The sequence below is a fragment of the Bifidobacterium bombi DSM 19703 genome (assembly GCF_000737845.1).
In the GTDB taxonomy this organism is placed as follows: domain Bacteria; phylum Actinomycetota; class Actinomycetes; order Actinomycetales; family Bifidobacteriaceae; genus Bifidobacterium; species Bifidobacterium bombi.
On record NZ_ATLK01000001.1, the window covers coordinates 403700 to 461370 of the forward strand.

Genomic DNA, 57671 nt, shown 5'->3' on the forward strand with positions numbered 1-57671 from the left:
CGTCGCAATCCTGGGTCCCAGCGGATCGGGCAAGACCACGCTGCTCAACATCATCGGAGGCCTCGACCGCTATGACGGCGGCGATCTCGTGATCAACGGCACCTCTACGAGACGCTACACCGATAGGGACTGGGATTCCTACCGCAACCACACCGTCGGGTTTGTCTTCCAAAGCTACAACCTCATCGGACATCAGACGATTCTGTCGAACGTCGAATTGGCGCTCACCATTTCCGGCGTGGGCCGCAAGGAACGCAGGGAACGCGCGCGCCGTGCTCTGCAGGAGGTGGGTCTGGGCGAGCACGTCGACAAACTGCCGAATCAGCTCTCGGGCGGTCAGATGCAACGTGTGGCCATAGCCCGCGCCTTGGTCAACAATCCGGACATCGTTCTGGCGGACGAACCTACTGGCGCCTTGGACTCTGAAACAAGCGTCCAGATCATGGAGCTGCTCAAGAACGTGGCGAAGGACCGTCTAGTGGTCATGGTCACCCATAATCCTGAACTCGCACAGGAATATGCCACCCGCATTGTGAGGTTGCAGGACGGCGTCATACGCGGCGACTCCGATCCGTTCGAACTTGACGAAGCTCAGGCCCAGGCGCCGGTGCGGCATCGCAACTTGGGACGCGCCTCGATGTCGTTGGCCACCTCGATTGCACTGAGTTTCAATAACCTGAAAACCAAGAAGGGACGCACGTTTTTGACGTCGTTCGCAGGTTCCATCGGCATCATCGGCATCGCGTTGATTCTTTCGGTTTCAACTGGAGTGAACCGTTACATTGAAAATATACAGCGTGACACCATGACCTCGTATCCCCTGTCCATCCAGGCGAAATCGTTCGATGTAGGTGACCTCATGGCGACGAACGCCGATGCTGCGGACGAGTCCACATCCAAGGAACCCTCGAAACATAACGACGGTGTCTACGCGGACGATTCAGCCATCAAAAAAACCTCGAACCTTACGAGCAGCATCACCGAAAACAACCTGAGCGCGTTCAAGAAATATCTTGACGACCCCAAGAACGACATACACCGTTACGTGGGTTCGAACGGTATCCAGTACTCGTATGATGCCAAGTTCTCCGTGTATAGCAAGGATCCGAAAGGTGTGCTGGTCAGCGCGGACGGGGTCGATATCGGTGCCGACCACGATCAGGCGGCCACTTCGAAGCTGACCAATCTTTCCACCGGTCAGAGCCTGGAGTCCTTGCAATCCACACAGATGTCGATGCTGACGGGCAAGAGCTCGAACCAGAACGAAAAACCGAATTCATTCAATGAGATCATGCCCAGTGCCAAGGATGAGACGCGAATCAGCTCGGTGGTACACGACAATTACAAGGTGCTTTCCGGTTCGTGGCCCAAGTCGAAAGATCAGGTGGTGCTGGTGCTCGACCACAACAACCAGGTCCCTATAGCCACGCTGTATGGTCTTGGGCTGTTGCCCGAAAGCGATTACAACTCCATGATGGGTGAGCTCAACAGCGGCCGTAAGGTCGATCCTAAGATCGGCAAGATCGATTTCAAGACAGTTATGGATCATGAGCTTTCCTTGGTGCCCGCCTACGACTTGTATCAGAAAGGGGCGGACGGAAACTACGATTTCGTAGGCGACGACGGCAGCCAGGTTTCACATTTGGCAGATGCCGCCATGAAATTGAAGGTCGTCGGTATCGTCAAACCCGTGGATTCAGCCAAGACGTTACCGCTGCCCGCCGGCGTGGGCTACACCCGCATGCTCACGGACAGCCTCATCGAAGGTGCCAGCAAAAGCCCTGTCGTCACCGGTCAGGAAGCCGATCCCTCGCACAACGTCCTGAACGGTTTGAGTTTCAAACCCGCCGATGCGGCGGCCAAGGCGGAAGACGCCAGAAAATTCGTGGCCGGCCAGGATGTCAGCGGTAAGGTGAAGATGGCGCGGTCCTTGGTGCTCAGCAAAGCACAGTCAGATCAGGGGCAAGGTGCCCAGGGCCAGCCTGCACCGGAAGCAGGGGCCGGGGTTCAGGGTACGACGCCTGGAGCGGTTTCAGGTTTTGGCGCTTCGCCCGCAGTTGGTGCAGGAGGTATGACGGAGCAGCAGATATCCGATCAGTTCGATGCATACATCGCCCACGCCTCGCAGGACGATCTGGTCACCATCTATGACAAATTCATCTCCGCTGGGACATACAAAGACAATCTTTCGGCCTTTGGCGTGGTAGGGCATGACGCGCCGAGCGGAATCAAGATCTACGTCGACAGCTTCGAGGCGAAGAACTCCGTGGTAAGCTCCATCGACCATTACAACAAAACCGTCAAACATAAGGCCGACAAGATCGTGTATACGGACTATGTGGGCCTGATGATGAACTCCGTGACCACCATCATCAATGTGATCACCTATGTACTCATTGCTTTCGTCGGTATCTCCCTTGTGGTCTCGTCGATCATGATCGGCATCATCACGTACATATCCGTGCTTGAACGTACCAAGGAGATAGGTATTCTGCGAGCGATGGGCGCTTCCAAACACAATGTCTCCCAGGTCTTCGATGCGGAGACGGGAATCATCGGCCTTTGTTCGGGTCTGCTGGGCATTCTGGTCACGTTGCTGCTGCTGGTTCCAGGCAATTCGATCCTGCACCATTTCATGGGCACTACGCAGGTATCGGCCTCACTGCCGGTGGGAGGCGCGGTGGCGTTGATCCTGCTGTCAATGGTCCTGACTTTGATCGGGGGAATCATACCTTCGCATAAGGCCGCCAAGCAGGATCCAGCGACGGCGTTGCGTACCGAATGATCAGTGCGCCCAGCCGTGGTCTTCAGAAGGACCGGTTCGAGAGCCGTTCCGATCTCGGCGGGGCTAGGATCGTTTTTTTGAGTAGCGTTGTTGCTTTGGTTGTCTCACGTCACTGAAACAGCGTTGGAACGGGCCACCTTCGCGCGTAAGTTGGTGTTTGACACGATCGGAAAATCTGGGTGCGTGAGCAAACTCTGATTCTGATTCTTCTGGTTGCTCACGGATATGAAGTCCGGCTCCGTCGAAACCGGTTTCGACGGAGCCGGAAGAAAGGTTATGTTACTTTCCCTGAGTCAGGGCCTTCGAAGCGACTTCGGAGATAAAGTTGATCGGTTTGCTGAAATTGGGCTGGTAAAACTGGTCGAGGCCCGCAAGCTGGCGGACCGTGAAATTCGCTTGGATGGCCGCGGATATGAGATCAGCAGCCATGGAGATATCGTGTTTGGCGGCGAATTGGGCGCCTAATATTTGTTTCACCCCGGATTTTCTCCAGATCAACGTTGCTGTCACCGGGGTGTTCGCTGGCATAAAGGAGGATCGGTAGTCCGTTGTTATAGTCGTCGATGCTGCGTTGATGTGCCGACGTTTCGCGCGTTCCAGCGTTAGTCCACTCGATGCTAAGCACATGTCGTACAGCTTGACCGCTGTCGTGCCTTGTGTACCCATGTATGCCTCGACGGGGCCGGCGATGTTCTTTCCGGCGAGAATGCCTTGGCGCAAGGCACTAGAGACAAGTGGGCGGTATTCGTCACTATCTGTAGGGTTGAAATGTACTGTCGCGCAGTCACCCGCAGCGAATACATTGGTCAGGATTTCGCCGTTTACGTTGGACGCGCGCATAAAGTCATCTACAATAATCGCTCCGTATCCAAGGGTGTGCAGTTGTGACGAAATGAAGCTTGTGTTGGGAATGAGCCCCACTCCCATGATCACCAGATCGGCGTTGTAGGATCCCAATTCCGTCACGGCCGTGATCTGACTTTCATCAACGCCGTTTCTTCCTGTATTTTGGTGGAAAGCAACCACCTTTTGGTTGAGCGCCAATGTCACCCCGTGCGATTTAAACTCGTCTTCAGCCTTACTGATGACATCCGCATCATATTCGTTTCCTAAGATGTGGGGCAGGGCATCGATGAGCGTTGTCTGGACGCCTTTACTGCTGAACTGTTCCGCGAGTTCGGATCCTATGTATCCAGCTCCCACGACGATGACGGATTTGATGTTCTCCGCCTTCTGGACTATAAGTTCCGCGTCATGGTAGTTCTTGCACGTCAGAATCTTGCCGTTTTTCCTTCCCGCATCGATTCCTTGGATGGCCGGGATGGCTGGCTTTGACCCGCTTGCAACCACGAGTTTGTCGAAATTATAGCGCGTTGTTTTACCGGTGCGCATGTCTTTGGCTGTCAGACTGCTTTCATTGATGTTGACATCCACCACTTCAGTGAGCATGTGCATGCGGGCACCAAGTTTTTTCAGCTGTTCAGGACTGAAACAAAACATTTCCGTGGTGTCGCTCACCTCGCCGCCGACCCATGGTGCTATGGCAGCTGAAATGAATGATATCGTATCATTACGCTCGAATACATCCACACTCCAATCCGGATGATCGCGAAGCATGGAGACCGTCGCCTGAGTTCCTGCATGCGTGCATCCGATTACTGCAACTTTTACCATAAATCCCCTCGTGCGTCAAAAGAGAAGACTTCGCAGAAGTCTGGTGGCATCAACGAAATCGACTCCTGAACGTGATAAATCTTTATCGCTATTATAACTCGTAATATAGAAATACTTTCGGCAAAAATAAATAGTGCGATAGATGAAAGAAATAAAAAATGAATAGTGTTTACAGCTGTACATAATAATGACCTAAGACTTATTCACAACTATATATGCATATAAAACAAATATGTGAGATCGTCGTTATATAGGAACAGATTGGTAACTATTGTGAAGTCCGGTGTGCTTAAATCGAGATGTTTTCAGAACACTTTGCTATCATGAAAGGGTATACGGTTTATGTCCCCGAAGCTTGATGTGGCATACAGTCGATATTTATTGTGGTAGATGTTCTTTTCAACGAAATGAACGTATAACAAGGAGATGATTATGGATTCAGGCGCGTTTGCGGTATTTCTTCCGGTTGTCTTGGCGGTGGTCGTCATCGTTGTGCTCATGTCGGCTGTATTCGTGGTACCCCAACAACAGGCGTACATCATCGAACGTTTCGGGCGGTTCCAAAGCGTTCAGTTTGCGGGCATTCATGTCAAGGTGCCGTTAGTTGATCGCATCGCGACGCGGACGAATCTGCGTGTTAACCAACTCAATGTGAAGCTGGAGACTAAGACTCTCGACAACGTGTTCGTCACGGTCGTTGCTTCTGTGCAATTCCGTGTTGATCCGCGCAATGTATCAACTGCCTATTACGAGCTTGGAGATCCGGCTGGGCAGCTGCGCAGCTACGTTGAGGATGCGTTGCGCAGTGCGATACCCATGCTTTCGCTGGATGATGCCTTCGCTCGTAAGGACGATGTCGCCGCAGATGTGCAGAAGACAGTCGGTGGTGAAATGGTTCGTTTCGGCTTCACTGTCATCAAGACGCTGATTACTGCCATTGACCCCAGCCCTGCGGTCAAGACCGCTATGGATTCCATCAATGCAGCACAACGGGAGAAAGAGGCAACTCGCCAGCGTGCCGACGCCCAACGCATCCAAATCGAGACCCAAGCCACGGCTGATGCAGAGAAGACACGCTTGCAGGGTGAGGGACAAGCCAACTACCGACGTGAGATCGCCAACGGCATCGTCGATCAGATCAAAAGTTTGCAGGCCGTTGGCATGGACATTGATTCCGTCAACAACGTCGTACTGTTCAATCAGTACCTTGACGTGATGCGTTCATTGAGTGAATCTCCGAACGCCAAAACTGTCGTACTGCCTTCGGCTACGCCCGGGGGCTACAACGAATTGTTCGATCAGATGACGCAGGCCACGCTTTCGACGGATGCGGCACGGTGACCTTCGAGCAATGACACGGTCTGCTCGCGGCATCTCCCGGTCTGCCCATGCGCAGTCCTGTCATTCGTCGAGGAATGACAGGACTGCCTTGGCATCCTCATACCCCTCTTGGTACATTTTCTTCAACCCGTCCAAGTTTCGTGAAAGCGTGTTGAGACCATACAGATTATCGGGTGCCAAGATGAGCACTTTGCCTTCCGTCTCGTATTTCTTCGCCAAGGCTACTTCGTCGTTGTAGGTTTTGTAGCGCATCAGGAGCCTGTGCGCCGCGGCGGGGTAGGAGTGGCTGAGCAGGGCGGCGGGAATTGCGTCCTTCTTAGCTTGCCTGATGAAGTCGTATTCGTGGGTGAGGACCAGGATGATGCGGTCGGCACCGTCGTCGAAGGCCTTGCTTACCGGCACCGGATCGGCCAAGCCGCCGTCGAAATAAGGAATGCCGTTAATCACATAGGGTTCTCCGGCTATGGGTAGCGCCGAGGATGCCTTCATAACGTCGTAGTTGTCTCGGCTGATGCTTTCTCTGCCGAAGTAGATGGCGCTGCCGGTGTTTCCATTGCATGCCACTACCGTGAAATCGGTCGGGTTGGCCTCATAGGCGTCATAGTCGCAAGGATACTCGCCGTCATGGTTCGATAGCGTGCCGTATACGTAGTCCAGATCCACAAAGTTGCGTGTCTTGACATAGTTCGACGCGCTCGCATACTCCTTACGGAAGGCATAATCGGTATAGAACTTGTAGGTGCGCCCTCGCTGGTTGCACAGGAAGGAGAACAGGTCGGCGCTGCCGGCCGAGACACCGTAGGCATGATCGACGCTGATACCTTCGTCCAACATCAGATCGGTCACTCCGGCACCGTAAATTCCCCGGAATCCGCCTCCGACGTCTATGATTGCGGTCTTTTTCGTCATGTCGTTCCTTTCTTTCCCCGAGTCCTTTATGGCATGAATGAGAACCATCCATGTTTCAGCCTACGCGAGGCATCGAACTATCGTTCTGCGCTTAAATGTGGGGTTCGTCAGCGATCAAGCATCCGTTGTGAAAGCTCTCTCATACGTTCGCTGGAATCGGAATTGCGGAGGATCACGCTTCCTTTCGTTTCGGACGGAGCGAGTTCATTCCTCGTGCCCAGCAAATTTCTTAGATGTCGTGCTGTGCCCTCGTTTCCGTCGATGATGGCCGTTCGTTGTGGCAACAGTTCTTTGAAATAATCACGGTAAAACACGAAATGCGTGCATCCTAGAACAACGGAGTCCACACTAGCCAGATCATACCGGTCGAAATATTCGTGCAGGGTGGCCATGACCAGATCGTAATCATCGATGAGACCACGTTCTACGACTTCCACGAGTTTGGGGCAGGGCTGTCGATAAATGGTATTGTCATCTTCAAATCGTCGCATAAGGTCGGAGAATTTACGTTCTCGGAGGGTCAGCTCGGTCGCGGCTACGATGATGCGCTGCCCCTTGCCGTTTCCCCGATCGCAGGCGGGTTTCAGTGCAGGCTCCATGCTTACGATCGGAAAGTCATACATTTTCCGAAGGTCGTTGACAGCGGCAGAGGTGGCTGTGTTGCAGGCGATCACAATTGCCTTGACCTGTTCCTGCGCAAAGCGCTTGACGATTCGGAAGGAAAGCTCTCTGACCTGCTGCGGCGTTTTCGTGCCATATGGCGCGTTTGCGGAATCCCCGAAATATATGATCCGCTCGCTCGGCATGAGAAGTCTCATCTCTCGTACCACCGATATGCCGCCTAAGCCTGAATCAAACACGCCGATGGGAGCGACTGAAACCATGCCCTATGCCTCCTGGAACGATGCGGACTACCATTTTCGGCACTATCAGTCTACACATATGGCGCAATATCGTCGAGGGCAAAGTTTCCGCACTGACCATTGGCACACCGTGGATCAGAGTGAAGTTTTGGCCGGCCGGTAAACTGGACGAATGACTCTTCCGAAGTTCGTATGCAAGGCGCAGGCAACGGGGAATGATTTCCTCCTTTATATCGATTCCCAAGGCGTATATGAGCCTACATGCGATGAGGTGCGCAGGTTGTGCGACCGGCATTTCGGTATCGGTGCCGATGGACTAATCCGTGTGGCTCATCCAGAAGCCGTTTCCGACATCGACGCCGGAATGCTTCACGCTTGCCATCATGTAGGGGCTTTGTGGTTCATGGATTACCGCAATGCGGACGGTTCTCTTGCGGAGATGTGCGGCAACGGAACCAGGGCTGTGGCTTTGTTCGCACAACATGAAGGCCTGGCCGATCAGCCCGGGGGTGAACCGTTTGTGCTGGGAACTCGTGCCGGGGTCAGGACCTTGCGTTCCTTAGGATCTATGTATCCTTACGGCGACGCCGTCTTCGAGGTTTCGCTTGGCGGATCCCGTGCTGTGCATCAGGATGCGTATAGGGTGTCGTTGCCTGGTGTTGCTGGTTCATGGTCCGGCACGTTCGTTGATATGGGCAATCCTCACGTGGTTGTGGTGGAAGCTGGTCGTGGCGGGAACAGTCGAGACCGGAACGGTTGGGTCGAGGACCGACGAGAAGGGGATGGCGGTGCATTGGGACGTCTTGACTCATCCCTACGCGCAGGTGAAGGGATGAGTGTGCTGCCTGACGTGGATGCTCTGGATTTGTCCTGGCCTCCCTCTGTCGAACCGTGCATTGCAACGGGGCAAAACGTGGAGTTCGTGCGGATCGACGGAATCGAAGATTCACAAGGTTGTGGCGCGGCGACCATGAGAGTATTCGAACGTGGATGCGGCGAGACGCTGTCGTGCGGCACCGGGTTGGGGGCCACAGCAGTGACCTTGTCGAAGAAGACCGGCATCGATGAATGGGACATCCGGGTTCGTGGCGGGGTGCTTCACGTCTCAGTGAGTGACGAAGACGTGAAACTCACAGGAAACGCCGCGTTGGTCGGGTGCGTCGAATTATGGTGAATGCTTGGCGTACGACCAGTCGCTTATAAGGCCTCTCAGTGGCCGGTTGGGATGATCCCGCTACACATCGGCACATGACGTATCGATATGGAGCGGTGGCGGAATAATCCGAACCGGATGTTCAGACGGCGAACAGCGCAGGGCCTTCCTTGAAGATGATCAGCGCGATGATGGCGAGGAGCCAGACCACGTCAAGCATTAGATCGTAGTGCAGACGATAATAGTTGCGCAGATGACGATTGTTGCGGGGTATGTTCTGAACCGTGACCGTCGCATGGCTGAGGGCCATGAAAAGGATGGTTGTGGAGAACATCATGAACAGGCACCAAGGGCACAACGCCCTGATAACGAACACCGATTGATATGAAAGCCAGTAAGCGTAGCACAGTGCGGCCAATCCACCCAACCAAGTGCATGTGGCAAGCCAGCGCGGCACCGGAGAGTTGCACAACCCAATGACCGCGAGGGTGATGAAGACGCTGAACGCAGCAATGCCGAAGAAGGCGTTCGGGAAGCTTAGACCTAGAAACTTCACTATCTCGGCCTGCGGCGATTCCGCCACTGTGGAGCACGAAAGCACCGTATTGACATCGCAGCCCAGCCTGCTGTTTGGATGGCGTGCGAGTTGGAGCGTTTCAGCGGCAAGGATGAGGGATGCGAACAGACCGCAAACCGATGCAATCAGGACAATGAGATAGGTCCAGACGTGGCCGTGTATGAAGCCCGGCAGATATCCGTCCGTCCTTGCAGGCCTCTTGCCGTGGTAATGGCTGTAATTGATGGCCCTATTCGGCTCAACGACGGATTGTTTGCCGTTCGTGTCGTAGCTTCCGAGCTCATCGATTTCGACGTCGTCGAAATCTTGGGTGCCCGATCTATTCTCTACTCCGAGAATCGATTCCGTCTCCTCCTCCCGCATGTTGTTGACCTTGTGCCTAGCGTCGTGTCTTTCCGACATGTCTACCGTCTTTCCTTATGACGACCTATTCGTAAGCCGATTGGAAGGGATGGGCCTACGATGGTAGTATGACTGATGCTACGGATACCGTATTCAACCCGATCACCGGATGGGATCTTCATTGTCATACCATCTGTTCCGATGGTACCAAAACCCCTACCGAACTGGTCCGTGAGGCATCACAGTCTGGGCTTCATGGAGCGGCGATAACCGACCATGATACTTCCGAGGGATGGGATGAGGCTCGCGCAGCATCGCTTCACTACCATGTCCCACTGCTGTTCGGTACCGAAGTCACCGCCCAATTCGGTAAAGTGTCGGTTCATGTTCTTGCGTATCAATACAACCGCGCGGATGAACGCGTATCAGAGTTGTTTGAGCGCACGAGGAACGCCCGAATCGATCGTGCGAAGGCCATGGTGGCTTCACTTTCCAAGGATTTTCCCATCACATGGGATGCCGTGATGGAACAGGCCAAACGGGGGGAGAGGACCACGGTGGGACGGCCGCACATTGCGGACGCGCTGGTCGCGGCCGGAGTCTACCGCAATCGTTCGGAAGCATTCGCCGGAGTAGTGTCGTCCTCAAGTCCTTATTACATTCCCACGGCGTCACCTGACGCAGGGGATGTGGTGCAGGTCATCGCCGCTGCGGGAGGCGTGAGCGTCATCGCTCACCCCGGCGATCGTTCACGCAATTGTGTGCTGCTTTCCGATTCGCAGATCAGGACGCTTGCGCATATGGGTCTTGGTGGGCTCGAAGTAAGGCATCGCGGCAATGATGAAACGCAACGTCGAAGGTTGCTTGAGCTTGCCCATCGCTACGGTTTGCTGGTCACGGGCGGTTCTGACTGGCACGGCGACGGCAAGCCCAATCTCTTGGGAGAGAACCTTACTGACGACCGCGTCGTTGAGATGATACTGGAGAAGTCAGCGAAGGCGCGTTGAATACAGACCTGCGCCCTCGCCTTACGTTTTTATACGGTTGCATGTACGAATCAGCCAAGAATGGCGACGGAAGCGGCTTTGAACCGACGAATCGGCATCAATGTCCGAAGCCCACGGCGTGCTTGGTTTCGGAACCGACTATCGCATAGCCCAGGGCTTTCGCAGGCACGATGATACGACGGCCCTTGTCATCCGTGATCTCGATCTGGGTCCCCGCTTTGAGCGCTCCGTCGATGACCGTTGCCATTTCGTCAGCGCTTTGCGAGGTGCTGAAGTTGATTGGTCGAGCCACGTTTTGAATGCCAAATTCGACGTCCATGAATAATCCTCTTTCCTTTTCGGCGAAGCAGCGCTTTCGCCCGGTATGACCGACCCGGTGGTCGGACGTTTGTTCCCATTGTCCCTCAAGTCACTCGGCTGCGCAGCGGGGTGTTCGCTTTCAGCTTCTCCCGGGCATGACGAGAAATGATGGATAATGAGGTTTACTTGTCGTTCGTGCGTTGGTCGCCGCCTGCGCGTTCCTCGTACTCGTCCAAGCCGTCCTGAGCGTCGTGGATGGCCAGTTTCTCCTGCTCGAACTTCGGTATGAGCTGGGTCTCCACGTCTGCGCCTCGTCCTTGTACGTTTGACTGTTCGTCGTCTGACGGGTGCCGCGGTTTTTCAAGCGTGATGGTCGTGGACGAAGAGATATCGGACTTCTTATCGGTCCGTGAATCCTGTGCCGCTGCGCTAACTCTCGTGTTATCCGGATTCTGGTCTTTGTTGATGCCCCCTGGGGCAGCAGATGCCGATAGGGAAGGTTCATCCTGGCTTGTCCGAGACTTCCCCTGAAGCCTAGCACGTTGCGCGGTGTCATCACCGTCGTATTCACCGGGTTTATTCGATGCGTACCCGTCAAAAGGTTCGCCGTCCCTCGCCAGTACCGAGCGGATGTCTTGTGTTCCGAATACTTCTGTGTTCGTCCCACTCAGAGAATTGCGTATTTCGGTGGAACTTGTCTTATCGTAGGCATCGTTCATTTCCTCGACATTGTGTGAATCAACGTCATAGCGTCCGGGTACCGTATCTTGTGTCTGAACGCCGTGCTTCGGACTGTCGGGCGAAAGTAATCCGACCCGCGCATGGAGCGCCTCGGCGGTTTTGGCGTTCTTCCGGTTGGTGATGACCGTCAGTTCGTGGGCCAATCGTTCCACCTGCGCCTTGAAACGAACAATCTGCGCATTGTCCCCGCGTTTCATGGCCGCGATGAACTCACCGACCTGTTCCATCTGCAGCCACAGGTTGGCTCGAATCATGATCAGATCATCCAGTCTGGAGCCCATCATGCTTCCGTAGGCGCTCAGCACCTGGTTGCGATGCTCGGTATCTAGTTTGGCGAATGTCCAGGCCAGGTCTCGCGCGGGATCGTTGACCTGCATGCGCTGCCAGTTGGTTATGGCGTTGATGGTCGAATCGGAGAAAACGAAGTCGCCGTCCTGGAAGCCTCCATGCGTGAAGCAGGTGGAGAACTCCCAAATCCCATCGGTATCGATGACCTTCGACCAGTTCGTGGTGATTGCCCCTGGTACATGCCCGGCCCGTTGCAGACGTTTGATCCATTGTGCGAGTTGATTGCGGATCTCACCGTTGTTGAATGACGGATACTGAGTTTTTTTCAGGAAGTCGGCGTTAAGACGATGAATTGTGCCAATGGCGGTTCCGACGCTTGCGCAGTCCTCCAAAGTAAGCAGGTCCAGTGAACGGCATTCACCGTTGATGTGCGGCGTGACCAGTACCGCCTCCTGGATGCCCGACCCTTGCGACGATGCTGGTTTGAACGTGCAATAAGCGTCCATCAAAAAGCCGAGCCCATTCAGGCCTTCGGTATGGGACAGCAACTTTGCCGCCTTCGCCCTCTGCGCCAGTCGGGTGTCGCCCTCGTGCTCATGTGAGGCGTATATGTCATACAGTCGTCCGGAGGTGTCCTGCACGACTGCATAAGCTATTGCAGCATCGTTGTCCGTTTCGTTGGTCTGCTTCGCGTCTCGTACACCGGCGACGGTGATCGAAGGCATCGCATCGGAGGCGAGTGCGGCCAAAGTTAGCTTGCTATGTAGAGTCACACCTCTACTTTACTGCATCGCATGGCCTTGTGGTTTAGTCGGCGGCCGGCGCTGTGACCCCTTGACCAACTGCACTGGTTACTGCGACAATGGAGACATGGAAGACTTGTCGAACACGATTCTAGAAGGCTTGGATGAGTCCCAACGCCTCGCAGCCACGACGCTGCATGGACCAGTGCGTATCATCGCCGGTGCGGGCGCCGGGAAGACTCGCACGGTGACGCGCCGCATCGCTTACGGCTGCGCCACAGGCCAGTTCGATCCGGTACGTGTGCTCGCCGTGACTTTCTCCGTCAAGGCCGCAGCACAGATGCGTTCGCGATTGGATGCGCTCGGTGTGGCGCACGGCGTGCGGGCGGCGACGTTTCATTCCGAGGCACTGCGGCAGTTGCGCGCTTCATGGGGGATCATCAGCGATTCGCCGTTTCCTCATGTGGTTTCCGATGTAGGTGCGATCATGCAGCAGGTGGTCAATCGGTTCGACGATCACGATCGTTTTGGTGACGGCGATATCCGTGACATCGTAGCGGAGATTAACTGGGCGAAGGTCTCACTCGTGACACCCGAGGATTATCAGCGTGTATGCTCCGCATATCACCGAGTGCCGCCGGCAGGACTCTCTCCGGGGCGATTCGCTGACATATACGTCGCATACGAACAGGAAAAAAGCGCCAGAGGCGAGATGGATTTCAACGACATCCTGCTCATGGACTGCCATGTGCTCACCGATTTTCCGGAGGCCGCCGGTCCGATACGGTCCGCAGTCGGTCACCTCACGGTCGATGAGTACCAGGACGTGTCGGCGTTGCAGCATCTGCTGATGACACTATGGCTTGACGGCAACCGAGACATCTGTGTCGTAGGCGATCCCGCTCAGACGATTTATTCTTTCGCAGGTGCCAACAGCTACTATCTTCTGCGATTCGACGAGGAGTTCGCCCCGCTGTGTGCGAACGTCGAACTCGGACGTGACTACCGGTCCACGCCGCAGGTCGTGGCAATAGCCAACACCGTGCTTTCCCATTCCCCGATGCGTGCCGACTACCTCAGGCTTTCCGCGGTAAGAGATGACGGGGTGCGCGTGGAGCGTAGGGTTTATGATAACGATGACGAAGAGGCTCGCGCCGTGGCCAGCCGCATTGTGAAGCTGATCAGGCAGGGAGCGGATATCTCGGATTGTGCTGTGCTTACCCGGGTGAATTCCCAACATGCCAAAGTCTGCCGTGCCCTGCGCGCCGAGGGGTTGCGTTACCGGTTAAGGCGTGATGCCGGCCTGGGGGCTGTCGGTGGGGTGCTTGAGGATACGAACGAATCAAGGCGCGAAGCACTGGAGGCGCTGGGTCTGCGGGCCGCAGGCGCGGTAAGCGTTTCCACCATCCATGCCTCGAAAGGCTTGGAGTTCAAGCATGTGTTTCTCATAGGATGCTCGGAGGGGCTCATTCCATTCGGTTCGCCGGGTCCGGGCAATGTCCTCGAAGAAGAACGCAGACTCCTGTATGTGGGCGTCACCCGCGCCGAGGACACGTTGCATATCTCATACGCCCGTGCTCAGGACGAGACAAGATCGTTCCGACGTTCGCCCAGCAGGTTTTTGTAAAGGCCGCGCGGACGGTTGGCCTGTTCAAAGCGCCCGTTCTTGGTTTCGTCCGCATGCCTCGGATGGTCGTTGCATCTCAGGCTTTTCGCAGCTGATCCGGATGTACCGATGCGTGCAGGTGCCGCAGAGATCACCGACCGGTATCGTCGTTTGTCTCTTCGGGTGATCCGTCATCATGGCCCTGCTCTTCCTCCAGTAGTCTGTCGAGTTCGGCATCCCAATCTATGGCTGAGGGGTCATGATGCGCCGTTTCGTCGTTCCCGCTGGTGGGATTCTTCGCATCTGACTGTGAATCCGAAGCGTCGGCATCCGTTTCATCGTGCCCTGTCATATCGGACCTTGCAGCAGCGGCCTCGTCCTGTGGAACTTCTGGCTGCTCGAATTGCCCTGATGCGGGGCTCGGGCTCTTCACTTCAGGGCCATCTGCGAGACTTGGCAACAGATCGGGATGTCCCCATTTCTCATCCCGGGCCTGAATGCCATCGAGGGAGCCTATCCGCTCCCAAAGAGCCGCCGCTTCACGCATCCTCTTGGGTCTAAGTTCCAGGCCGATGAGGGATTTGAACGTCTGTTCCGCCGGGCCTCCGGTGGCCCATTGGCGTCGTGTCATCTCACGCAATTGTTCGATATGGGGAACGTGCGCCATGCCGGCCTTCCACGTCACCGCGTCGACCCACCCTTCAACCAGGGCCATCAACGTTTCCAGCGCGTGCAGCGCCTCGGTCTGTTCCGGTGTGTCGGGAATGGCGACTTTCGTGATATCGACGGCACCGGAGATGGACTCGGGGTCCATGGTGGCGGCATCGCGCAACTGTTCCTCGACGGCGTCAAGATCGATGTTGACGCCTCTGGCGTATTTGCCTATGAGTGCCTCGAACCTAGGCATCAGCCACGGCACGTTTGCGAACAGTCTGGCGTGTGCAACCTCCTGCAAAGCGAGATACGAAAGAACCTCGCTGGTTTCCAAGTTCAACGATTTAGCATATTCGATTGCGTTTTGTGCGATCAGACCTCCGGCGGGGTTCTTGCCGAAGGCGATGCCTTGGTCAAAACTTCCCCTGACCTCATGTGAAAGCACGCCGGCCGCATGCCCAAGCTGCATGGAGAATGCCGTAGTGCCGAGTAGTTTGATGATGCTGGAGGGACTCTTCATACCGTCAGGAAGTGAGATGGGTATCGGACCGGCGAATATGCCTGATATTTCCGTGTCTCCGAAGCGTTCGGAAAGGACGGCCGCCAAAGCCTCGTTCGTGGACCTCGCTACGGGAAGGGCGAATTTCGCCCATGAGTCGAGCGTGTCATTGACCCAGTCGGCACGCGTGAACACCTTACCTTCGCCTGGAGCAGGGTTGATGCCGCATGCAGAATCGAGCCAAAGATTGGCTTCGGTCATTGCCTGGCGGACGGCTGCGCCAGTCGTGGCGTTCACGGATTTCTCGCTGGTTTCGTCGTTGGCCTGTGAAAGCGCAATCGACGAAGCAATATCCAGATTGACCGCTTCGTTTTGGCCGCCATCCCCATTGCCTTGTGTCTGGTTCATCGCATTAGCGGTGAATGCTTTCATTATGGCCTGTACTTCGCTGGGTTTGGGGAGTTGCGAGACATCCGAACCAAACAACTGATCCTTGATCATATCGGGCATGGCCTGAATCTGGTTCCACGCCATCTCACCCTGTATTTGGCCGAAGCAGTCAATCAGCCATTGGTGTATCGCGTTTTCGTCCATCATTCCAGCCTTCCAGTAGTGCCATTTTCTCGCGTTGTGCGTGCAACAGGGCATCAAATCGGTATGCAACCTATGCTCTAAGAACCATGATATTTGTTTCCATGGTCTTCCGCCATGCTTTCGCACCAGGCGCATAGTATAGTGTTCCGTGATGAAAGAAGCGAAAAAATCGCGCGTTGACGGCGGCCGATCAGGAGCTGCGCCGTATCTCGGTCGATGCGGTCTCGCGAACAAGGAGAGGTTCGACTCGAGGTGGTTCCTGGCATGTCACTTCACCGGTATTGTATGTGTCTTGTTATGCCTCTTGTCACTTGTGCTTCCTAGCCCGTATGTTATCGAGACGGCTGGTCCCACCCAAGACGTTCTCGGAACGGTCGATGGCAAACCTGTCATCAGAATACGAGGTGTCAGGCACTACGATCATGGTCATGGGCGCCTTCTGCTTCTTACCGTCAGTGCACGAGGCGTTCCGGGTTATGAAGCCTCGCTTGCGGACACCGTTCCTGCGGTCCTAGACCCGGAGCAAGAGGTATTGCCCAGCGAGGCCGTGTTCACTCCTGGACAGAGCGCCGATGAATACTCGAAGAAATCATCCAACCAGATGAAGCAATCCCAGGATTCCTCCGTGGCTGCCGCACTCGCGTTCTCGAAAAAGCACGGCACCGATGTCTCCGACGCTGAAATCAGCGTCCACATGGACGGTGTCGGAGGCCCGTCGGCCGGTATGATGTACTCCTTGGGAATCATCGACAAACTCACCGCGATCGATGAGACCGGCGGAAATGTCATAGCCGGCACCGGCACAATGAGTGCTTCTGGTAAAGTCGGAGCCATTGGCGGCATCCGGTTGAAAATGATTGGTGCCAGACGTGATGGCGCCACCTGGTTCCTGGCACCACGTTCGAATTGCGGTGAGGTGGTCGGTCATGTTCCTTCTGGATTGCGGGATGTGGCGGTTGACGACCTTGATGGAGCCTATGCTGCGTTGAAGGCGATCGGTGAAGGGAAGGGCGGCTCGTTGCCCCATTGCCGGGTAGCAGATAATAGGTCTTAGGGGCGCTTTGCTCTGTTCGCCGGCTTTGTTATAGTGTACTTGTGAATGAAACGGCATCTCAAAACGCTGAAGAATTCGGTTTTCGCTCAGGCGACGTCGTCCAGGAATGGCTGTGGGACGATGATGTGGACGATTCCGTCCGCCAGAAAATCGAAGGTTTGACCGGCCAGGACCTGGTCGACGAGGATTACGGATCGGCTGTTGACGGGGTCATCATCTGGTGGCGCGATGGAGACGACGAAGACGCTTTGGCGGACACTATCATGGATGCCTCTGCCATCCTCGAAAAGGGTGCACCGATTTGGGTCATCACTCCGAAGCCGCGTCGTTCAGGCGCTGCAAGCCCCAACGTCATACCTTCCGCCGCCAAGACGGCGGGTATGAATGCTGCCACGCCGTTGACAGTGGCAGATGACTGGAACGGCGTTAGGTTGCGACCGTTCGGTTCAGGACGCTGAAGTCGGTTCGCTCTCTGAGCTTGGGCGGGTCTGTTTCGCATCTTCACCGAAGGATTCCGCGTAGGCATGATTCTAAGCCGGAATGCGTATACCGCTTGTTCGATGGATGAAGCATTGGCTCCGTCTTGTGCGGTTCTGCGGGCTCGACGTCGGTTCGATGCGTTGACGGGTAGTGTATGGATATAGCGTCGGAATGCCTGGTTCAAAGAGACTGAATGAAGTGGGCGATGAGGGACTCGAACCCCCGACATCCACCGTGTAAAGGTGGCGCTCTAACCAGCTGAGCTAATCGCCCGTCGAAGAACAATCACATACTGTAGCGCATCGTGCGGCCAAGGCGGGTCATGTGGTGTCGCGGGCAGCGCGATTCATGTGTCTCTCAGAGTCGTAACGCTCGCGTAGGCTGGTTGGCATAACAGGAAATCATAAGGAGCAGGGACATGACCCAAACGAAAAAGGAAAGTCAGAAGCTGCCAAGATTTGAGCGTGTGGGTAAGCATAGGCGTGGGTACGCCACCGATCAGGTGGATGCCTTTCTTGAGAACGCACACGCCAAATACGACGCCCAGGATATGTCACTGAAACTTGAAGACATCCAGAACGCCGCCTTTCGTTTGGTGAAAGATGGCTACATGATAGGCCAGGTCGATGCCGCTTTGGATCGATTGGCTCAAGCGGTGTCCGACCGTCAGACGGTGTATGAACTTAGCGCAAATGGGAGCGAGGCTTGGAGGGCGCGCACCGATTCGCTGTATCATGGGTTGGCTGAACACACCCAACGGGCCGCGAAGCAGCGTTTCGCGCGTGGAAAGAACAGGAAGCCATCCTATTGCATCAAACAGGTGGATCAACTTGTTGACATGATCATGGACAAGGCACGCATGGAACTGGGCATTACTCCTTGGAACGAAAAGGAGGCCAAGAAGCTTGCCGATGTCAATGCGGTAAGGGTGTCCAATTCGATTTTCACCCAGAAGAAGGGCGCGCGTGGTTATGACGAGCGTCAGGTCGATTATTATCTTGCGTGTTGTTCTGACCTGCTCAATCGTATGGAGTCGTACGAGCGTCTTCAAGACAGCGTTCCGCAGGAGGACGATTCCGCCTCCACGCAACTGTCCGTGCAGGGCGATGCCCAAGGAACCCGCACCGGTGTCCGCAGTGAGCAGCCGATCGTCGGGCTCAATTCCGGCTCCTCGGTTCCGGTGCCGCCGTTGTTCCCCGGCAACATTACGGTTCCGTATGCCAAAAGCTCCGTTTCCGGCGATGACGAACCTATTTCCTTTGCTCCCGAGCGTGATGACGCGGATGCGAACGCACATGACGAAGCCTCTTCCGACGGAGACATCTCGTTTTCGGATGTGCATGAGGAAGAACGGGCGGTGTTCAATTCCGCAGGAAACGAGGACAACCCCGTCAAACCGGTAGCTTCGGTCAAAACAGCAGACCATGCCCATCGGATGAACTCGTCGGCGCCAGTAGATCGGACGACTTTCACTGATTCCACTAAGTCGGTCAGTACGGTCACTCCACCGTCAGCTCCAACCGGTTCCGCCCGGCCGATGAATCCTTTGTCTCCGCTCGAGACGGATTTGAACCGCTCTGCGGATGCGGTCGAGCAGGGGACGGCTCAGGCTGCGCAGTCCGATGAACATGGTCAACGGGATTTCAGTGCCGAAGAGTCGTCCGAGGGGAACTCCTCATTAGCCGCCTTGGCGCAGACAACCGAAGAAAAAGCCGAACCGTCCGCACATACTGATGTTTCGCACATCTTCGATGCGGGTAAGACCTCGGCTGATGCTGGTTCTCATTCGGCCAGCGAGAAAAGCAAGGATGAGGATTCTACGGACACAGAGGTATTCAAGCCCGCGTTGCCGCAACTGGAAGTTCCGGAGCAGGCAGGCGGTTTCGGACCTTCATCAGGACATACCGAAGAAGTGCCGTCTTTCGTCGATGTGGATGACTGGTTGTTTGTGCCGCATGACGATGAGTTGGGGATACCGAATCTGAGCTTCCCTGATCTTGATGACGATGACGACCAGCATAAGGAATAAAAAAGCAGGGTCTCCTCGGTGACTTAGTCACGTCGTCGGTGACAGAAGCGGGGAGGCCGGCGGATGCTTCTGTGCGGATGCGTCTTGCCGGATGACGCAAACAGGTTTTCGAATGGATACAAGGCAACAGGAAAGCAATACGAACGGGAAGGCGGATCAGCGTGTTTCGCAGTCGGCGTGGTTTGGCCGACGGATCGTTTCGACGCTACCCGTGTTCGTGATACTTCTTGGACTGTTGGTTTCTATATCCGGTCTGACGCTGGTGCCATGGAAGACGGATCCCACGAATCAGAGAATCGAGACACTTTCGCGCAACACCGACGTCACTTTCGACAACCCGCGAGGCGTCCGACTTGCCAGACTGGGTGACGACACGGTCCGAAGCAGGCATATTACCGTCGATGCCAGGCGCCCATCCACGGGCGAGGTCCAGCATATACGGGTCAACATTCGTGAGCCACAGGTTGCGCAGTCATCGAACGTGTCGGCTTCACCGAAGCTGCCGGCAGTGGTGTTCATGCATGGAGCGGGTTACGGGACCTGTGATGATTCGTTCGGTGACGTCGCAGAGGATTTCTCATCCGCCGGGTTCGTGACGGCGGTCCTTGATAAGCCTGTGTGGTCGACAAACGACCTGACACGCGATTATCCGGCTTCAGCGAAAGCATATGGACAGGTCGTCGATTATCTACGTTCCCTACCTGAAGTCGACCCGGGGAATGTGGGTCTATACGCCACGTCGGAGAGTACATGGATATCACCGTATGTGATCAGGAACGACAAGCGGATCGCCTTCCAGATCCTGTTGAGCCCGATGGTCTATAAGCCCCGGCACTCCCTAGGCTTCTTTATAGCTCAGGACTTTTCGCTTGTGGGAGCGAACCAAGGATATCAATCAATAGTCAGAAGACTGTTCCACATCGACAGCGACATGTTCGGGCTGTACAATCTCGATGTTCCGGTGGACCTTCCCGAAGCCTATGCCGTGCCGACCTTGGTCGCCTATGGCTCCAAAGACGTCATGACCGCCCAGGTCGATGATGTGCGTCACATCTATCGCTCCGCCCGTCAAGCAGGTAACACGAATGTGACCGTCCGAAGCTATCCTGTTGCCAATCATGTGCTTCGTTTGGGAGATGAAGCCGAGCTTGGCACCCCGCTCGCGGATCAATACGAGAAGGATGCGACGGATTGGGCTGTAGGCACCGTGGCGGGGCTGACACAAAGCAGCGAATCGGTAGCCGGCAAGACGCTGGAGCAGAGCATTGCTGTGCCTAAGGAACTTGAGCCTAATCGTGCGTTGACGATTTACGGCGTGGCGCTGCATGGGTGCATGCTAGCGACGCTGTTGGTGGCGATTCTCATGTGCGTCGCAGCACTTGTCATGAAAGTGTTGCGTCTGCTTCATTCAGACAAACGACCGGTATTCGGTTTGCTCAATGGTTTCGCCGGCGCGTTGCTGGCGATCTCCATCACCACGATTTGCACTTTGGCACTGTTCGTCGCCGGCCTCGGACAGGTTATTCTGGCGGTCGTCAGGCTCGTCTGGGGTGGGGCGCCGACTGAGAATCCGGGTGTGATGAATTGGAGCTGGCCCGTCATACAGGTGGCCGGAACGGCGATCGTTTGGGCATGGGCCGATGTCGTGGTGCGTCTTGTGGAGTTGGCCCGGTCCAGGCGCATCCGTCTTCCGCATTTGCCTACGGGCGCGAGCTGGGGAGATGACGGGTCGGTTCCTCGGTGGAAGGAAGACGGACGAGGCCCGGTGCTTGCCACCACCATGTTTGGGCGTGTTGTTTTTTGGTTCGTAGCCGCGGCTATGTTCCAAGTTTTGCTCTTCTTTGCATTCTGGGGCATTTTCGTATACTGATGACTACTGCTTTTTGGCGGGTTTGGGTAAGGAGGTGTGCATATGGCTTTGTTCCGTGATGAGGGTATCGTCCTGCGTACCGTCAAGCTGGGGGAAGCTGATCGCATCGTGACACTACTCACCCGAGGGCATGGCAAGGTAAGGGCAGTGGCCAAAGGTGTGCGAAGGGTCAAATCTCGGTTCGGCAGCCGAGTGGAACCTTTTATGCGCTGCAACATGCTCATTGCCGGCGGCCGATCGCTTGATGTCATTTCACAAGCGGCGCTCATCGCACCGTATGGTGGACCAATCTGCGCGGATTATGCGGCTTATGAGGCGGCCAGCATGATGGTGGAGACCATCGACAAACTGGTCTCCACTGAACATGAGCCGGTCGGCGCCCAGTATATGCTGCTGGTTTCGGCTTTGCACTCGTTGGCTTCACACAAGCACGGCGCACAGGTCATTGGAAATTCATACGTTATGAGGTCCTTGGCTCTTGCCGGATGGAAGCCGCGTACGGATTCCTGCGTGGTCTGCATGCGTCGCGATGGGCTGGATTATTTTTCCGTCGCTGCCGGCGGCGTGATGTGTGTTGACGATCATACGCCTGACTCCCGGTACATTACGCTGGATGAGCGTGAACGGTTGCAAGCCCTGATAGATGGTGACTGGAAGGTACTCGATGGTGCGGCGTTACCTGTGGGAACACGTCATCTTGTGGAGGAATGGTGCGAGTATTATCTGGAACGCCCGATTCGTTCCATGAAGCTGCAGGAGTCATAGTACAGTATGAATATGGCTTTTGAACAAGTTGATTACACTTCCTTGAATATTCCCGCGGCCCCCTTTTCGGATCCTGCTATCATTCCCGCGTTTCCCAAGGGCAAGGTGCCCAGGCATGTCGGCATCATTATGGACGGTAATGGGCGTTGGGCGCAGAATCGCGCAATGGTCCGGACCAAAGGCCATCAAGCCGCTGAACCGGTGGTGTTTGACGTCATTGCCGGAGCCATCGAGGCCGGGGTGCGCTATCTGAGCCTATACACTTTCTCAACCGAGAACTGGAAGCGCAGTCCTCAGGAAGTGCGATTTCTCATGGGGTTTTCGCGCGAAATCATCCATCGCCGCGTGGCGCAGATGGATGAGTGGGGTGTCAGGGTGCGCTGGGCCGGTCGGCGCCCACGTTTGTGGAAGTCGGTCATCGACGAGCTGGAAGTCGCCATGGAGCGCACGAAGCACAACTCCACCATCGATGTGGTGTTCTGCATTAATTACGGCGGCAGGGCGGAGATTGCGGACGCTTGCGCGGATATAGCCAGAGAAGTCAAGGACGGTGCGATCAGCGGGGAACGGGTCACCGAAAAAATGATTGCGGAGCACTTATACAACCCTGACATTCCTGATTGCGATTTGGTGATACGCACGTCGGGAGAGCAGAGGACGTCCAATTTCCTTCCCTGGGAGGCTACGTACGCGGAACTTGACTTCGCGCCGGAGCTGTTCCCCGATTACGGTCGTGTTCCGTTCTGGCGTTCCATCTCGCATTACACCCGACAAGAGCGCAGGTTCGGCGGCGTCATCAAGTAAGCCACGACCTCTACGCCGGTTTTTGGGCGGCCTGACGGATTCAGGAAACGATCGATTCGTTCTCGATCAGACGGCAGTGAATGCGGGCGGGAATTGGGGAATCCAGCGGAGGGAGTGGTATGAGGTCCTTGGGGAACATCACTCCCTCGGATTGCTTTTCAATCAGAGAGACCAGTTTGCACACCGCCCAGTAACCCATTTCATAATATGGCAGTTCAATGGTGGTGAGCTTGGGCGTGAACGTGTCAGAAACGGTTTTGTCGTCACCTACGCCGATGACGGAGATGTCCCTGCCCACGCTCAGACCCATCCGTGCGGCACATTCGTAGACGTACCAAGCACGCGCATCGTCATAGCAGAAGAACGCATCGGGATGCTGCGTCTCGATGAGGTGCTCCACGGCGTTCAGCGCCTCGTCGTTATGCGAGACGTTCGCCAGAAGATTATCGTCGAACGGAATGCCGGCTTTGTAAAGCATCTCACGATAACCTTCCAAGCGGGTGGCCTGCGCGATGGTTGGCACGCAGTTGCCGATGTATGCGATGCGTTTGGCTCCCGAATCGATAAGCCGCTTCGTGGCATCGTAGCCAATGTCGAACTCGCTGGACTCGACGATAGGGAAGCGGTTGTCGACCGTGTTTGTGGCGATGAGCACGAGAGGGTAATGCACCAAGTCGTCCGGGACCTCAGTGACCTGACTCGACGGCTGGGAGTAGAGGAAGCCGTCCATGCCGTATCGTTGCAGCGCCGCTGTCTGCTCCTCCTGTGAGGTCGATCCATCGGAGGTCACGAAAAGGACGACGTATCCAAGTTTGCTGGCGGCATCCTGTGCACCTTGCAGCATCTTCGCTACATAGGGGAACGAAGATATCTGTTCCGCTACGAAACCAAGGATGCTCGTCTTGCTCGTCCGCAATGAACGTGCCATGGGATTGGGACGGTAACCGAGCTCATTTGCAATTTTGCGCACCTTTGCGGCTATTTCGGTCTTGACGCGGCCGGAATCATGATTGTTCATCACCAATGAGACGGTGGATATCGATACCCCTGCCTTATCTGCCACATTCTTCATTGTAACCATGCTTACACTATAATACCGAGCTATCGGAAAAACAAAGCGGCATCTGGGTTTTTGGGGTGCATGGAGTTGTCGAAGGTTGACGTCATTCGTTTGACGCTTTTTTTGAAATTGTGGTGTGAGAGTAAGCAAAACGTTGTGATTTTCCAACGAAGACGCACACGAATTACTTCGACGTTGTGGTGTCATGCTCCTTGGTTAGAATTCTTCAATTGAACGTTATGATCCGTAACTCTGCACGGAAGGTGTATTGTGGCTGTTTCCAACCTTGATGAAGTGGTGTCTCTGGCAAAGAGACGTGGTTTTGTGTTTCCTGCCGGCGAGATTTACGGCGGGACGCGTTCGGCCTGGGATTATGGTCCGCTTGGTGTTGCGCTCAAGGACAATATCAAACGTCAGTGGTGGCGCAGTATGGTCGTCACCCGAGGCGACGTGCTGGGCGTGGATACGTCGGTGATCCTCCCCTCTGCAGTGTGGGAGGCTTCGGGGCATGTCAAGGTGTTTAACGATCCCCTGATCGAATGCCTCAATTGTCATAAGCGCCAGCGTGCCGATAAGCTTGAGGAAGCCTATGCGCAGAAACATGGCGACAAGATGCCTGAAGACGGTCTGAAGTCCATCGTCTGCCCCGAATGCGGGACTTGTGGGCAGTGGACCGAACCTCGCGATTTCAACATGATGCTTCGCACGCATCTGGGCCCGGTCGACGACGAGAACTCGTTGCATTACCTGCGTCCCGAGACCGCACAGGGCATCTTCGTAGACTTCAAAAACGTCATGGGTTCCTCACGTTCCAAACCGCCTTTCGGCATAGCGAACATCGGCAAGTCCTTTAGGAATGAGATCACCCCTGGCAACTTCATATTCCGAACCCGTGAGTTCGAGCAGATGGAGATGGAGTTCTTCGTGGAACCCGGAACCGATGAGCAGTGGCACCAATACTGGATAGATACGAGGACCCGTTGGTACACCGACCTCGGGATCAATCCCGAGAACCTGCGGCATTACGAACATCCGAAGGAAAAACTGTCGCATTATTCGAAGCGCACGGTCGACATCGAATACAAGTTCGGTTTCAAGGGTTCGGATTGGGGTGAACTCGAGGGGATCGCGAACCGCACCGATTATGACTTGAAAGCCCATGCACGGCATTCCGGTGAAGACCTGAGCTACTTCAATCAGGCCACCGGAGAGCGTTACGTTCCGTACGTCATCGAGCCGGCGGCGGGTTTGACCCGCTCTCTGATGGCCTTCCTTGTGGATGCCTACGACATCGATGAGGCCCCCAACGCCAAGGGCGGTGTGGATCGCCGCACGGTGTTACATCTTGATCCGCGCCTGGCTCCGATCAAGGCCGCGGTCTTCCCGCTGAGTAAGAAACCACAATTGCAGGGCATTGCGCATGACCTTGCCGCCGATCTGAGACAGAACGAGTTGATGGTAGATTATGACGAATCCGGTGCCATTGGACGTCGTTACCGTAGGCAGGATGAAATAGGAACGCCTCTGTGCGTGACTGTCGATTTCGATACCATCGATGACCAGGCCGTGACCATCCGGGAGAGGGACACCATGAGTCAAGAACGCGTCTCCTTGACTCAGGTGGCGAAGTATGTGTCAGATCGTGTGGCGGACAAGCGGGTGCGTTACCCGGAAGGTCCGGTGCAGATTGTCGGCACCCGTGCCGCCGATGGTGGTGAGGATGTGTCGAAGGAAAACGGCGTGGACGAGTCCGAGCCGGTGAGGATAGCGCAGGCTGGCGGGTTGTACTGAAAGGCTTGGATTGAGCTGAAGCATGTCGTGGCCTGCAGGTCGATTGACCTTGGGCCACGTTGTTTTTAAGGAGCAGTGAAAGAGGTTTGGTAATTTGATGGCCGTTGTAGATGAGGTCCCCTCGCCGGTTCAAGGTTCCGTCGAAGGGGGTTCGACGAACGTCTCCGAGGATCCAAATGGGGTGGGACGGAGCGGAACTCGTATCGCTCCCATCGAGCTGGGGCGATTGCATGTGCAGACGCCCGTCGTGCTCTCGCCCATGGCCGGGGTCACGAATTGGCCGTTTCGCGTCCTATGCGAATCCTATGGCCCGGACGGCCTCTATGTAGCCGAGATGATCACGGCAAGAGCTTTGGTGGCTAAGAATCCCAAAGCTTTTCGTCTCTGTCGTTTCGCTCCCTCGGAAAGAATCCGTTCGTTGCAGCTGTACGGCGTCGATCCGGCGATTGTCGAACAGGCCGCCCGTATGGTGGCCGATGGCGATATGGCGGATCATGTTGACCTGAATTTCGGTTGTCCCGTTCCCAAAGTGACCCGTAGGGGAGGCGGGTCGGCCTTGCCTTGGAAATTGGACCTCTTCAGGGAGCTTATCCATCGTGTCGTGGCCGTATGTGAGCCGGCTGGCATCCCTGTAACCGCGAAGATTCGCGTTGGGATCGACCTTGACCATGAAACGTACCTTGATGCGGGGCGTATAGCCCAGGATGAAGGATGCGCCGCAGTGACCCTGCATGCTCGCACCACCGCCGAATACTACGGTGGTCATTCGGATTGGAGCAAGATAGCACGGTTGGTGCAGGAGCTTGATATTCCTGTGTTCGGAAATGGCGACATCTGGGGTGCACAGGACGCTCTTGAAATGGTGCGTGAAACCGGTTGTGCCGGTGTTGCTGTGGGTCGTGGCTGTCAGGGCAGGCCGTGGATCTTTTCCGACATCAAGCACGCCTTCAACGGCGATCCTTCTAGGATGGATCCAACCTTGGGGCAAGTCTGCGAGGTCATACTGCGCCATGCGGGGCTTCTGATCGAGTTCTATGACGGCGACGAGTCCATGGCCGTTCATGATTTGCGCAAGCATATCGCCTGGTATCTTAAAGGCTTCCCCGTCGGCGGGCAGACTCGTCGTGCATTCATGGAATGTGAGACATTGCAGGATGTCAGAAGTTGTATGGATGGTCTCGACCTTTCCTCAAAGCTTCCCGATCGGCTGGTCGACAAGCCACGGGGCAGGGTGCGGTATGCGAAAAAGGTCCACCTGCCATACGGGTGGCTAGATTCCCGGACGACGAGCCATGAGCAGCGCGAATCGTTGTTCGGGGACGATCCCATGGATGCCGGCTACTGATTGCGGCTGTGCCCACTGTGCCCTGGCGTTCCCCGTGATCTGCCGAATATATGCCGTCCTTTTGGGAATGCAGGTCATATAATTGATGTAATAACGACAGTTGTGTAATTTTAATGGTACATACCCGGAAATATCCTTATCTAGGATGCATTTTGCGATAGAGTAGAGGCATGACCGCGAGTGACAGGAGACTATGGTGAGTGAGATTGCCCAGAATGACAATTTCAACGACAAGACCAGCATCAAGGTGGTGGGTGTTGGTGGAGCCGGAGGCAATGCGGTGAACCGCATGATTGCCGAAGGGTTGCAGAACGTTGAATTTGTCGCCATTAACACAGATGCCAAGGATTTGTTGCGCAGTGACGCGGACGTGAAGATATCGTTGAGCGACAACACCAGCAGGGGCTTGGGAGCTGGTGCCGATCCCGAAAAGGGATCCAAGGCCGCCCAAGATCACCAGTCAGACATAGAGGAGGCGCTCAAAGGCGCCGATATGGTCTTCGTGACTTGCGGCGAGGGAGGAGGCACCGGTACCGGTGCGAGCCCCATCGTCGCACGCGCCGCGCATCAGCAGGGGGCGCTGACCGTCGCTGTGGTCACCCGTCCGTTCGCTTTCGAGGGGCCTCAGCGTGCAGCTTCCGCAAAACTGGGCATCGAAAATCTTCGCAAGGAAGTTGACGCCCTGATCGTCATTCCCAATGATCGTCTCCTCGAACTCTCCGACCGTACCATAGGCATCATGGATGCCTTCAAGACTGCCGACAGCGCTCTTCTTGCTGGTGTGCAGGGCATTACCGACCTCATTACCATGAATTCCTACATCCACGTCGATTTCTCCGATGTGACGGCCATCCTGAAGGATGCGGGAACCGCGCTCTTCGGAATAGGGTCAGCAAGAGGCGAAGACAGGGCCACGCAGGCGGCCGAAATTGCCATCAGCTCGCCCTTGCTTGAGGAAAGCATCGAAGGCGCACATGGCGCGTTGATTAACATTGCCGGTCCGACCGATTTGAAGATGCAGGAGGTCAGCGCGGCCACGGAGCTTGTACGCAAGGCCATTCACCCTGAGGCTCAGATCATCTGGGGTCTTGCGATGGATGATGCCTATGGCGATGAGGTGCGTGTCACCGTCATCGCTGCTGGTTTCGACGCACACTCCAAAAAAACGGATGATGCACACGAGGGCAGTTCCGTCTTGGTGGATTCCGATTCTTCGGGATTCACTGTGCCCGGCGCTGGAGCTAAGTCTGCCGACCAAGTGAAGAAAGCGGAGGATGGCTTCGTTCCCGTCGATAGCGACGAATCCATCCCTTCAAGTGACGTCGCCAGTATTTCCGGTGACGCTTCTCCCAGTTCGGCCGGTATGACCGCGGATGACGATTCCACCACTGAATCGCACGGTGCCTACCATGATGGGCCGGAGACTTCGGACGACCTCGGAGATCTTGATCTTCCGGACTTTCTACGGTAAACGCGACAAAGAGAAGGAATTCATATGGCTGGAATAATGAAGCACGCCATGACATACCTGGGCATGGCCGACGTTGTTGACGACGACGGTTTGGAGGAAGATTCTGAGAGTGAGGAAGGTCGCGATGAGGTCGATTTCGACTCCGACCGTTCCCTCACCCCCATCATGGATTCCCAAAAGGGTTCTTCAAGGGATGGTGATGGTGGTGCGAACAACCCCTTCACCACAAAGTTGAACAGGATAACAACCATCCATCCCAAGACATATGAAGATGCCGAGGCGGTTGGACGGGCGATACGTGACGGCATTCCCGTCGTCCTCAATCTGACGGGGGTCTCCCAGGAACTTGCGTACAGAATCATCGACTTTTCGATGGGGCTTATTTTCGGACTCCGGGGCTCGGTGGAGCGAGTGACTGCAAGGGTGTTCCTCCTCAGTCCCGCCCAGGTCAACATAAAAGTCGAACAATCTGACGGCTTGGGATCGGACGAGGCCATATTCTGAGTGCGCTCTTTGCGTTATCCTAGGTGTGTGGTTTGATCTGCCCCCTACCGATGCCGTAATCGTGTCCGTTCCATAAGGCAGGTGAGGTTGTGTTGATGATGTATTCGCTGCTTTTCATACTTGCTTGGGTTATAGGTATATACAGCAATGTCCTGCTTATCCGGGTGATTATCGATTGGGTACTGTATTTGCTTCCCAATTACAGGCCCGGCCAGGTAGTAGGCGCCATCGTGAACGTCTTCTATGTGTTGACCGACCCGCCGTTGCGTTGGTTGCGCCGCTATATACCGCCAATTCGTTTGGGCAATGTAAGTTTGGACATCTCTCCGTTGCTGCTCTGGTTTGTTTTGGATATCGCAGTTGCGGTGATTCGTATCCTCGCGTGAACCATGCAAAGCCATGTTTCCGGCACATGGATGCCGTCCTTTGTGTAGGTTGAACCGGGAATAGCAAATTCGCCGTGGGGAAAACATTCTCAAACTGCAGATCGAAGCTTGTCGATGATGCGAAGCAGGAGCGTCCTGGGACCTTGAGGAAGTGGAGGAGTGGCGTCGCCGTTGCACAGCGCCTGGGCATGGTCGAGATGTTTTTTTACCTCATTCTTGCTGGCAAGCATGTAATCGGGATGTCGACTGAAATACTCCAGGATGAGGTCGGGCTTGTCCTTGATGAGCAGCGCTTCGAATCCGGGGTCGTCTCGCAGCGCCAGAATGACCGGCAGGGTGTAGATACCGCTGGTGATGTCTTCCAGCTTCGGCTTGTCGGACTTCTGAGTCAGATCGAAATCGTCGATGTCGTCGATGATTTGGTAAGCCATGCCTAATTCTTCACCGATTGCCGCAGCCCGGTCAATGCAGGACGAGTCACTTCGCCCAACCGCCAGTATGGTTCCCGTCGTGCAGGCCAATCGGAATAACGTGGCGGTTTTGCCGCGTATGGCGCGTTCATAATCTTCGATGGTCACCGAACAATCATGCGCCAGCGAAGACTGAAATAGGTCGCCTGCCACGATTTCATTGACATCATGAGCTTGTTGGACAAGAAAGCCGGTGTCAGGTGCCACAGTGGCCATGACCTCCATGTATCGTGACAAGAGCAGGTCACCGAGGTAAATCGCCGCCTTGTTGCCGTCAAGGGTTTGTACAGTAGGTTTCCCACGGCGTACTGGTGCGTTGTCTATAACGTCATCATGCGCCAACGTCGCCAAGTGCAGCATTTCGATGGCGGTCGCACCAATCAGCGTCCGCGCGTGCCTGCCGATTCGCTTGCCGGATTCGTCCTCCTCGACCGATGAGGCCATGCTCGGTAGGCTTTCCACACGTCCCTCTTCATCGGCGGTCATCTTGGTGTCTTGTGATTCGTCGGGACGCCTAAAATCGTTTGAACCGTGTTCCTGAACTTCCGCGGCATAGGAGAAGATGAGCGTCAGCGTGGCACGTATCAGTTTGCCGTGGTTGTCCAGAAGATTGGCGTAATCCTCACCGTAGGCAATTGAGCTGCTTCTTTCTTCATGGAGCAGGCGTACCACCTGAGCCAAATCTTTCTTCAGCTTGTTCTCTTCTTGGTTCAGCATTATCGCCCAATCTCCTACGACCGTTAATGGTTCTTTGATGCTTCACAATATATCATGAAGAGGTACACAACATAGGTTGAAACGTTTTATTAACCCTTGCTATTCGACATTATTGATACGCGTGGCCGAAAGCACACCTTCCAGATTGGTCAGATCTCGAATGAGAGTCGTCGGGTTCTTGCCGCGAATCTCCAGGTCGGCCGTCACAATGCGCTCAGGGCCGTCATCACGTGCTTCATCATCTTCTTCTCCGTCTATAGGCACGTCGGCACCACTGTGCTTGTGAGTGGAAAAACCTTCCACGGAAACACCGTGGACCGCGCAAAGCGCGAGGATCGAGCGTAGGGTGCCGTGGCCGTCCTTGTATCGCAGGCGCAGGATGTCGTTCGTGTCGAAACCGGGGAGAACGTTCCTGGTCAGGTATGGGATAAGCATCACCGTCAGGAAGTAGATCACGGTGCAGATGGCGGCGATGAGGACCATGCCAGCCCCGCAAGCGGAACCGATCGCCGCGGTGAGCCAGATGGAGGCTGCAGTAGTCAGTCCTCGTACGTGCGACCGTTGGGTGAAGACTAGGCCTGCGCCAATGAAGCCTATGCCTGAGACTATTTGTGCTGCGATACGTGAGGGGTCGAGGCGTATGTTCGCACTGATGACGTCCATGAAACCATATTTGCTGATGATGACGAATAGCGCCGAACCCACCCCGACAAGCGCGTGGGTTCTGATGCCTGCGTCCTTATGCCGTAGCTGTCTTTCGGTGCCGATGGCGGTCGATAGCACGAACGCCGCGAAGAGAAAGGCTGCCTGCCGTATCAACATCAGATCCAAGGTCATGGTCAATCCCCGCTTTTATCCGTGGGCGCCGCATGCTGGGCTATCTCGATCTGCTCCTTGAGCCAGATGCGTTCGGCCGGATCGATGTCCATTTTGTCGAGGTATTTCTGGTAAACGGGGTAGAACAATCTCAGTGCCGGGTACAGTGCGTATAGCGTTCGTTCGGTGTTGTGCTTTCTGGAATGTGAGGGATGGGCTTCGAACGTGTTGCGAAAGCGCCTCATGTAATTGCGGAACGATGAAAATGAAGTGTCCATGCGGCGTGCAGATACGCCTGTAATCATCCGGCTTGAATACACGGTTTTGAGGTGTTGGTCTATCAGATGCAGAGACAGGTCGATGTCTTCGTGCATGATATCCGCCTTGTCCCTGCAGACGAAGGGCTGTATCTTATCCCACGCGCTGTGCCGTATGGCCATGTTCGATCCGAAAAGCAGGACTTGGTTGTCATCCGCCCGGTACGTGTTTTCACGAACGACCTGATCGCCCTTGAGCCCCACGCGCTTCGCGGGCATATCGTAGTAGACGGCTGGTCCGGTGGCTCCCATGGCCTCGGGGTCGTCGGTGAAGATTTGCGTGACGATTTCGACCCAATCGGGTTTGATCATGCAGTCCGCATCGACCCTTCCCAGAATGTCGCCGCCCGCTTTGGAAAAGCCGTAGTTTCTCGTCGGAATGAGTCCCTGTTCCGTGTCCTGTTCCTCCAAACGCACGGGCAGTGTGGGGTGTTCGGCAATGAACGCCTTGACCAAATCGACAGTGGAATCGGTGGAAAGGTTATCGACAACGATCACCTCATAAGGCATCAGGCTTTGCCGTGTCGCATTGATCAAACAGTTGACGATGTGCTCCTGTTCGTTGAATGCGGGAATGACGATCGAAACTTTCAGCATGGTTCACTAGGATAGTGCAACAGCCATACACAGGGCGTTTTACGGACAACGGCGCGGTTGCCCGTGTCATTGGTAGTATTGGAGTCATGACCGAAAAGGACGATGGCAGATTTGATTTCGCCTCAGTGTTTCCCAGCAAAGGAGATTCACGCCGCCCACCCGATTGGTGGGGGGCGTGCTCTGCTGTACGCCGTGATAGCGGTTTTCCTCGCGATATTCGTCTGGCAGTCCTGGGGCAAGATTTCGTACATCGTACTGGATCTCATCATCGCCATGTTCATCTCCTTGGCCCTGGAGCCTTTGGTCGTGCGTCTGGTGCGCCATGGATGGAAGCGGGCCTTGGCATCGGCACTGTGCCTTGTGGGACTCATTATCGTCGCGTTGGCTCTCCTGCTGATGTTCGGCAAATTGTTCGTCGATCAGGTCATCTCTATGATTGCCGGTGTCCCGGCCTTGTACGGTCAGCTGCGCTCGTTCGTATCGCAGTACACCGATTTCAAGTTGCCCGAGATGAACAGTCTCGGCAATGAGATGCTACGCAACCTGCAGACCTCTTGGGTCACCAATTTCGCCGGTCAGGCATTGAACACGACAGTGGCTTTCTTCAGTGTGATTCTCAATCTATTCACTGTGCTCATGGTTTCCTACTACATTTCGGCTTCCGGTCCAAAAATGCGCAGAAGCGTGTGCCAGTGGCTTGCCCCAAAGGTACAGCGTCGTTTTCTGCTCGTATGGACCGTGGTTCAGGATCAGATTTCGGGATTCCTTTTCTCGCGTTCGATTCTCGCGTTGCTCAATGCGTTCTTCACCTCGATCTTCCTCATGGCCACAAAGGTGCCTTATTGGCTGCCTCTTGCCGTCTTCTGCGGGCTTGTCTCACAATTCGTACCGACTGTCGGAACATACATCGGAGGGGCTCTTCCGGTCGTCTTCGCCTGGAGTCTGCGTGGGTGGACTTGGGGCTTGGCGGTGGTCGCGTTCATCGTCGTGTACCAGCAGATCGAGAACCTTATCTTCTTGCCGAAGGTCTCCCAGCGAACCATGGATCTCAATCCGGCCATCGCATTCCTATGCGTTCTCATCATGGGTGCTCTCTTCGGGGCGTTGGGGGCCTTTCTGGCTCTTCCCGTCACCGCCAGCCTGCAGGCCCTGTTCAAGGTGTACACCAGGAAATACGAACTTGTGGGTTCACCGCTGATGGACGATCCGACGCCCGTTTCCAGGTCTAAGGTCGTCGAAGGCGCGGAGGCGTTCAACGAGCACGTCATTCGACCGGTTGCCGACCATATCCCTAGGGCAGCCAAGGGGAGCAGTGCCAGGGTTCCGGTGAACGACGAGATGCGCGCATTGCAGGAAGAGGTGTATCATCTTGCGCACGACGACTCGGTCGCGGCGCCGCATTCGTCGGATGACTCGTTGACGGTGGCTATCCCCAAGGGGATTCTGCATGACGAGGATATGCGCAAGGGGGTCGATAAAGCATCGACGGACCTACGGGCACAACCTGCGGGGGAACGGAAAGAAGGCCGTGAACCGGCCGAGCACAATGATAATCCGAGAGGCGGTTGGCGCTGATGGTCTTGCTTGCCATACTTGATGTTCTTATCTTCATTTTGGGAGTCGCCGGTGCCGCCTACCAGGGCGTGTACATCCTGGCTTCATTGTTCCACAAACGCATCGTCTTTCCCGACGCGCCCATGGACAAACGTTACGCCGTACTGATCTCCGCACGTAATGAGGAGAATGTCATCGGAGGATTGATCTCCTCCATCCACGAACAGACGTATCCGTCATCTCTCGTAGACATTTGGGTGGTGGCCGACAACTGCACGGACGGCACTGCTGCGTTGGTCAAGTCTCTCGGTTGCGACGTGGTCGAGCGACGTGATCAGGAGCATATCGGCAAAGGGTACGCCCTGACCTACCTTCTGGACGAGATGATCGCCCAGGGCCGTGCCGGCGATTATGATGCTTTCTTTGTCTTCGACGCCGACAATCTTCTTGACAAGCATTACATCGAGGAAATGAACAAGGCATTCCAATCCGGTTTCCGCATTCTGACGAGCTATCGCAACTCGGTCAACCTGTCAAAGAACTGGGTCTCTTCTGGTTCCGCGTTGTGGTTCATCCGCGAATCACGGTTCGTCAACAATTCGCGCATGCTTCTGGGTTCCAGCTGCCACGTGGGTGGGACCGGCTTCATGTTCTCTCAGGAAATCATGCGTCGCAACAACGGTTGGAAATTCCATCTGCTGACGGAGGACCTCGAGTTCTCTATGGACTCTGTTCTTCACGGCGACCGCATCGGTTATTGCGGCACCGCCATCCTCTATGATGAACAGCCCGTGACGTTCGAACAGAGTTGGCGTCAGCGCCTTCGTTGGAGCAAAGGCTTCCTGCAGGTGTTTCGCTATTATGGACCAAGGTTGATCGTGAGAGCCGTCAAGGAGCGTGACTTCTCCGCTTTCGACTTCACACTGCTACTCTGCCCGTTCACGGTGGTAACCGTGGTCAGGTATGTTCTTGGGGTGTTGTTCGCTGTGCTCGGGTTCATTTCCTGGTCCTCATTGTGGTTTTCGTTGGAAAGTCTGCTTGTCGGCGCGTTCCTGGGAATGATAGGGCTGATGGGGCTTGCAGCGCTCACTGTGTTTGCAGAGCGCGACCAGATTGGAGCCACGAACAAGGAGCTTTTCGCCTATGTCCTGAGCTTCCCGATTTACATGTTCAGTTATGTGCCCATATCGTTCCAGGCGATTTTCGCGCGTGCCAACTGGAAACCTATCGAACACCGCGGCGTGGTCGATGGCGGGAAGGTCGAAGAGGCCTTACCAGATACCGGCGAAGAACAGAACGATACGAAGCACTGAAAGCCCGCAAAGGGCATGGGCTGGTCGTTGACGGATAGGACGACAAGGACCAGCGCGGGAAAGAAGCGGCCATATGGTTTACTCCTCATCGCTGCGGCAGGCGGTCGGAGCCGTGAGATCCGGTCTTGGGTCAATTGGCCTTGGGTCACAAGATGCGCGGTTCGCGCTTCACGGCGAGCATGCGGCCAGTACCGACGCGCCATTGGTCTTGGTCGCATGCTCGGGTGGCAGGGATTCCATGGCGTTGGCGTTTGTGTCCCAGAAGGTGTGTGCAAGCCTTGGAGTGCGATGCGGCGCGATTATAATCGATCACCGTTTGCAGCTTGGATCTTCCGATGCGGCTCGAACTGCCGCGATGCAGTGCGGTCGTTTGGGGCTTTCTCCAGTCATCAGGGTTGAAGTCGATGTTGATGTTAGCCGTGCGGGCGAGGAGGCTGGCGCACGCGAGGCCCGGTACCAGGCTTTGAGTGATGTCGCGACTTGGTTTGGTGCCGCTGCGGTCTTGTTGGCGCATACGCTCGACGATCAGGCGGAAACGGTCTTGATTGACCTCATGCGGTCATCGGGAGTCTCCGCTTTGACCGGCATGTCCGACGTCATTGACTGGAACGGTGTTACGTTTGCACGCCCTTTTTTGGGGCTCACACGTGAGCAGACGACCGCGGTGTGTCGCGATTGCAAGATCGCATGGTGGGACGACCCGACCAACGGTGCCGGTATGAGCCCGGACGCACCGCTGCCTCAGGGGTACCCGCTTCGCTCCAGGGTTCGTCACACTGTCATGCCTTTCCTTGAACGGTTCGCCGGTGGAGGAGTGGCGCGTCATCTGGCCTATGGTACGAAATCGGCCCGTCAGGACGAGGATTTCCTCAACGCATGCTGCGATGAGGCGTATTCGCACATCGTCCGGTGCGATGCCAAAGGTGGTTTGCTCATCGACGCTTCCGCCCTGCAGACAAGGCATGCCGCCATCCGTTCGCGTGTGGTCATGCATGCGCTCAACGAACTTGGAATCGCGTTCACATCGGCGCATGTGGATTCGATTGTGAATTTGGCGACTCACTGGCATGGGCAAGGCGAGGTCAGTCTTCCCAGCGGGTATTCAGCAAAACGGAAGAAACACGTCATTCGCGTGTGTAAAAATGGTACCCATGCGAATCGCTGACATACAGGAAGAAATAGACCACGAACTCATTCCCCATGAGCGGATTATGGGGCGCATACAGGAAGTCGCCGCGGAGGTGAGCAGAGATTACAAGGAACGTTACCCGTTGCTCGTAGGAGTGCTCAAAGGGGCCGTCAATGTCATGGTTGCCTTTTCGCAGGCTTTGAGCATTCCGGTTGAGATGGATTTCATGAGCCTTTCCAGCTATGGATCCGGTGTCAGAAGCCAGGGTGAGATCACTGTCAGGCAGGATCTATCTACGGATGTCGAAGGGCGTGACGTCCTTATCGTCGAAGACATCATCGATTCGGGACTGACCTTGGACTGGTTGAAAAGGGAACTCCGGCGCCGTGGTGCGGCCTCGGTTGAGGTTTTTGCCCTTTTGGAGAAGCCTGAGCGCAGGGAAGTGGACGTGGACGTGAAGTATAAAGGTTTCGAGGTTCCTGATGTATTCGTAGTTGGTTTCGGCCTTGATTATGCGGAAAGGTTCCGCAATCTAGATTCCATCGCCGTTTTGAAGGCATCGGTATACGAAGGAGAACACGCATGAGCAACACTCAACCGCCGATGGGCTCACCCAACGGCAATCTAGGTCCCGGTAGGGATCCCCGTCAAGGCAATAACCCATTCGGTCGCAACAGTGTAGGCGGCGGACCGGGCAACCAGGGCAAGCGGTCTTGGTGGCAGTCGCCTTGGGTCTGGGTCTCGGCGCTCGTCGTGCTTGCGCTTATCGGCATGCAGATGTTCATGGGTTCCGGCTCGCAGAATATCGATACGCGTGACGGCATGAACTTGTTGTACGGAGCGGTGAAGACCGACGGTTCGGTGAACGCGGACCGCGCGGACAAAAGCGTCTTGCCTTACCGTGGAGTGTTCATGAACCCTTCGGGTGGCAAGAACGACAGCAAATCGAAATCGGATGCGCAGGATTCCGGCAAAGGCAAATCCGACGATTCCGATAAGTCCGATAAGTCCGACGAACAGAACAAATCGGAGAAGTCGGATGCCACAGGAGCGCGTACCGGCGTGCAGGACGGAGAGGCATCCGGCCGTGCCACCAATGCCGCCCAGAAACTCGACATGAACGGATATGTTTCGGTCGAGCGTGCGACCGTCGTCGACAACGGGCAGCAGGTGAAGCTCAAGCTGAGCGATGATTTCATCAAGAAGGATCCGAAGACCGGTAAGCCCCACATATATGGGCGAGACGTGCAGTTCTACTACACTCAGGCTCAGGAGACGCAGGTCGTTGAGGCTGTACGTATGGCGCAGCCCAAAGACGGTTGGAACACCGAGATCGCTTCGGACAGCATCTGGACCACCCTGCTCATCCAGTTTCTCCCGTTGGTGCTGTTTATTGCGCTGATGTACTGGATGTTCAGCAAGATGTCGAACACCGGAGCCGGCATGTTCGGCATGGGCGGCAATAAGAACAACGGGAAGTTGCTGGAAGGGGAAACGCCTACCACCAAATTCTCCGATGTCGCCGGAGAGCAGTCAGCGGTCGAGGAGGTCGAGGAGATCAAGGACTTCCTCAAAGACCCATCGAAATACAATGCGTTGGGCGCCAGGATTCCACGGGGCGTGCTGCTCTACGGTCCTCCGGGAACCGGCAAGACGTTGCTTGCACGCGCCATCGCGGGTGAGGCCGGTGTGCCGTTCTATGCCATGGCAGGTTCCGACTTCGTAGAGATGTTCGTAGGTCTGGGTGCTTCGCGTGTTCGTGACTTGTTCGAAGAGGCGAAGAAGAACGCCCCCGCCATCATCTTCATCGATGAGATCGACGCGGTGGGCCGTAAACGCGGCTCGGGCATGAATGGCGGGCATGACGAGCGTGAGCAGACGCTTAACCAGCTTCTTGTTGAGATGGACGGCTTCGACAACAACACGAACCTCATCATCATCGCCGCGACAAACCGTCCGGATGTGCTCGATTCGGCGTTGTTGCGCCCAGGCCGTTTCGACCGGCAGGTGGCGGTCGAGGCGCCTGATCTTGAGGGACGTGAGGCGATTCTTAAGGTACATGCGAAAGGTAAGCCGTTCGTGCCCGATGTGGATCTGCATACCGTCGCCGTACGCACCCCGGGATTCACGGGGGCTGACCTTGCCAACGTGCTCAACGAGGCTGCCTTACTCTGCGCAAGGGCGGGCGCTCAGCTCATTGACAACCGTGCGATTGATGAGGCCATCGACCGAGTCCAGGCCGGACCGCGGCGCCAATCACGTGGTATGGCGCTTGAGGAGATGCGCAACACTGCGTATCACGAAGGCGGTCACGCCATGGTTGCAGCAGCGTTGCACTACACCGACCCGGTTACTAAGGTGACGATTCTGCCGCGTGGACAGGCATTGGGTTATACGGCTGTTCTGCCAACTTCTGACCGATATTCGCAGTCGCGTTTCCAGCTGCTTGACCAGATGGCCTATGCCATGGGTGGGCGCACCGCGGAGGAGGTTGTCTTCCATGACCCCACCACCGGCGCATCGAACGACATCGAAAAGGCGACGAAAATTGCGCGTACGATGGTCATGGAATACGGACTCTCCTCGACGCTCGGGGCGGTCAAATGGGGTGCGGCCGAGCCTGATGGCGAATCGGTGGATGCATTCTCGCACAAGTATTCGGAGAAGACCGGAGAGATCATTGATGAGGAAGTGCGCAGCCTCGTTGAAACCGCTCATACGGAAGCGTGGAGAATCATCAGTGACAATAGGGATATCCTTGATGAGCTTGTCCGTCAGCTCCTTGTAAAAGAGACCTTAAACGAGAAGGAACTTGCAGAAATATTCAAGGATCTGCGTAAAGCTCCTGAACGTGACCTTTGGCTTTCTGACCCGAAGCGTTTTGACTCAGATGTGCCGCCGGTCGAAATTCCTGAGTCACTGAAGAAGTCCATGGAAGAGAAGTAGAGATATGGCTGTTGAGCGTGGCGTAAGACTTGAGCTGGACTCGAGTTTTGGTGCGGTTGAAGGTGTTCATGCCGATGTGAGATTGCGATTTGACGACGATCGGTTGGACGTTACGCTCTGTGATATCCCTGTTTCCCGTGTTGCTTCTGACGATGGGTATGAGGAATACAGCGCAGTCGTTTCCATGCAGGCTGTCGTGCCGGATGCCCAGCAGCGGTTCAAGAGCATTCTGGCTTCACTGGATTCCTTGACGGGAAATCAGGTGGAAGGCGTCTCTGCGCTTTATCATGTAATGAACGTGGACAAACCTGACGGACTCAGCGCTGTGGCTATCGTCTCAACGCGCCTTGATATGCAGGGTTTTAGGACATATCTCAGAGCGTTGAGCGATAGTCAGGAAGGGGCGGTCGATTTGCGGTTGGTCGATATGCATGATCCTGAAGGCCACAGCATTGCGTATGGGCATGGCAATGAAAGCGATGGCAGCGATCGAGTGAACGATGAAGATGTTCAGCACGATGCTGCAGTGTTGATTCCTTGGCTGGATATGGACACGCAAGCTCGGCTGGGCAATGATCCCGTTTCCTACCTCCTTGCATTTGCACCGAATTCAGCTCAAGTGGGTATGCTTTCGGAGGAATGGATATTGGGGGACACCCTATGAGAGTGCAACGCACCCCATGGTGGTACTTTCCAATAGCCATCATTATAGGTTGGTTCTTTGGCACTGTTGCCGTCAAGACAGCCGAGAAAAGTGGTGTTTCACTCATTGGTGCGCCTTGGACCATACCGATAGCTTTGGTGATTGTCGGTTTGGTGACGTTCTACCTTGCTTGGCAGGTGCACCAATATGTGACTGCTAATAATGATAAGCGTAAAAGTTGGTTCGATCCCAAGCGTGCTGTATTCGCATTGGTTCAATCAAAGGCTCTTGGTATTGCAGCCGCCCTTCTTGCCGGTTGGTATCTTGGTCAGTTCGTGCTGCTCATAGCGCATGTTGAAGCGCCGTATTACCGAACTATCGTCATCCAATGCGGCGTGACCGGACTGGTGTGTCTGGCGGATATGGTCGTAGGTATCGTTGGCGAGTGGATGTGCCAGCTGCCACCTATCGACGGGCCAGAGAACCCCAGTGCGAAGCGGAAGTGCAAAAAAGGGAACGGGCTGTTTCAGCCGGCCACTAAGGAACGGTACTGAGAATTAGTCGGTTGTCCCTTGCTTTGGTGTAGAACGTCGAGTGTTGTATGAGCATTACGTTGGAACTTGTCTTGTGCCGTCATTTTCCCAGACCACAACATTCATACGGGCATGATGTTGGTCCGCTATGTGTGGTCATGCAGGCGACGCAGAATCGAAATCATCGTGTAACCATTCTCAGTATTTTGATACACTGTTCTGTGTATTGACACAAGCGAAACAGGGGAGCAAGGGCTATGGCATTCGATGACGATCTGCAGTCCACTCTGGCTGAATACCGTATTTTGCTCATTGTACTGCGCACTGCGAAGTTTCGTACGCAGCTGGGAAGATTACTCACCGGCGAGGACGTGAGAAACACGGTGGAAGGCCCACTTGGTCAGCTCGATTGGCTTGGTCGCCAAGGCGACGATAATTGCGGCAATGAAAATGCTGACGAATCTGACAAGAGGGTTGTGAATGCCGATGTGCTGGCTTCACGTTTGGAGAGTCTTGCAACGTTGATGGGCGAGACAGCGATACTCCATTGCGGCAGGATAGCCCAGCTGCCGACCTCACCAGAGGGCAAGCACCGTGTGGTGAAGGCGGTGATAGATCGAGTCTTCGAAGCTGGAACTGGCCCACGTGGATGGCTCACTGAGCCGCAGGTGAACGACCGACTTTCGATGGTGGTGGAAGACGTGTCCGCAGTGCGCCGTCTCGCCGTCGACTTCGGCATTCTGAACCGTGCCGATGATGGCAGCCGCTATTGGTTGGCCGCATCGTAGTGCCTGCACCGTGGTTGTGTCGCTGAGGTCGCTGCAAATTTGGCTCGCTCGAAGGAACTGATTTGGGGTCTTGCTGCCTATTTGGCTTCGGGGACGCGCATCATGGCGTCCTGGGTCATGGCGGCCACCAACTCGCCGCTCTTGGTGTAGACCTTCGCGGTGCCGAGGGCACGTCCGTGGCCTGCAACCGGTGCATCCTGAACGAAGAGATGCCACTCGTTCATGTCAATGTCGCCGTACCACCACATGGCGTGGTCGATGGACGCATAGAAGATGCCAGGTGTGGCGGTGGAGTAGCCGGCGCGGCGTAGGTCGGGTTCCATCATGAGCTGGTCGCATTCGAAGGCCAGCAGCGCGCGGTGCATCGTCTGCGAAACGTCAACGGGGTGCAGTAATCGTGCCCACACCATCTGCTTGCCTGAGTCGGCTTTATGGCTGGCCTCGTCGGGCGTGAGCATGACGGTGGAGCCGATGTGGCGCAGGTCAAAGGGCGACTGTTCGGCATAATATTTAGCGAACGCCGCTTTCGCGGCGTACGGGCTCATCAGTTGCTGTGCGCTTGTCAGGCTTTCCGGATCCGGGAGGTCCTGCATCATGTGGTCATGGAATTCCACACCGGTCTGACCCTGCTTCTGGAAGCTAGCCAGAGCGGTGAAAAGCGTGGATTCGGACTGTGTTGCGGTGATCTGACGCGTGGAGAAGGATCGTCCGTCGCGCAGCGTCTTCACGTCATACAGCGTGGTTTCATCTAGCTTGCCGACGGTAAGGAAACATTCATGTATGGAATCCGGTACTTTGTCGTCAGTTATGGTCGCCGCCGCCGCCATGACCGCCTGAGCGGAGAGCTGACCGCCGTATATGCGTTCGGTGGGGTAGTAGAGGTTCGGTCCGGTGACGTAGGCATGGTCGCGGTCGACGCGAGGCTCGCCAAGCGTGAGTGTATCCACCAGTTCCTCTACCGCGACAACCTCTTTATGATTCTCCATACCGGTACCTCGATTTATCTTTTACGCGCGCATTATTGACTTAAGTGATTCTAACAGCATAGCGTCACCATACATGATTCTCTTCTTTCTTGGCATATCCCTGTGGCGATCGGTCTATCACGTTTTGTGGTCCTGCCTGAAAGGGTCGTATGCTTTATTGAAGTGCGACTTTTTAGGCATATTATAAAAATCATAGGAAGTGTCGGAAGACACCTGCATGCTGAATCGTTTCGAGGGCTTGTATATCGACTTATTCAACGAAGGTTACTGGTTTCGAATGCAGATGCAACATTTTCATATGGTGGGTGGTCTTGATTGATGCCTATATGAATATGCATATATGCATGTGTGTTATTGCGACGGTGTTTTGTCGGTGACGAAAACACGAAAACGCAGGAGATGAACCTCGCCGTTGTCTTGTTGCTTTGTGTCTTTCGTTTGTGGCTACTGGACATACAGGTCATTTCTGGGCGGCTTACTGCGATGCGCTGTGCGGGACAATGAGGACTTCACGATTCTCTCCCTCGCCAGACTCTTGACTAGTTGAGACAATAGGTTGTATTTGACTGGTTGAAGCAGAAGAAAACGAAATAAGGCGAGCAATAAGGGGAGAATGACTGGCATTGGTTTTCATGCCAGTCATTCGTTCTTGTGGGCATCTGCCGAGAGGTCAGCGCGTAAGCTTGCGGTGGATGCGGTGGGGGCGGCTGGCCTCCTCACCGAGGCGCTTGACCTTGTCCTCCTGATAGGCCTGGAAATTGCCCTCGAACCAGTGCCATCTGGCCGGGTTCTCGTCGTCGCCCTCCCAGGCGAGGATATGCGTGGCGATGCGGTCGAGGAACCAGCGGTCGTGGCTGATCACCACAGCGCAGCCTGGAAAATCGATGAGCGCGTTCTCCAAGCTTTCCAGCGTCTCCACGTCCAGGTCGTTGGTGGGCTCGTCAAGCAGGAGCAGGTTGCCTCCCTGCTTGAGGGTGAGCGCGAGGTTCAGTCTGTTGCGTTCACCACCGGAGAGCACGCCCGTCAGCTTCTGCTGGTCGGCGCCCTTGAAACCGAAGCTCGCCACGTAGGCGCGGGTCGGCACCTCCACACCCGCCACTTCGATAAAGTCGTTGCCGCCGGAGACCGCCTCCCAGAGGTTCTTGTTCGGGTCGAGGCCTTCGCGTCCCTGGTCCACATACGAGATTTTGACGGTCTCGCCGATCTTCAGCTCGCCGCTGGTCAGCTTCTCTTGGCCTACGATGGTTTTGAACAGTGTGGACTTGCCTACGCCGTTCGGACCAATGATGCCCACAATGCCGTTGCGCGGTAGGGTGAAGGACAGGTCGTCGATGAGCACGCGGTCACCGAATTCCTTGCGGATATGCTTGGCCTCCAGTACGTCGGAGCCCAGACGTGGCCCTGCAGGAATGACGATTTCGGAGAAGTCGAGTTTCTTGTTGTTTCTCGCCTCGGTCTCCATCTGGTCATATCGTTCGAGTCTGGCCTTGTTTTTGGCCTGACGCGCCTTGGGTGAGCTCTTGACCCAGTCCAGCTCGTTTTTTAGTCGTTTGGCGAGTTTGGCGTCCTTCGCGCCCTGAACTTCCAGACGTTTCTCCTTGGTGGCCAGGTAGGTGGAATAGTTGCCCTTGTATGGGTAGAGCTGTCCGCGATCGACTTCGCAGATCCATTCAGCCACGTTGTCCATGAAATAACGGTCGTGTGTCACGGCGATGACCGCACCCTTGTAGTTGTGCAGGAACTGCTCCAACCACAGGATGGACTCGGCGTCCAAATGGTTGGTGGGCTCGTCGAGGAGCAGAAGATCCGGGGCCTGAAGCAGCAGCTTGCACAGAGCCACACGTCGTCGTTCGCCGCCTGAGCACACCTTCACCGGTGTGTCCGGGTCTGGACACTGCAGCGCGTCCATGGCCTGCTCCAGCTGGGAGTCCAGATCCCAGCCGTTGGCCGCGTCGATCTGTTCCTGCAACGTGCCCATCTCGGTCATCAGTGCGTCGTAGTCGGCATCGGGGTTGGCCATCTCCTCCCCGATCTGGTTGAACCTGGTCACCTTCTCGGCGATATCGCCAAAGGCCATCTTGATGTTCTCACCGACCGTCTTCGTCTCGTCCAGTGGAGGCTCCTGCTCAAGGATGCCAACCGAATAGCCTGGTGTGAGTGTGGCCTCGCCATTCGAAACGGTCTCCTGACCGGCCATGATCTTCAACAAGGTGGACTTGCCCATGCCATTGGGGCCTACTACGCCGATTTTGGCGCCGGGCAAAAAACTCAGGGTCACGTTGTCGAGGATGACGCGTTCGCCGTACGCCTTACGTGCGTTGATCATCTGAAAAATAAAGTCAGCCAACTATGTTTTCCTTCATACTTGTGTTTTCGTGCCACTTTGGGCATACCTCTTATTCTCACATGTCAATGCGACACTCGGTGCTTGAGGCGAACATGGACATCGCGCCCGTGACAGCTAGCAAACGGGGTTCGAATCATCATTTTTTGTGATACTATGTGGCATTTGTTCAGTCGGGAATATAGACCTAGAATGCTGTGTTGTCTGTGGGGTACGTGTTCTTCGGCAGGACATGGGAAGGCTGACCATGTCGCAAGCGTGGAAGGAAGAGGTCTATGGTGCAGGATTATGGCAGGCCGTCAGAGGCGTTGACAATAGAGAATCCGCTGAGCTCTGGAATGGCAAGGGTTCCTTCGGGAATCGAGCGTTCCAGCGGTGTTGTCCTTCAAGGACGCCGTTTGCGTTCCTTCGCGTACAGCACCGATGTTGCCGTAATCAGAAACACCAATGCGGATGCCATCCTCGCCGTATATCCATTTACCGGACAACCGGTCATCACCCAGGCGTTGATCACCGTGGCCCAGGCTCCTGTGTTCGTTGGTGTAGGAGGTGGAACAACGACCGGTGCACGAGTTATAGAACTGGCTGTGTTCGCGGAGATGCAGGGAGTCTCAGGTGTGGTGCTCAACGCTCCCGCACCGCCGCAGACCGTACAGGAGGTCGCGATGTCGGTCAATATTCCGGTCATGGCCACAGTGATTGATTTCAATGATGACGTGAAGCGCAAAATCGAGGCAGGGGCCCGCATCATCAATGTGGCTGCGGGCAAACGCACCGCCGAAGTCGTGTATGAGATCAAGCAGCGTTATCCCGAGATTCCTCTGGTAGCCAGTTCAGGTGGATCCGAGACTTCGATCAGGCAGACCATCGAAGCCGGAGCGAACGCGCTCTCTTGGACGCCGCCCAGCGCGCAGGACCTGCAGAAGTCGATGATGGCGAGCTACCGGGCCGGCCAAGGTCCACATGGGGCCGAGGCGTCACCGGCGGATCCGATTTCGACCGAGACCGCGGCGAACTTCGAACAGCCGCAGGACACCCCGTCAGGCACGCATCATCCGCGTCACAAAAAGGAATCCTCCCTCATCGTGCCCGAAGAGAGGCGGGAGGTCTGAAACCGGATCGAAACCATAGGACCTTGCTATACCCCTTGGAACTCGCATAACCAACCAAGATGTGTGGCCTTGTTGCTATAATGAGATGTCCATTGTGAAGCCGTGATATTTCAGCATTCGAGGCTTCGTTTTTTGAAAGGCTATCGTGCCGAATTTTCATTCGCAAAGGCAGAGCGCTGCCGTTTATTCTGGTAAGAACACGCAACAACATAACAACATGTCCGAGGACGCGGCTGTATATGCTGCTTCTGGGGACGGCCCCGAGCGCAGCTTCAGCGAGTTGGGCGTACCCGGTCCACTTGTCTCCGTCCTTGCGTCGGACGGAAAGGCCACGGCGTTTCCGATTCAAGCCGACACCCTTCCGGATTCCCTTGTAGGACGGGATATCTTAGGCAGAGGCGAAACCGGTTCAGGCAAGACCTTGGCGTTTGCCATCCCATTGGTCGCGCGTCTTTCCGGAGAGTCGGACGCGCTTCAAGAATCCTCCCATGAAGGCCCGGCCTATGTTCAGAAAGATGCGGTGAGGACGTCGCGCTTCACTCCCGCGCCCAGGGGTATGGTGCTTGCTCCCACCCGTGAGCTTGTCAATCAGATCGATGAGGTGATTGCACCGTTGGCGGCGGCTTATGGCATGACCACTTGCACGATCTATGGCGGGGTCAAGTACAGTAGGCAGATACGTCAGTTACGTGCCGGTGCGGAAATCATCGTGGCTTGTCCAGGACGTTTGGAAGACCTGTTGAACCAAGGTGAGTTGACCTTGGGCGATGTCGAGGTGTCCGTGCTTGATGAAGCCGACGAGATGGCCGATATGGGCTTTCTGCCGTCGGTGACGCGGCTGCTTGAGCAGGTGCGCCCGGAAGGTCAGAGGATGCTGTTCTCTGCGACGCTTGACCATGGTGTTGACAAGGTCGTCAAGCGCTTCCTGCATGACGCGAAAGTGCATGAGATCGCTCCGGCGAACGCTCAGGTCGATACCATGACCCACTATATCTTCGAAGTATCCCAGGGCAATAAATACGAAGTGATTCGTGAACTGGCATCGGGACTCGGCAAGCGCATACTCTTCACCAGAACCAAATACCAGGCCAAGAAGATGGCCGACAAACTCGTCAAGGCCGGTATTCCCGCGGTCGATCTGCAGGGCAATCTCTCACAGAACCAGCGTGACAGTCATTTGGCAGCCTTCAGCGAAGGGCAGGTGCGGGTGATGGTCGCCACGGATGTGGCCGCACGCGGGATCGATGTCTCCGATGTGGCGCTGGTAGTGCAGACCGAACCGCCGGAGGATCCCAAATCCTTCCTGCACCGTTCGGGAAGGACCGCTCGGGCAGGTGAATCCGGCGACGTGGTCACCTTGGTTCTGCCAAATCAGCGCCGCGGGGCCAGACAGATGCTGCAGCGTGCCGGCATCAAGGTGAAAAGTCAGCAAATCGTGCCTGGATCGAAGGAGCTCGATGATCTCGTCGGTGAGCATGCTCCTTTGGTCAAGGACTGGACTCTTACAGTACCCGTTGTCAATCGCAAGGCAGGTCGTTCCGGTCGCTCGGGCGCTGGCTCGGGCCGTGGCCCGAGACGGCGGACGGCTCAAGGGGAGCGCGGCCACGGCGCAGAACGCGAAAACGTAGGTCGTAAGGATCGCCGTCGCGATCGGGACCGGGGTGAATATCGTTCGGCTCGTTTCGATGGGTCGGACCGCGAAGCCGGCGCTCGTTCGAATCGTCGTGCCCCCCGTTCTCAGGGTGGATCGGACAAAGGGATCCGCAGATATGTGAGCGGTGAGGACCGTCCGTTCGAAGGCCGCACTGACCGACGCCGTGGCGGAGACGCTCGACGTGACGGTTTCGACGGCATTCGTGACGGCAATCCGCGCTATGCTGAAAGTGAAGGGCGCCGCAACGCAAACGGTGTACGCCGTTCCTCGAAATCAGTGAAAGCGGGCCGGGGCGTGCAACGTTCGTATGATCAAAGCAAAAGTGGTCGGGCTGCAGGCGGCTTCAACCACGGCAAGAACAAGAAGCGCAATGCGGTTCCTTTCCGTCGCAACGGCAAATGACGCGCTTTTGCCAGTAAACGGGGCATGATATTTCGTCAGACCAACGCCACCGGGCTGTCTTCTTCGGCGGCGTTAGTCTGACGTGGGTGATGGACCAAACGCGGTGCCGTCCACGCAATATGATGTAACCATGACACAACAAGCTGACTGCCGACCGCAGTGCATCAAGATCCGTGGTGCGCGCGTGCATAACCTTCGTGACGTCGATATCGATGTGCCTCTGAATCGGCTTGTGGGGATTGCCGGTGTTTCTGGGTCAGGAAAGTCGAGCCTGGCATTGGGCGTGCTCTATGCCGAGGGCTCGCGCCGATACCTGGACGCGCTTTCCACATACACACGTCGGCGGATGACCGAGGCGGAGAAGCCGCAGGTGGACTCCGTGCGTTTCGTCCCTCCAGCACTGGCGTTGCGTCAGCGCCCCGGCGTAGGAGGGATGCGCTCGACGTTCGGCACGTCTACAGAGACGCTCAACGTACTGCGCCTGATGTTCTCTCGCCTGGCATCTCATCGTTGTCCGAACGGGCACTACCAGCAGCCGACCATCAAGGTCGCTGCGGGGGTACCGATCATCTGTCCTGAATGCGGTGAGCGTGTCATCGCACCAAGTGCCGAGGAGATGTCGTTCAATTCGACTGGCGCGTGTCCTCGCTGCCAAGGAACCGGTGTGGTGCGCGAGGTCAATGACGCTGCGTTGGTTCCTGACGAGAGCCTCACGATCGATCAGGGTGCGGTGGTGCCTTGGCGCACTTTCGGTTTCAATGTGCAGCCGGATATCGTACGCGAATTCGGCGTGCGTACGGATGTTCCATTCAGGGAGTTGACCGCCGCCGAGAGGGACATCGTGTTCAATGGACCCGAGGAAAAGAAGCACATTACCATAACATCCATCAAGGGCGTGCATCATCTCGATTTCACCTTCCGCAACGCACGCCTGACCGTCACCAAGGAACTTGACAGAGCGAACGATGAAAAGCGCCTGAACAAAGTCTCGAAATTCCTGGTGGAGCGCACCTGTCCGGATTGTGAGGGTTCACGACTCAATCCTGCAGCCCTGGCACCGCGCATCGGACAATGGAATCTGGCCGACGTCACCGCGTGGTCGCTGCGGGACGTGTTGTCTTGGTCGCACCGGGTGCCCGCGGACCTGCCTGAAAACATGCGTTCTATGGCCGAAAGCCTTGTTGCCGCCCTGCAGGGCATGGGCAGACGGCTGTTGCAGTTGGGGTTGGGGTATCTGTCGCTTGACCGATCGACTGCTTCGCTTTCCACTGGTGAGCGGCAGCGTGCTCAACTATCCAGAGCCGTTCGCAATGAGACCACAGGGGTGCTTTATGTTCTTGACGAGCCATCCACCGGTCTGCATCCGGTCAACATAGATGGCCTTATTGGCGTCATGCGCGATCTGCTGGCCTCAGGTAATTCAGTGGTGTTCGTCGACCATGATGTCCGTGTTTTGGATGCAGCCGACCATTTCATTGAAATGGGACCTGGGGCTGGTGCGCGGGGCGGTCGGGTCATCGCGGAAGGAAGCCCCGAGGACATTCGACGTTCGCCGCAATCGCGAATTGCGGGATTTTTGGAAGACAAGGAACAAGTAGTGGTGCGCGAGCGCCTGGCGTTGCCGGATCCACCTTCGGCCGAAGGGAAAGGCAACGGTATGGCGACGTTGCATCCTAGGAATTCCGCACGGCCTGAACATGCTCCTGACCGCAACGGTGTGGCGGTGGTGCAAGACGCCTTAGGTGGTTCGCAAGAGGGGCATGAATCCAAATCGGAGTGGGTGACGATGACGACGTCGCGTATCCATACCGTACACCCGTTGAGCGTCGCGATCCCTCGTGGCCGCATGACGGCCGTGACAGGTGTGTCGGGGTCAGGAAAGACGACTATGGTACTTGAATCGCTCATACCTGCGCTTCATGCGGTCATTGACTCCCAGCCGCTGCCGGACCACGTCGCATCCATCGATTCGGCGGGTATACAACGTGTCCAACTCGTCGACTCCACGCCGATAGGCATCAACGTACGTTCCACCGTGGCAACGTACAGCGGCGTGATGGATTTGCTCCGCCGTGCCTTCGCGGCGACACGGTCCGCCCATTCGCGCGGACTGAAAATGGCCGATTTTTCGTACAACACGGGATCTCTACGTTGTTCGCAATGCGATGGAACAGGGCAGATAAGCCTTGACATCCAGTTCCTCCCTGATGTCACCATCATATGCCCGGCATGCCGAGGTGGACGCTACCGGAGGGAAGCCGATGACGTGAGGCTGTGTACGCTGGCAAAACCCGAGGGGTTGGCTTTGCCGCAAATTCTCGATCTTGATGTGGCCGGCGCCCTCGGCGTGTTTGCGTTTCCATCGCGGAGAGATGAAGGCGAACAGTTCGAGGCGGCGACAGTCAAGGGAGCTCGTGGCGGTGAGGCATGTGACGATATGCTCGCGCCTGCATTATGCAAACGCATCTACGCCACGCTGAAAACGCTTGATGACCTCGGACTGGGTTACCTCACGCTGGGGGAGGATACACCGGCGCTTTCAGGGGGAGAGGCCCAACGACTCAAGCTTTCCAATGAACTGGGCAGGCGCCAGGACGCCACACTTTTTGTGCTTGATGAACCGACCACCGGCCTGCATCCGCTTGACGTCAGGACCTTGATCGGTGTTTTGCAGCGGCTCGTCTGCAACGGTGCCACCGTCGTGTTCATCGAACATGACCTCGACATGATCGCCAACGCGGATTACGTCATTGACATGGGTCCCGGCGGCGGAGAAGAAGGCGGCCGCATTGTGGCCACTGGAACCCCCGATGCCATTGCATCAGACGAGCACAGCGTCACCGGGAAATACCTTTCGAAGCATCTTGACTGAGGACTTTCGATCCGCCGCGCGTGATTCCCGTGCGGCTTATGCCTGTTGTTCCGACGCGAACGACCATGTTGAGTCCTGAGGTAGACTAGAAGTTTGCAATAGGGAACGTGGAATCAAGGAGTGTGGTCTTGTCGGATTGGCATGCGTCTGTATATGGTTCCAGGACGGGCGGTTCTGGTGGGTTTGGCATCAATCCCCGCGATTACAACGAGTCTTGGACTTATGACGACGATTTCGGTGATGACGGTGGAGTGACGTTCGGGGCCAACCAGGACTTTTCACCCCGTAAACGCCGACAACGTCATGTTGTGCCCGAACGTGTCCTACAACAGAGTGCGGCGGGCGGCTATTTCCGTGCACGTGAGGTGATTTCCAGCGGTCGCATGGGTGATATGCAGGTGGCTTCCACGCCCGATGGGAACACCAGGCTTGAATGCAGGGTGCGCGGGGCGTCGTACGATATGGAGGACTACGATGTCGAGGCGACGATCGATGAGGCCAAGGGCTCCATCGTATCCTCCGGATGCAACTGTCCCGCTTACGGACGCTACAACCACATCTGCAAACATGTGGTGGCCCTGATCACCGTCTATGACGAGAACCCTGAGTTGTTCAAACCGACTGACGCGTTCGTGCGCAGCCCTAAAAGAAGACGCAGATATACCTCCAAAAACCTGCGCAAGCTGATGAGCCTACAGACGGCAAGGTTGCAGGACCAGGCCAAGTCTCGTCAGCTCAATCTACTCAAGGAGGTCAACAGCAGATCGGCTGGAAACAAGACTCCGGCGGGCAAGCAGGAGCTTCTTCTGCCTGCCGGAAGCGTCGGTATCCGCCCACAGCTGGAGAGGGATGAGGGCGGCAACTGGCTGTTCAGAGCGCACATAACCGTCACCGAACGGCACGTCTCCTATGTGGTGAAGAACCTCCGTGCTCTTTGTGAAGCTGTGGAGACTCAGGATTTTGCGTCATATGGGCAAAAACTCGCTTTTATCCATACCCCTGAGACGTTCGACGAACGTTCGCGGCAACTCATTAGCATCATCGCGCGAGCCGTGCGAATCCGAGACAGTGTTTCGGGGGGATATATGCCAATGCGTCAGGCCAGGTCGGAAAGCGGCGAAATGCGGCTATCAGAGGATGAGGTGGCCGACATCCTCGATTTATACGTTCAGGCGGACGCCACATTCGATTACGTGCCTCAAGGCATGTCCTTCGTCTCTTCGATTCCGTTGTCCGTATACGATGGCGATCCGGATCTTCGTCTGAGCATCCAGTCGGCTGACGAGGCCAAACAAGACGATCTTGCTCCAGGCTTCGCGGGGGGTGCCGTTCCGCATGGACCCACGTCCGAAGATGCATCTCGCGACGGCTACGTCATCAAACACGACATTACCGTGGACTATTTCGTCGTGGGCCGCACCTCGTCCTTCGTGTTCGTGCACGAAAAGGGCGGCACCGAACCGGTTCGCCAATACCCGCAGGCTGGTTCCAAGATTCTCGTATACCGCTGCTCTTCGTCGCTCAGCGAGCGCAAGGACCTGCTTTCCGTGTTGTGCGGTCCGGATGAAGGTGAGGGGTTGTACCTGGAGTCGGACGATGTATCGGAGTTCTGCGAAACCGTCCTGCCGGTGTTGCAGGTCGATGATCCACAGGAAAGCGATGGATCGGGTTCGCCGGTCGGGTCGTCTCACGATGACTCCCTCCAGGTTTCAGGTGTTGCGGATGGATCTCGGCATGGTCTTTCAGTGAGGATGCCCGTGGAATTACTCAAGATGCGCCGCGTACCGTGCCAGATCGAGACGTTCCTCGACAGAGATGACGGAGGTATCACCTGCGACATCCAGGCGAAGTATGGTGAGACCAGATTCCATGTTTTCCTAGGTATCGGTCCTAATGAGCCTCTGCGCCGCGACAAGGATGCGGAGAGACTCGCCGTGGAGGCGGCTCGGCATTATTTTCCGGCACCCGATGGTATCTTCGCGCGTATCCCAGAAAGCGACGATGATGCAATCTACAGGCTCCTTAAGGAGGGGCTGCCCGTGCTGCGAAGCATCGGTTCGGTTTATTGCACGCCTTCTTTCGACGGGTTGACGCTTACGAAACGACCGGTGCTACGCGTCGGTCTCAACGTCAAATCCGATTTGATAACCATCTCTCCCATAGCCGATGAGATCGACCCGTCCGAAGTCCCTGCACTGCTCAGAAGCTACCATAAACGTCGGCGCTTCCACCGGCTTTCCGACGGCACGTTCGTGGACATCTCGCAAGTAGACGTCAGCAAACTCGACGAGATAGGCGCCGATCTCGGCGTGAAGCCGGAAGATCTTGCGGGTGGCGAGGTGTCGGTACCCGCATACGCGGCATACTATTTGGACAGCCAGGCTGATGAGGCTGATGAATCGGATGAATTCAAAAGCTATCTCGCAGGTATGAAGGAGGTCGATCCACATGCATATGAAGTGCCTGCATCACTGAGTTCGACGCTCAGAGCGTATCAGGAAGAAGGTTTCCGATGGTTGAACGCGGCTTGTGACAAGGGCTTCGGCGGAATCTTGGCTGATGAAATGGGCTTGGGCAAGACGATTCAGATGCTCGCGTTCCTGCTTTCACGCAAGGATGAGGCAAGGATGTGCGGGCCTAGCCTGATAGTCTGCCCCGCATCACTGGTGTACAACTGGGAGGCGGAATGCGCCAAATTCGCGCCCGAACTTAGCGTGGCCGTAATGGCTGGACCGAAGGACGAACGTCGACGGGTCCTGCGTTCTGTGGCCGAGACGGAAGGCAACTGCGACGGCGATGCCGCGTTGGATGGCGGCAAAGGGGTCCGGGCCGCCGACTGCGATCGGAAGACTTCCGCTTTGTCGCACGCTCAAGCGCCCGACCTGCTCATCACCTCCTACGATCTGTTGCGCCGGGACCTGGCGGATTATAGGAAATGCCGCTTTTACTGCGAGGTCCTCGACGAGGCGCAATACATCAAGAACCACGCCACCAAGTCGGCTCAAGCTGTCAGAGCGGTGGACTCCGCGCATCGGTTCGCGCTTACCGGAACACCCATAGAAAACAGGCTTTCGGAACTGTGGAGCATCTTCGACTTCCTCATGCCAGGGATGCTTGGTTCGTATAAACGCTTCCGTGAGCGTTTCGAGATGCCGATACTCAGCGGTGACGATCTGGTTCGCCGTAAATTGCAGGTGTTCGTGGGGCCGTTCATACTGCGTCGTCTCAAATCCCAGGTCCTCAAGGATCTTCCGGACAAGATAGACAACGCCATCACCGTGCGGCTTGAGGGCGAGCAGCGCAAGCTCTACGCGGCGCTTGAGCAGCAGCTCCGTTCCGCTGTCAACAGACAGGATGACGTTGAGTTCAATACCGGCAAGATACTTATTCTCGCCCAGATTACCCGGCTTCGACAGGCGTGCTGCGATCCCAGGCTGTTGTTCGATAATGTCGGAAGCAATGTAGTAGACAAACAGGTACGTGCATGGGGTGCGCCGGCCCGTACCGTGGACGATGCGGCTGGCGAGGCGCTTGAAGCCGAGAAGCGTTCCGACGCCTCGATTTCAGAGGCCTTGAGTCATCCTCGCACGGTTTCATCGGCCAAACTCGATGCCATCGAAGAGCTCGTCTCCAATTGCCAGGATGCCGGCAAGAAAATGCTGATCTTCTCGCAGTTTACAAGTTTTCTCGATCTGATAGCCGAGCGGCTTCGTAAGAATGCCGTCGCCTATTACACCATCACCGGTGCCACGGCGAAAAAACGACGGATCGAACTCGTAGACAAATTCAATGGGGATGAAACCCCGGTGTTCCTCATCTCGCTGAAAGCCGGCAACACCGGTCTGAATCTTACAGGTGCTTCGGTGGTGGTGCACGCCGACCCTTGGTGGAACGCCGCCGCGCAGAACCAAGCCACGGACAGGGCTCATCGCATCGGTCAGACTAAGAACGTCAATGTGTACCAGATTGTGGCCAAAGACACCATAGAGGAACGAATCCTCAACCTTCAGAACGCGAAGTCCGATCTGGCGCGCATGTTCGTGGACTCGGCGGGCACACAGAGCAGCTCTGGCATGGCCGGCCTGAGCAAAGACGACCTGCTCGCTTTGCTGGGTTGAAAGCTCCCGTGATGCTCAGTACGAGAGGTATCGTCTGCTGTAGGACTCCTGCATCCAAGGGTCGGGGCGGAAGATGCCTGCGGATCGGCTTTTGCGATGTTCGTAAGTCTCTGCCGCTTCGCTTGTAAGGCGTCTTTTCATCGGTGCGTCGCCGGCATTGATTCTGCAGTCGCCGATGGCGTTCAAGAATGCGGTGGCGCCGGATTGCAGCCGTTGCTCCTTCGGCATTCCGGCGGACACGTATTCGAACGGGTACGGTGCTGTGCACCAGACCGGGTCGATTTCGAGGACGACCGGTGCGCAGCCCTCATCCTCGGTGTACGCGAGTATGAGCGTGGCGTCGACGATCCTGGCGGCATCGGCGGTATGCTGGGCCGTTTTGAGGACCGCACCGCGATGGGAGGCATCGAACGTCGCCGCGTCGAAGACCGTCGCTATGGTGTGCGTGTCCTCATGCTCTGTACTGTTGCTCGCCTGTCGGGCGGTACTAAGGTGTCTGCAATATCCGCTGATGGCGGCTGTCTTGCCGCCATGGATCAGTACACACCATTCCTCGCTGATGTCTGGTATGTGTGCGCTCAGGTCGATGAGCGAGGTGCGCGGGGCGCAGGCCAGACTGTCGTGAATCTGTGCAAGAGTGCGACGTGCAGCGCGGAATCCCGCGATTCTTCCGCCGTGCAGCTGTGACCACGGTCGCGGCCCCAGCTGCTCGGGGTAGTACTGCCATGCGAGCACCTGCTGTACGGTGGCCGTCAAACAGGTGCGTCCAACAAGGACCGAGGGTAGGGTTTCGAGTTTCGCTGCGGCCGGATCCTCTAAGGCCAGAGCAGGCTTCCCCTGTCGTTCAAGCCATGAGTTGAGGGCCACCAGAAGCTCGGGTGCTATCCAGAGCGCGTCATGCTCGTCGATGTCCCAGATCGGTTCGAATCCTTGGTGCACCACACATGAGTAAGGGCTTGCAGGCGCTTCGCAGATGAAGGTAAACGCCTCGCAGACCCAAGCCAAGGGGCTGATGATATGGATTCTCGATTTTCCCATGGTGCTGGCATGCCTCCTTTCTGGCGCCGATGACGCTGGCTGCGGCTCCATGCTACCGCCGACACTCGGCAGTGAAGGTACCGCTGCGGGACGATTCCGCTACTGAGTTGGTCATGCCGAAGGCTGAATTGCGATTAAGAGCTAACATTATGTTACCAACTGCTTTCGGTTCGTGACCCGATACGGGCTGCCCGAGCTCGGAGGCACAGCTATAACAAGAGGAGCAACAATGACAAAAATCGCCGTTTTCGTGGGATCTCTGCGTAAGGAATCGTTCAACAGATCGCTCGCCGAAGGCATCGAGGGGCTTATGCCGCAGGGTGTTGAGTTCGAGTATGTCGACATGGGTCTGCCGCTGTATAACCAGGACCTTGACGGCGACCTGCCCGCAAAGGTCGTCGAACTCAAAAAGACGGTGGAGGATGCCGATGGTGTGCTTTTCGTGACTCCCGAATACAATCGCAGCTTCTCCGGCGTGATCAAGAACGCCATAGACTGGGGTTCGCGCCCATGGGGCAAGAACTCGTTCGCCGGCAAGAGCGTCGCCATTGTAGGCGCGTCGTCCGGTACGCTGGGAACGTCGCAGGCGCAGTCCCACCTGCGCAATGTAGCGCTTTTCCTTGATATGAAGGTCATGGGTCAGCCCGAACTCTACTTCAACGCAGCCACCGGACTCAACGCGGATGGCGGTATCGCGGAGGGCTCCGAGGATTTCCTGCGAGGTTTCGCGAAAAAGTTCGCTGACTTCGTGGAATCCAACAAATAGCCCGAAGGACGAATGAAGTCTTCGAAATCTGAAGTCGAGAGGTTTCAAGACTCATGCGATACGATGAATGCCCTGTTGCGGGACGTATCGAAAACGTCAAGCAACAGGGCATTCGCATCCTGACGGAAGTGGTGGGGCCTCAGGGGCTTGAACCCTGGACCGACGGATTATGAGTCCGCTGCTCTAACCGACTGAGCTAAAGCCCCACGTTGGCAAAGCCAACTGGACTATTCTAGCAAAAGCCACGACCGGCGCAGCACGTTGTGTCGTGGCTCGGTGCGAAGGGATTCGGTGGAGTGCGAAACGTGCGAAGAAGCCCGGAAAACGATGGGTCGTATGCGTCATGCCTCGCCTCGTCTCTCACGTCCTGATGCAAAGCGGTCGAGAGCCCCTGTTTTGGCGAGCGCCGTGTACAGGTACCAGCTCATGATCCCCGCTATGCAGATACCTGAGATGATCTCGCATATCATGTGGATGATTCCGCGGGGGCTCAACAGCGCGACGCCCTGGAATTGGAAGAACAAGGCGTACAGTCCGTATTCCAATGCCGTCAATCCTCCCGATGTGACGCACAGGAACAGGTTGAACCGTCGATAGCGTGAGAGCAGGAAGGGAAGCTCGCTGAACAGAGCCTGGATGAGGGCGGAGGCGAAGACGAACCCGAATGAGTAGTTGTTGCCGAACAGCATCTCCGTGCAGCTGCCGACAAGGTTCACATAGAGCGCGGCTCCAGGCTTGCGGATGATGATCAGTGCGAGCGGGCCTGAAAAATACCAGAAGCCATGCAGCAGGCTCGCGATGCCGGGAAGTATGGCACGAAGCAGTGGGGAAAGCGCGGCATACGCGAAGTTGAAGCCCCAGAAGAACACGCCGCAGGTCACGCCGAGCGCGGCCCCCAAGGCGATGTCCACGGGCCTCCAG

General features: G+C 56.0%; 43 protein-coding genes, 2 tRNA genes and 1 pseudogene (2 of these 46 running past the window's edge). 29 read left to right on the top strand and 17 right to left on the bottom strand.

Annotated features, from left to right (window positions below; all coding sequences use genetic code 11):
* Positions 1 to 2785 carry the 3' portion of an ABC transporter ATP-binding protein/permease gene (locus BBOMB_RS01515; protein WP_044086865.1) on the top strand. 98 nt of this gene lie to the left of the window's left edge, so the window shows 2785 of its 2883 coding nt (coding positions 99-2883); its start codon lies beyond the left edge, outside the window; its stop codon occupies positions 2783 to 2785.
* Between the two features lie 279 nt (positions 2786 to 3064).
* On the opposite strand, the gene BBOMB_RS01520 is transcribed toward BBOMB_RS01515, so the two are convergent.
* Entirely contained in the window at positions 3065 to 4459 is a 1395-nt protein-coding gene (locus BBOMB_RS01520; RefSeq protein ID WP_044086511.1) for an FAD-dependent oxidoreductase, read from the bottom strand.
* A 498-nt stretch (positions 4460 to 4957) separates the two neighbouring features.
* Between BBOMB_RS01520 and BBOMB_RS01525 the strand changes: the two genes are divergently transcribed.
* Positions 4958 to 5800 carry an SPFH domain-containing protein gene (locus tag BBOMB_RS01525; RefSeq protein WP_414133062.1) on the top strand — a complete coding sequence of 281 codons (843 nt, stop codon included), beginning with the start codon at positions 4958 to 4960 and terminating at the stop codon, positions 5798 to 5800.
* Positions 5801 to 5860: 60 nt separating this feature from the next.
* Here the strand turns inward: BBOMB_RS01525 and BBOMB_RS01530 are convergent, their stop codons facing one another.
* Complete coding sequence (locus BBOMB_RS01530) at positions 5861 to 6709, bottom strand: patatin-like phospholipase family protein (RefSeq protein WP_044086514.1); 849 nt, start codon at positions 6707 to 6709, stop codon at positions 5861 to 5863.
* Positions 6710 to 6816: 107 nt separating this feature from the next.
* Positions 6817 to 7593 (bottom strand): glutamate racemase, encoded by a 777-nt coding sequence (gene murI, locus BBOMB_RS01535; RefSeq protein ID WP_044086516.1) that lies wholly within the window; start codon positions 7591 to 7593, stop codon positions 6817 to 6819.
* A 151-nt stretch (positions 7594 to 7744) separates the two neighbouring features.
* Here murI and BBOMB_RS01540 point away from each other — a divergent pair, with 151 nt between their 5' ends.
* A complete protein-coding gene (locus tag BBOMB_RS01540) occupies positions 7745 to 8746 on the top strand; it encodes a diaminopimelate epimerase (RefSeq protein WP_044086518.1) in 1002 nt (333 codons plus the stop codon).
* A gap of 121 nt (positions 8747 to 8867) precedes the next feature.
* Here BBOMB_RS01540 and BBOMB_RS01545 read toward each other — a convergent pair whose 3' ends face one another.
* A complete protein-coding gene (locus BBOMB_RS01545) occupies positions 8868 to 9476 on the bottom strand; it encodes a vitamin K epoxide reductase family protein (protein WP_238549910.1) in 609 nt (202 codons plus the stop codon).
* Between the two features lie 296 nt (positions 9477 to 9772).
* Between BBOMB_RS01545 and BBOMB_RS01550 the strand changes: the two genes are divergently transcribed.
* Positions 9773 to 10651: a PHP domain-containing protein gene (locus tag BBOMB_RS01550; protein ID WP_044086520.1), complete on the top strand. Its 879-nt coding sequence runs from the start codon at positions 9773 to 9775 to the stop codon at positions 10649 to 10651.
* A gap of 97 nt (positions 10652 to 10748) precedes the next feature.
* Here the strand turns inward: BBOMB_RS01550 and BBOMB_RS01555 are convergent, their stop codons facing one another.
* Together BBOMB_RS01555 and BBOMB_RS01560 are read right to left on the bottom strand one after the other, a co-directional pair.
* Entirely contained in the window at positions 10749 to 10970 is a 222-nt protein-coding gene (locus BBOMB_RS01555; RefSeq protein WP_044086522.1) for a DUF3107 domain-containing protein, read from the bottom strand.
* Positions 10971 to 11133: 163 nt separating this feature from the next.
* Entirely contained in the window at positions 11134 to 12753 is a 1620-nt protein-coding gene (locus BBOMB_RS01560) for a phosphotransferase (protein ID WP_152570090.1), read from the bottom strand.
* 97 nt (positions 12754 to 12850) lie between these two features.
* On the opposite strand from BBOMB_RS01560, the gene BBOMB_RS01565 reads away from it, so the two are divergent.
* Positions 12851 to 14350, top strand: coding sequence for an ATP-dependent helicase (locus BBOMB_RS01565; protein WP_044086524.1), 1500 nt, complete (start codon positions 12851 to 12853; stop codon positions 14348 to 14350).
* A gap of 130 nt (positions 14351 to 14480) precedes the next feature.
* Here BBOMB_RS01565 and BBOMB_RS01570 read toward each other — a convergent pair whose 3' ends face one another.
* Positions 14481 to 16076 (bottom strand): zinc-dependent metalloprotease, encoded by a 1596-nt coding sequence (locus BBOMB_RS01570; protein WP_044086869.1) that lies wholly within the window; start codon positions 16074 to 16076, stop codon positions 14481 to 14483.
* Between the two features lie 313 nt (positions 16077 to 16389).
* Here BBOMB_RS01570 and BBOMB_RS01575 point away from each other — a divergent pair, with 313 nt between their 5' ends.
* Positions 16390 to 17130: a S16 family serine protease gene (locus tag BBOMB_RS01575; RefSeq protein ID WP_238549911.1), complete on the top strand. Its 741-nt coding sequence runs from the start codon at positions 16390 to 16392 to the stop codon at positions 17128 to 17130.
* A 41-nt stretch (positions 17131 to 17171) separates the two neighbouring features.
* Positions 17172 to 17588: a DUF3052 domain-containing protein gene (locus BBOMB_RS01580; RefSeq protein ID WP_044086526.1), complete on the top strand. Its 417-nt coding sequence runs from the start codon at positions 17172 to 17174 to the stop codon at positions 17586 to 17588.
* A gap of 221 nt (positions 17589 to 17809) precedes the next feature.
* Here BBOMB_RS01580 and BBOMB_RS01585 read toward each other — a convergent pair.
* A tRNA-Val gene (locus BBOMB_RS01585) sits at positions 17810 to 17883 on the bottom strand.
* Between the two features lie 145 nt (positions 17884 to 18028).
* Here BBOMB_RS01585 and BBOMB_RS07470 point away from each other — a divergent pair.
* From BBOMB_RS07470 to BBOMB_RS01605, 4 genes are all read left to right on the top strand, one after another.
* The gene (locus BBOMB_RS07470) at positions 18029 to 19639 is read left to right on the top strand and encodes a DivIVA domain-containing protein (protein ID WP_052377333.1); all 1611 of its coding nucleotides are present in this window, start codon (positions 18029 to 18031) and stop codon (positions 19637 to 19639) included.
* 112 nt (positions 19640 to 19751) lie between these two features.
* On the top strand, positions 19752 to 21509 hold the full coding sequence (locus BBOMB_RS01595) for an alpha/beta hydrolase (protein ID WP_238549851.1): 1758 nt from the start codon (positions 19752 to 19754) through the stop codon (positions 21507 to 21509).
* A gap of 42 nt (positions 21510 to 21551) precedes the next feature.
* Positions 21552 to 22274 (top strand): DNA repair protein RecO, encoded by a 723-nt coding sequence (gene recO / locus BBOMB_RS01600; RefSeq protein ID WP_044086528.1) that lies wholly within the window; start codon positions 21552 to 21554, stop codon positions 22272 to 22274.
* 12 nt (positions 22275 to 22286) lie between these two features.
* Positions 22287 to 23078, top strand: coding sequence for an isoprenyl transferase (locus tag BBOMB_RS01605; protein WP_044086874.1), 792 nt, complete (start codon positions 22287 to 22289; stop codon positions 23076 to 23078).
* 40 nt (positions 23079 to 23118) lie between these two features.
* Here BBOMB_RS01605 and BBOMB_RS01610 read toward each other — a convergent pair whose 3' ends face one another.
* Positions 23119 to 24159 carry a LacI family DNA-binding transcriptional regulator gene (locus tag BBOMB_RS01610; protein WP_044086530.1) on the bottom strand — a complete coding sequence of 347 codons (1041 nt, stop codon included), beginning with the start codon at positions 24157 to 24159 and terminating at the stop codon, positions 23119 to 23121.
* A gap of 249 nt (positions 24160 to 24408) precedes the next feature.
* Here BBOMB_RS01610 and BBOMB_RS01615 point away from each other — a divergent pair, with 249 nt between their 5' ends.
* The 5 genes from BBOMB_RS01615 (at position 24409) to BBOMB_RS01635 (ending at position 29635) form a co-directional block, all read left to right on the top strand.
* Positions 24409 to 25929: a glycine--tRNA ligase gene (locus tag BBOMB_RS01615; RefSeq protein ID WP_044086532.1), complete on the top strand. Its 1521-nt coding sequence runs from the start codon at positions 24409 to 24411 to the stop codon at positions 25927 to 25929.
* Positions 25930 to 26026: 97 nt separating this feature from the next.
* A complete protein-coding gene (dusB, locus tag BBOMB_RS01620) occupies positions 26027 to 27274 on the top strand; it encodes a tRNA dihydrouridine synthase DusB (protein WP_081867223.1) in 1248 nt (415 codons plus the stop codon).
* A gap of 196 nt (positions 27275 to 27470) precedes the next feature.
* Positions 27471 to 28745 carry a cell division protein FtsZ gene (gene ftsZ, locus BBOMB_RS01625; protein ID WP_152570104.1) on the top strand — a complete coding sequence of 425 codons (1275 nt, stop codon included), beginning with the start codon at positions 27471 to 27473 and terminating at the stop codon, positions 28743 to 28745.
* A gap of 24 nt (positions 28746 to 28769) precedes the next feature.
* Positions 28770 to 29249: a cell division protein SepF gene (locus BBOMB_RS01630; RefSeq protein ID WP_044086537.1), complete on the top strand. Its 480-nt coding sequence runs from the start codon at positions 28770 to 28772 to the stop codon at positions 29247 to 29249.
* Between the two features lie 95 nt (positions 29250 to 29344).
* A complete protein-coding gene (locus BBOMB_RS01635) occupies positions 29345 to 29635 on the top strand; it encodes a YggT family protein (RefSeq protein WP_044086539.1) in 291 nt (96 codons plus the stop codon).
* An 89-nt stretch (positions 29636 to 29724) separates the two neighbouring features.
* Here the strand turns inward: BBOMB_RS01635 and BBOMB_RS07475 are convergent, their stop codons facing one another.
* From BBOMB_RS07475 to BBOMB_RS01650, 3 genes are all read right to left on the bottom strand, one after another.
* Positions 29725 to 30822, bottom strand: a complete 1098-nt coding sequence (locus tag BBOMB_RS07475; protein WP_052377334.1) for a polyprenyl synthetase family protein — start codon at positions 30820 to 30822, stop codon at positions 29725 to 29727.
* Between the two features lie 99 nt (positions 30823 to 30921).
* Positions 30922 to 31644 (bottom strand): MgtC/SapB family protein, encoded by a 723-nt coding sequence (locus BBOMB_RS01645; protein ID WP_081867364.1) that lies wholly within the window; start codon positions 31642 to 31644, stop codon positions 30922 to 30924.
* A 17-nt stretch (positions 31645 to 31661) separates the two neighbouring features.
* Positions 31662 to 32552 (bottom strand): glycosyltransferase family 2 protein, encoded by an 891-nt coding sequence (locus tag BBOMB_RS01650; RefSeq protein ID WP_044086542.1) that lies wholly within the window; start codon positions 32550 to 32552, stop codon positions 31662 to 31664.
* 86 nt (positions 32553 to 32638) lie between these two features.
* Here BBOMB_RS01650 and BBOMB_RS01655 point away from each other — a divergent pair.
* The 8 genes and pseudogenes from BBOMB_RS01655 (at position 32639) to BBOMB_RS07480 (ending at position 41458) form a co-directional block, all read left to right on the top strand.
* Positions 32639 to 34127: pseudogene (locus tag BBOMB_RS01655) on the top strand (AI-2E family transporter).
* Positions 34127 to 35419, top strand: a complete 1293-nt coding sequence (locus tag BBOMB_RS01660) for a glycosyltransferase family 2 protein (RefSeq protein WP_081867224.1) — start codon at positions 34127 to 34129, stop codon at positions 35417 to 35419. Before BBOMB_RS01655 ends, BBOMB_RS01660 begins: the two are co-directional and overlap by 1 nt.
* Positions 35420 to 35492: 73 nt before the next feature.
* Positions 35493 to 36584 (top strand): tRNA lysidine(34) synthetase TilS, encoded by a 1092-nt coding sequence (gene tilS, locus BBOMB_RS01665; protein ID WP_044086544.1) that lies wholly within the window; start codon positions 35493 to 35495, stop codon positions 36582 to 36584.
* Entirely contained in the window at positions 36571 to 37134 is a 564-nt protein-coding gene (gene hpt, locus BBOMB_RS01670) for a hypoxanthine phosphoribosyltransferase (RefSeq protein WP_044086545.1), read from the top strand. Before tilS ends, hpt begins: the two co-directional genes overlap by 14 nt.
* A 326-nt stretch (positions 37135 to 37460) precedes the next feature.
* Positions 37461 to 39494, top strand: coding sequence for an ATP-dependent zinc metalloprotease FtsH (gene ftsH, locus BBOMB_RS01675; RefSeq protein ID WP_238549912.1), 2034 nt, complete (start codon positions 37461 to 37463; stop codon positions 39492 to 39494).
* Positions 39495 to 39498: 4 nt separating this feature from the next.
* A complete protein-coding gene (locus BBOMB_RS01680) occupies positions 39499 to 40158 on the top strand; it encodes a hypothetical protein (protein WP_044086546.1) in 660 nt (219 codons plus the stop codon).
* Complete coding sequence (locus BBOMB_RS01685; RefSeq protein ID WP_044086548.1) at positions 40155 to 40691, top strand: DUF3180 domain-containing protein; 537 nt, start codon at positions 40155 to 40157, stop codon at positions 40689 to 40691. Before BBOMB_RS01680 ends, BBOMB_RS01685 begins: the two co-directional genes overlap by 4 nt.
* A 236-nt stretch (positions 40692 to 40927) precedes the next feature.
* Positions 40928 to 41458, top strand: coding sequence for a DUF2087 domain-containing protein (locus BBOMB_RS07480; protein ID WP_052377336.1), 531 nt, complete (start codon positions 40928 to 40930; stop codon positions 41456 to 41458).
* 77 nt (positions 41459 to 41535) lie between these two features.
* On the opposite strand, the gene BBOMB_RS01695 is transcribed toward BBOMB_RS07480, so the two are convergent.
* Together BBOMB_RS01695 and ettA are read right to left on the bottom strand one after the other, a co-directional pair.
* Positions 41536 to 42444: an acyl-CoA thioesterase gene (locus BBOMB_RS01695; protein ID WP_044086550.1), complete on the bottom strand. Its 909-nt coding sequence runs from the start codon at positions 42442 to 42444 to the stop codon at positions 41536 to 41538.
* Positions 42445 to 43114: 670 nt separating this feature from the next.
* Positions 43115 to 44791, bottom strand: a complete 1677-nt coding sequence (gene ettA, locus BBOMB_RS01700) for an energy-dependent translational throttle protein EttA (RefSeq protein WP_044086552.1) — start codon at positions 44789 to 44791, stop codon at positions 43115 to 43117.
* 272 nt (positions 44792 to 45063) lie between these two features.
* Here ettA and BBOMB_RS01705 point away from each other — a divergent pair, with 272 nt between their 5' ends.
* The 4 genes from BBOMB_RS01705 (at position 45064) to BBOMB_RS01720 (ending at position 54946) form a co-directional block, all read left to right on the top strand.
* Positions 45064 to 45900 carry a dioxygenase gene (locus tag BBOMB_RS01705; protein WP_152570092.1) on the top strand — a complete coding sequence of 279 codons (837 nt, stop codon included), beginning with the start codon at positions 45064 to 45066 and terminating at the stop codon, positions 45898 to 45900.
* 217 nt (positions 45901 to 46117) lie between these two features.
* Positions 46118 to 47956, top strand: coding sequence for a DEAD/DEAH box helicase (locus BBOMB_RS01710; protein ID WP_044086883.1), 1839 nt, complete (start codon positions 46118 to 46120; stop codon positions 47954 to 47956).
* Between the two features lie 130 nt (positions 47957 to 48086).
* On the top strand, positions 48087 to 50828 hold the full coding sequence (locus tag BBOMB_RS08245; protein WP_044086884.1) for an excinuclease ABC subunit UvrA: 2742 nt from the start codon (positions 48087 to 48089) through the stop codon (positions 50826 to 50828).
* A 128-nt stretch (positions 50829 to 50956) separates the two neighbouring features.
* A complete protein-coding gene (locus BBOMB_RS01720; protein ID WP_044086554.1) occupies positions 50957 to 54946 on the top strand; it encodes a DEAD/DEAH box helicase in 3990 nt (1329 codons plus the stop codon).
* A 15-nt stretch (positions 54947 to 54961) separates the two neighbouring features.
* Here the strand turns inward: BBOMB_RS01720 and BBOMB_RS01725 are convergent, their stop codons facing one another.
* The gene (locus tag BBOMB_RS01725) at positions 54962 to 55984 is read right to left on the bottom strand and encodes a hypothetical protein (protein WP_044086557.1); all 1023 of its coding nucleotides are present in this window, start codon (positions 55982 to 55984) and stop codon (positions 54962 to 54964) included.
* A gap of 229 nt (positions 55985 to 56213) precedes the next feature.
* Here BBOMB_RS01725 and BBOMB_RS01730 point away from each other — a divergent pair, with 229 nt between their 5' ends.
* Positions 56214 to 56750 (top strand): NADPH-dependent FMN reductase, encoded by a 537-nt coding sequence (locus BBOMB_RS01730; RefSeq protein ID WP_044086559.1) that lies wholly within the window; start codon positions 56214 to 56216, stop codon positions 56748 to 56750.
* Between the two features lie 129 nt (positions 56751 to 56879).
* Here BBOMB_RS01730 and BBOMB_RS01735 read toward each other — a convergent pair.
* Both BBOMB_RS01735 and BBOMB_RS01740 read right to left on the bottom strand, forming a co-directional pair.
* Positions 56880 to 56956 (bottom strand) — tRNA-Ile (locus tag BBOMB_RS01735).
* Between the two features lie 135 nt (positions 56957 to 57091).
* Positions 57092 to 57671, bottom strand: partial view of an ECF transporter S component gene (locus BBOMB_RS01740; RefSeq protein WP_044086886.1) — the 3' portion only. 47 nt of this gene lie beyond the right edge of the window; 580 of the gene's 627 nt are visible here — the last part of the coding sequence; its start codon lies beyond the right edge, outside the window; its stop codon occupies positions 57092 to 57094.

Excerpts from the sequence above, each read along its gene's own strand:
- BBOMB_RS01520 (WP_044086511.1), bottom strand. The coding sequence starts at position 4,459 with ATGGTAAAAGTTGCAGTAATCGGATGCACGCATGCAGGAACTCAGGCG.
- BBOMB_RS01525 (WP_414133062.1), top strand. The coding sequence starts at position 4,958 with ATGTCGGCTGTATTCGTGGTACCCCAACAACAGGCGTACATCATCGAA.
- BBOMB_RS01530 (WP_044086514.1), bottom strand. The coding sequence starts at position 6,709 with ATGACGAAAAAGACCGCAATCATAGACGTCGGAGGCGGATTCCGGGGA.
- murI (WP_044086516.1), bottom strand. The coding sequence starts at position 7,593 with ATGGTTTCAGTCGCTCCCATCGGCGTGTTTGATTCAGGCTTAGGCGGC.
- BBOMB_RS01540 (WP_044086518.1), top strand. The coding sequence starts at position 7,745 with ATGACTCTTCCGAAGTTCGTATGCAAGGCGCAGGCAACGGGGAATGAT.
- BBOMB_RS01550 (WP_044086520.1), top strand. The coding sequence starts at position 9,773 with ATGACTGATGCTACGGATACCGTATTCAACCCGATCACCGGATGGGAT.
- BBOMB_RS01555 (WP_044086522.1), bottom strand. The coding sequence starts at position 10,970 with ATGGACGTCGAATTTGGCATTCAAAACGTGGCTCGACCAATCAACTTC.
- BBOMB_RS01565 (WP_044086524.1), top strand. The coding sequence starts at position 12,851 with ATGGAAGACTTGTCGAACACGATTCTAGAAGGCTTGGATGAGTCCCAA.
- BBOMB_RS01570 (WP_044086869.1), bottom strand. The coding sequence starts at position 16,076 with ATGGACGAAAACGCGATACACCAATGGCTGATTGACTGCTTCGGCCAA.
- BBOMB_RS07470 (WP_052377333.1), top strand. The coding sequence starts at position 18,029 with ATGACCCAAACGAAAAAGGAAAGTCAGAAGCTGCCAAGATTTGAGCGT.
- BBOMB_RS01595 (WP_238549851.1), top strand. The coding sequence starts at position 19,752 with ATGGATACAAGGCAACAGGAAAGCAATACGAACGGGAAGGCGGATCAG.
- recO (WP_044086528.1), top strand. The coding sequence starts at position 21,552 with ATGGCTTTGTTCCGTGATGAGGGTATCGTCCTGCGTACCGTCAAGCTG.
- BBOMB_RS01605 (WP_044086874.1), top strand. The coding sequence starts at position 22,287 with ATGGCTTTTGAACAAGTTGATTACACTTCCTTGAATATTCCCGCGGCC.
- BBOMB_RS01610 (WP_044086530.1), bottom strand. The coding sequence starts at position 24,159 with ATGGTTACAATGAAGAATGTGGCAGATAAGGCAGGGGTATCGATATCC.
- dusB (WP_081867223.1), top strand. The coding sequence starts at position 26,027 with ATGGCCGTTGTAGATGAGGTCCCCTCGCCGGTTCAAGGTTCCGTCGAA.
- BBOMB_RS01630 (WP_044086537.1), top strand. The coding sequence starts at position 28,770 with ATGGCTGGAATAATGAAGCACGCCATGACATACCTGGGCATGGCCGAC.
- BBOMB_RS01635 (WP_044086539.1), top strand. The coding sequence starts at position 29,345 with ATGATGTATTCGCTGCTTTTCATACTTGCTTGGGTTATAGGTATATAC.
- BBOMB_RS07475 (WP_052377334.1), bottom strand. The coding sequence starts at position 30,822 with ATGCTGAACCAAGAAGAGAACAAGCTGAAGAAAGATTTGGCTCAGGTG.
- BBOMB_RS01645 (WP_081867364.1), bottom strand. The coding sequence starts at position 31,644 with ATGTTGATACGGCAGGCAGCCTTTCTCTTCGCGGCGTTCGTGCTATCG.
- BBOMB_RS01650 (WP_044086542.1), bottom strand. The coding sequence starts at position 32,552 with ATGCTGAAAGTTTCGATCGTCATTCCCGCATTCAACGAACAGGAGCAC.
- BBOMB_RS01660 (WP_081867224.1), top strand. The coding sequence starts at position 34,127 with ATGGTCTTGCTTGCCATACTTGATGTTCTTATCTTCATTTTGGGAGTC.
- tilS (WP_044086544.1), top strand. The coding sequence starts at position 35,493 with ATGGTTTACTCCTCATCGCTGCGGCAGGCGGTCGGAGCCGTGAGATCC.
- hpt (WP_044086545.1), top strand. The coding sequence starts at position 36,571 with ATGCGAATCGCTGACATACAGGAAGAAATAGACCACGAACTCATTCCC.
- ftsH (WP_238549912.1), top strand. The coding sequence starts at position 37,461 with ATGAACCCTTCGGGTGGCAAGAACGACAGCAAATCGAAATCGGATGCG.
- BBOMB_RS01680 (WP_044086546.1), top strand. The coding sequence starts at position 39,499 with ATGGCTGTTGAGCGTGGCGTAAGACTTGAGCTGGACTCGAGTTTTGGT.
- BBOMB_RS01685 (WP_044086548.1), top strand. The coding sequence starts at position 40,155 with ATGAGAGTGCAACGCACCCCATGGTGGTACTTTCCAATAGCCATCATT.
- BBOMB_RS07480 (WP_052377336.1), top strand. The coding sequence starts at position 40,928 with ATGGCATTCGATGACGATCTGCAGTCCACTCTGGCTGAATACCGTATT.
- BBOMB_RS01695 (WP_044086550.1), bottom strand. The coding sequence starts at position 42,444 with ATGGAGAATCATAAAGAGGTTGTCGCGGTAGAGGAACTGGTGGATACA.
- BBOMB_RS01705 (WP_152570092.1), top strand. The coding sequence starts at position 45,064 with ATGGTGCAGGATTATGGCAGGCCGTCAGAGGCGTTGACAATAGAGAAT.
- BBOMB_RS01710 (WP_044086883.1), top strand. The coding sequence starts at position 46,118 with ATGTCCGAGGACGCGGCTGTATATGCTGCTTCTGGGGACGGCCCCGAG.
- BBOMB_RS08245 (WP_044086884.1), top strand. The coding sequence starts at position 48,087 with ATGACACAACAAGCTGACTGCCGACCGCAGTGCATCAAGATCCGTGGT.
- BBOMB_RS01725 (WP_044086557.1), bottom strand. The coding sequence starts at position 55,984 with ATGGGAAAATCGAGAATCCATATCATCAGCCCCTTGGCTTGGGTCTGC.
- BBOMB_RS01730 (WP_044086559.1), top strand. The coding sequence starts at position 56,214 with ATGACAAAAATCGCCGTTTTCGTGGGATCTCTGCGTAAGGAATCGTTC.